At 64.3% G+C, this 57392-nt stretch carries 47 protein-coding genes and 1 other RNA gene (2 of these 48 running past the window's edge); 29 read left to right on the top strand and 19 right to left on the bottom strand.

Features of this window, described 5'->3' with window-relative positions; translation table 11 throughout:
• The 5 genes from ACP7BZ_RS03830 to ACP7BZ_RS03810 all read left to right on the top strand — a co-directional run.
• Positions 1 to 1455, top strand: partial view of a hypothetical protein gene (locus ACP7BZ_RS03830; protein ID WP_426110316.1) — the 3' portion only. 51 nt of this gene lie to the left of the window's left edge; 1455 of the gene's 1506 nt are visible here — the last part of the coding sequence; its start codon lies beyond the left edge, outside the window; it ends in the stop codon at positions 1453 to 1455.
• Positions 1452 to 2975: a hypothetical protein gene (locus tag ACP7BZ_RS03825; protein ID WP_426110315.1), complete on the top strand. Its 1524-nt coding sequence runs from the start codon at positions 1452 to 1454 to the stop codon at positions 2973 to 2975. The genes ACP7BZ_RS03830 and ACP7BZ_RS03825 overlap by 4 nt, the downstream gene beginning before the upstream one ends.
• A gap of 61 nt (positions 2976 to 3036) precedes the next feature.
• A complete protein-coding gene (locus ACP7BZ_RS03820) occupies positions 3037 to 3483 on the top strand; it encodes a hypothetical protein (RefSeq protein ID WP_426110314.1) in 447 nt (148 codons plus the stop codon).
• A 27-nt stretch (positions 3484 to 3510) separates the two neighbouring features.
• Entirely contained in the window at positions 3511 to 7182 is a 3672-nt protein-coding gene (locus ACP7BZ_RS03815; protein WP_426110313.1) for a tubulin-like doman-containing protein, read from the top strand.
• Positions 7183 to 7230: 48 nt separating this feature from the next.
• Positions 7231 to 8073, top strand: a complete 843-nt coding sequence (locus ACP7BZ_RS03810) for a hypothetical protein (protein ID WP_426110312.1) — start codon at positions 7231 to 7233, stop codon at positions 8071 to 8073.
• A gap of 48 nt (positions 8074 to 8121) precedes the next feature.
• Here the strand turns inward: ACP7BZ_RS03810 and ACP7BZ_RS03805 are convergent, their stop codons facing one another.
• Complete coding sequence (locus tag ACP7BZ_RS03805; protein ID WP_426110311.1) at positions 8122 to 10359, bottom strand: molybdopterin-dependent oxidoreductase; 2238 nt, start codon at positions 10357 to 10359, stop codon at positions 8122 to 8124.
• Between the two features lie 184 nt (positions 10360 to 10543).
• On the opposite strand from ACP7BZ_RS03805, the gene ACP7BZ_RS03800 reads away from it, so the two are divergent.
• Positions 10544 to 10897: a hypothetical protein gene (locus ACP7BZ_RS03800; RefSeq protein WP_426110310.1), complete on the top strand. Its 354-nt coding sequence runs from the start codon at positions 10544 to 10546 to the stop codon at positions 10895 to 10897.
• Between the two features lie 23 nt (positions 10898 to 10920).
• On the opposite strand, the gene ACP7BZ_RS03795 is transcribed toward ACP7BZ_RS03800, so the two are convergent.
• The 4 genes from ACP7BZ_RS03795 to ACP7BZ_RS03780 all read right to left on the bottom strand — a co-directional run bounded on the left by ACP7BZ_RS03795 (position 10921) and on the right by ACP7BZ_RS03780 (position 17726).
• Complete coding sequence (locus ACP7BZ_RS03795) at positions 10921 to 13080, bottom strand: diguanylate cyclase (RefSeq protein WP_426110309.1); 2160 nt, start codon at positions 13078 to 13080, stop codon at positions 10921 to 10923.
• 166 nt (positions 13081 to 13246) lie between these two features.
• Positions 13247 to 15085 (bottom strand): ABC transporter ATP-binding protein, encoded by a 1839-nt coding sequence (locus tag ACP7BZ_RS03790; RefSeq protein ID WP_426110308.1) that lies wholly within the window; start codon positions 15083 to 15085, stop codon positions 13247 to 13249.
• Complete coding sequence (locus ACP7BZ_RS03785) at positions 15075 to 16871, bottom strand: ABC transporter ATP-binding protein (protein ID WP_426110307.1); 1797 nt, start codon at positions 16869 to 16871, stop codon at positions 15075 to 15077. The genes ACP7BZ_RS03790 and ACP7BZ_RS03785 overlap by 11 nt, the downstream gene beginning before the upstream one ends.
• Before the next feature lie 198 nt (positions 16872 to 17069).
• Positions 17070 to 17726, bottom strand: a complete 657-nt coding sequence (locus ACP7BZ_RS03780) for a phasin family protein (RefSeq protein WP_426110306.1) — start codon at positions 17724 to 17726, stop codon at positions 17070 to 17072.
• Positions 17727 to 17916: 190 nt separating this feature from the next.
• Here ACP7BZ_RS03780 and ACP7BZ_RS03775 point away from each other — a divergent pair, with 190 nt between their 5' ends.
• The 12 genes from ACP7BZ_RS03775 to ACP7BZ_RS03720 all read left to right on the top strand — a co-directional run bounded on the left by ACP7BZ_RS03775 (position 17917) and on the right by ACP7BZ_RS03720 (position 31445).
• Complete coding sequence (locus ACP7BZ_RS03775; RefSeq protein ID WP_426110305.1) at positions 17917 to 19191, top strand: amidohydrolase family protein; 1275 nt, start codon at positions 17917 to 17919, stop codon at positions 19189 to 19191.
• 6 nt (positions 19192 to 19197) lie between these two features.
• Positions 19198 to 19716, top strand: a complete 519-nt coding sequence (locus ACP7BZ_RS03770) for a GNAT family N-acetyltransferase (protein ID WP_426110304.1) — start codon at positions 19198 to 19200, stop codon at positions 19714 to 19716.
• Between the two features lie 111 nt (positions 19717 to 19827).
• Positions 19828 to 21687, top strand: a complete 1860-nt coding sequence (locus ACP7BZ_RS03765; RefSeq protein ID WP_426110303.1) for a DEAD/DEAH box helicase — start codon at positions 19828 to 19830, stop codon at positions 21685 to 21687.
• Between the two features lie 106 nt (positions 21688 to 21793).
• Positions 21794 to 22159: a glutaredoxin domain-containing protein gene (locus ACP7BZ_RS03760; protein WP_426110302.1), complete on the top strand. Its 366-nt coding sequence runs from the start codon at positions 21794 to 21796 to the stop codon at positions 22157 to 22159.
• Positions 22160 to 22305: 146 nt separating this feature from the next.
• Positions 22306 to 23616 carry an ABC transporter substrate-binding protein gene (locus ACP7BZ_RS03755; protein ID WP_426110301.1) on the top strand — a complete coding sequence of 437 codons (1311 nt, stop codon included), beginning with the start codon at positions 22306 to 22308 and terminating at the stop codon, positions 23614 to 23616.
• A 96-nt stretch (positions 23617 to 23712) separates the two neighbouring features.
• The gene (locus ACP7BZ_RS03750) at positions 23713 to 24573 is read left to right on the top strand and encodes a carbohydrate ABC transporter permease (protein WP_426110300.1); all 861 of its coding nucleotides are present in this window, start codon (positions 23713 to 23715) and stop codon (positions 24571 to 24573) included.
• Positions 24574 to 24581: 8 nt separating this feature from the next.
• Positions 24582 to 25400, top strand: coding sequence for a carbohydrate ABC transporter permease (locus ACP7BZ_RS03745; RefSeq protein WP_426110299.1), 819 nt, complete (start codon positions 24582 to 24584; stop codon positions 25398 to 25400).
• A 36-nt stretch (positions 25401 to 25436) separates the two neighbouring features.
• On the top strand, positions 25437 to 26519 hold the full coding sequence (locus tag ACP7BZ_RS03740) for an ABC transporter ATP-binding protein (protein ID WP_426110298.1): 1083 nt from the start codon (positions 25437 to 25439) through the stop codon (positions 26517 to 26519).
• Positions 26519 to 28003, top strand: coding sequence for a mannitol dehydrogenase family protein (locus ACP7BZ_RS03735; protein ID WP_426110297.1), 1485 nt, complete (start codon positions 26519 to 26521; stop codon positions 28001 to 28003). The genes ACP7BZ_RS03740 and ACP7BZ_RS03735 overlap by 1 nt, the downstream gene beginning before the upstream one ends.
• A gap of 1 nt (position 28004) precedes the next feature.
• The gene (xylB, locus tag ACP7BZ_RS03730; RefSeq protein ID WP_426110296.1) at positions 28005 to 29468 is read left to right on the top strand and encodes a xylulokinase; all 1464 of its coding nucleotides are present in this window, start codon (positions 28005 to 28007) and stop codon (positions 29466 to 29468) included.
• 129 nt (positions 29469 to 29597) lie between these two features.
• The gene (locus tag ACP7BZ_RS03725; RefSeq protein WP_426110295.1) at positions 29598 to 30482 is read left to right on the top strand and encodes a helix-turn-helix domain-containing protein; all 885 of its coding nucleotides are present in this window, start codon (positions 29598 to 29600) and stop codon (positions 30480 to 30482) included.
• Between the two features lie 21 nt (positions 30483 to 30503).
• On the top strand, positions 30504 to 31445 hold the full coding sequence (locus ACP7BZ_RS03720; RefSeq protein ID WP_426110294.1) for a PfkB family carbohydrate kinase: 942 nt from the start codon (positions 30504 to 30506) through the stop codon (positions 31443 to 31445).
• Between the two features lie 98 nt (positions 31446 to 31543).
• Here the strand turns inward: ACP7BZ_RS03720 and ACP7BZ_RS03715 are convergent, their stop codons facing one another.
• From ACP7BZ_RS03715 to ACP7BZ_RS03705, 3 genes are all read right to left on the bottom strand, one after another.
• Complete coding sequence (locus ACP7BZ_RS03715) at positions 31544 to 33112, bottom strand: methyl-accepting chemotaxis protein (RefSeq protein WP_426110293.1); 1569 nt, start codon at positions 33110 to 33112, stop codon at positions 31544 to 31546.
• 111 nt (positions 33113 to 33223) lie between these two features.
• Complete coding sequence (locus tag ACP7BZ_RS03710) at positions 33224 to 35371, bottom strand: glycoside hydrolase family 28 protein (RefSeq protein WP_426110292.1); 2148 nt, start codon at positions 35369 to 35371, stop codon at positions 33224 to 33226.
• Positions 35372 to 35438: 67 nt separating this feature from the next.
• The gene (locus tag ACP7BZ_RS03705; RefSeq protein WP_426110291.1) at positions 35439 to 36695 is read right to left on the bottom strand and encodes a porin; all 1257 of its coding nucleotides are present in this window, start codon (positions 36693 to 36695) and stop codon (positions 35439 to 35441) included.
• A 779-nt stretch (positions 36696 to 37474) separates the two neighbouring features.
• Between ACP7BZ_RS03705 and ACP7BZ_RS03700 the strand changes: the two genes are divergently transcribed.
• Positions 37475 to 39106 (top strand): alpha-D-glucose phosphate-specific phosphoglucomutase, encoded by a 1632-nt coding sequence (locus ACP7BZ_RS03700; RefSeq protein WP_426110290.1) that lies wholly within the window; start codon positions 37475 to 37477, stop codon positions 39104 to 39106.
• 21 nt (positions 39107 to 39127) lie between these two features.
• On the opposite strand, the gene ACP7BZ_RS03695 is transcribed toward ACP7BZ_RS03700, so the two are convergent.
• From ACP7BZ_RS03695 to groES, 4 genes are all read right to left on the bottom strand, one after another.
• Positions 39128 to 40666, bottom strand: coding sequence for an oligopeptide:H+ symporter (locus tag ACP7BZ_RS03695; protein WP_426110530.1), 1539 nt, complete (start codon positions 40664 to 40666; stop codon positions 39128 to 39130).
• A 171-nt stretch (positions 40667 to 40837) separates the two neighbouring features.
• Positions 40838 to 41305 carry a hypothetical protein gene (locus tag ACP7BZ_RS03690; protein WP_426110289.1) on the bottom strand — a complete coding sequence of 156 codons (468 nt, stop codon included), beginning with the start codon at positions 41303 to 41305 and terminating at the stop codon, positions 40838 to 40840.
• A 274-nt stretch (positions 41306 to 41579) separates the two neighbouring features.
• Entirely contained in the window at positions 41580 to 43232 is a 1653-nt protein-coding gene (groL, locus tag ACP7BZ_RS03685) for a chaperonin GroEL (protein WP_426110288.1), read from the bottom strand.
• 45 nt (positions 43233 to 43277) lie between these two features.
• Entirely contained in the window at positions 43278 to 43568 is a 291-nt protein-coding gene (gene groES / locus ACP7BZ_RS03680) for a co-chaperone GroES (RefSeq protein ID WP_426110287.1), read from the bottom strand.
• A 259-nt stretch (positions 43569 to 43827) separates the two neighbouring features.
• Here groES and ACP7BZ_RS03675 point away from each other — a divergent pair, with 259 nt between their 5' ends.
• From ACP7BZ_RS03675 to ACP7BZ_RS03640, 8 genes are all read left to right on the top strand, one after another.
• Positions 43828 to 44073, top strand: a complete 246-nt coding sequence (locus tag ACP7BZ_RS03675; RefSeq protein WP_426110286.1) for a hypothetical protein — start codon at positions 43828 to 43830, stop codon at positions 44071 to 44073.
• Positions 44070 to 44381 (top strand): cell division protein ZapA, encoded by a 312-nt coding sequence (locus ACP7BZ_RS03670; protein ID WP_426110285.1) that lies wholly within the window; start codon positions 44070 to 44072, stop codon positions 44379 to 44381. Before ACP7BZ_RS03675 ends, ACP7BZ_RS03670 begins: the two co-directional genes overlap by 4 nt.
• 45 nt (positions 44382 to 44426) lie before the next feature.
• A non-coding RNA gene (gene ssrS / locus ACP7BZ_RS03665) (6S RNA) lies at positions 44427 to 44606 on the top strand.
• A gap of 328 nt (positions 44607 to 44934) precedes the next feature.
• Positions 44935 to 45429 carry an EVE domain-containing protein gene (locus tag ACP7BZ_RS03660; RefSeq protein ID WP_426110528.1) on the top strand — a complete coding sequence of 165 codons (495 nt, stop codon included), beginning with the start codon at positions 44935 to 44937 and terminating at the stop codon, positions 45427 to 45429.
• 128 nt (positions 45430 to 45557) lie between these two features.
• Complete coding sequence (locus tag ACP7BZ_RS03655) at positions 45558 to 47228, top strand: methyl-accepting chemotaxis protein (protein ID WP_426110284.1); 1671 nt, start codon at positions 45558 to 45560, stop codon at positions 47226 to 47228.
• Between the two features lie 199 nt (positions 47229 to 47427).
• On the top strand, positions 47428 to 49269 hold the full coding sequence (locus tag ACP7BZ_RS03650; RefSeq protein ID WP_426110283.1) for a methyl-accepting chemotaxis protein: 1842 nt from the start codon (positions 47428 to 47430) through the stop codon (positions 49267 to 49269).
• A 236-nt stretch (positions 49270 to 49505) separates the two neighbouring features.
• On the top strand, positions 49506 to 51224 hold the full coding sequence (locus ACP7BZ_RS03645) for a methyl-accepting chemotaxis protein (protein WP_426110282.1): 1719 nt from the start codon (positions 49506 to 49508) through the stop codon (positions 51222 to 51224).
• A 147-nt stretch (positions 51225 to 51371) separates the two neighbouring features.
• Positions 51372 to 52187 carry a sulfite exporter TauE/SafE family protein gene (locus tag ACP7BZ_RS03640; protein ID WP_426110281.1) on the top strand — a complete coding sequence of 272 codons (816 nt, stop codon included), beginning with the start codon at positions 51372 to 51374 and terminating at the stop codon, positions 52185 to 52187.
• Here ACP7BZ_RS03640 and lgt read toward each other — a convergent pair.
• From lgt to ACP7BZ_RS03625, 3 genes are all read right to left on the bottom strand, one after another.
• Positions 52184 to 53041, bottom strand: coding sequence for a prolipoprotein diacylglyceryl transferase (gene lgt / locus ACP7BZ_RS03635; protein ID WP_426110280.1), 858 nt, complete (start codon positions 53039 to 53041; stop codon positions 52184 to 52186). The genes ACP7BZ_RS03640 and lgt overlap by 4 nt on opposite strands.
• Positions 53041 to 53928 (bottom strand): LysR substrate-binding domain-containing protein, encoded by an 888-nt coding sequence (locus tag ACP7BZ_RS03630; protein WP_426110279.1) that lies wholly within the window; start codon positions 53926 to 53928, stop codon positions 53041 to 53043. The genes lgt and ACP7BZ_RS03630 overlap by 1 nt, the downstream gene beginning before the upstream one ends.
• Positions 53929 to 54027: 99 nt before the next feature.
• Positions 54028 to 54255 (bottom strand): TIGR04438 family Trp-rich protein, encoded by a 228-nt coding sequence (locus tag ACP7BZ_RS03625; protein WP_426110278.1) that lies wholly within the window; start codon positions 54253 to 54255, stop codon positions 54028 to 54030.
• On the opposite strand from ACP7BZ_RS03625, the gene ACP7BZ_RS03620 reads away from it, so the two are divergent.
• A complete protein-coding gene (locus ACP7BZ_RS03620) occupies positions 54249 to 54404 on the top strand; it encodes a hypothetical protein (RefSeq protein WP_426110277.1) in 156 nt (51 codons plus the stop codon). The genes ACP7BZ_RS03625 and ACP7BZ_RS03620 overlap by 7 nt on opposite strands.
• Before the next feature lie 38 nt (positions 54405 to 54442).
• Positions 54443 to 54763, top strand: a complete 321-nt coding sequence (locus ACP7BZ_RS03615) for a c-type cytochrome (RefSeq protein ID WP_426110276.1) — start codon at positions 54443 to 54445, stop codon at positions 54761 to 54763.
• 117 nt (positions 54764 to 54880) lie between these two features.
• Here ACP7BZ_RS03615 and ACP7BZ_RS03610 read toward each other — a convergent pair whose 3' ends face one another.
• The 4 genes from ACP7BZ_RS03610 to ACP7BZ_RS03595 all read right to left on the bottom strand — a co-directional run.
• A complete protein-coding gene (locus tag ACP7BZ_RS03610; RefSeq protein WP_426110275.1) occupies positions 54881 to 56023 on the bottom strand; it encodes a branched-chain amino acid ABC transporter substrate-binding protein in 1143 nt (380 codons plus the stop codon).
• A 76-nt stretch (positions 56024 to 56099) separates the two neighbouring features.
• Positions 56100 to 56384, bottom strand: a complete 285-nt coding sequence (locus ACP7BZ_RS03605; RefSeq protein WP_426110274.1) for a hypothetical protein — start codon at positions 56382 to 56384, stop codon at positions 56100 to 56102.
• Positions 56381 to 56806: a DNA polymerase III subunit chi gene (locus ACP7BZ_RS03600; protein ID WP_426110273.1), complete on the bottom strand. Its 426-nt coding sequence runs from the start codon at positions 56804 to 56806 to the stop codon at positions 56381 to 56383. The genes ACP7BZ_RS03605 and ACP7BZ_RS03600 overlap by 4 nt, the downstream gene beginning before the upstream one ends.
• Positions 56807 to 56840: 34 nt before the next feature.
• On the bottom strand, positions 56841 to 57392 hold the 3' portion of the coding sequence (locus ACP7BZ_RS03595) for a glutaredoxin family protein (RefSeq protein ID WP_426110272.1). Its footprint extends 102 nt past the window's final position; only the last 552 of its 654 coding nucleotides appear in the window; its start codon lies off the right edge, out of view; the stop codon is at positions 56841 to 56843.

Raw genomic sequence — 57392 nt, 5'->3', positions numbered from 1 at the left:
AGTGGCCAGTTCGCGCTCGGCGCCAGCGCCGGCCTGTCGGCCATCGACTGGCCGGGGCCGGCCAGTCAGCGCCTGCCCGATGTCGCCCACCTGCTGGGGGCGTCGCTGCCGGCCAGTTGTCGCTGTTGCCCCATCTATCCGGAAGGGTTTGCGTTTTGTCCCGCTTGCGGCGCAGCGCTCGAACGGCTGGCCGGCGCGGTCCACTCGCAGCCTGACTGGTGGGGCCCGTACAACGACGCCTTCCTGCCGCGCCACCTGCCGCACGGCTTGCCAGTGACCTCGCTGGCGCTCGACGACGTCCTCGAGCAGCGGCCGGCCGCGCCGGTGGTCGGCCGTGCCGATGCCAGCATGCCGGCGCCGCCCAACGCGCAATGCGTGTTTGCCGCCGCCCACTACGGCTTTCCGGCGCCACGGCTGCTGGCGCTGGCGGGCAGCCGCAACGTCTTGCAGTACTGGGACCCGCTGGCTCGCCAGTGGCACCTGATGAGCGCCGAAGATGGCAGCGCCGACCTTACCTTTACCGGCGCGGCTTATGGCTGGCTGCCGGTGGCCAATCCGCGCCGCGGCGAAGTGGCGCTGGTGCCCACCAACGGCGGCCTGTGCCGCCTGTGGATCAATCCGCTCGGCGAGAGCTATCGTGCCGACCTCGAATTTGCCGCCCGCCTGGTCAGCGCGCCCGGCGCCGTGCGCCGCCATCTGGCCTGCCTGTTCAGCGAAAATGGCGCCACCCGCCTGTGGAGCGCGCACGCCGATGGCAGCGCGGCGCTGCTGGCCGATTGCCCCGGCGCGCCGGCCGCCGGCTGGGGCCGGCCGCTGGCCTACGACGGCCGCCTGTTGTGGTTGCACGCCGATGGCCAGTTAACCTGGCAGCCGGGCGGCGCCCCCCGCTGGCAGCGCTGGCCGGCACCGTTCACGCCACGGCTGGAACTCGGTGGTCCGACGCAGAGCCGCGATGGCCGCCTGTGGCAGGTTGGCCATACGGGCGAGGGCTATGCGTTCATCGAGCTGGGCCCCATCGACGGCGCCGGTGCGGCGGCCGAGCTGCAGCCGATCAGCGGCGCGCGGCTCGGCTTTGCCAATTTCATGTTCCGCCGCGGCCACGAAGTGACGGGCGAACCGTGGGACCTGGAAACCGTCGAAGATCTGCAGGACGACGATTCGCTGGTGCTGCCCCTGCTGCGCGCCTTTCATACCAAGCGCAGCGTCGCCAGCGGCCTGGTGCTGCGCTTTCACAAGTACACGGGGCGCGCCGAAGATGCGCTCAATAGTGTGAAGGGGCGCACGCTCGGTCGCACCACGCTCGAATGGATCGGCCGCCACAACGTCATCCTCGACCAGATCGTGCGCCTGTCGCGGCCCCTCGAGTGCAGCGTGGTGGTGTACGACGACACCTTGTGGCTGCACCACCCCGACTGGCCGCAGATGCGCGGCTATCGCCTGGATGCCGCGCCATGAAGGCACTGTTGACGGCTTGCCTGGTGTCTGTGCTGGCGCTGGCGGGCGCGCATGCCGCTGCCAACGCCGCTGCCAACGCCGCTGCCAACGCCCCCGCACCGGCCGGCGCCCAGGTCTTCCTGGTGCAAAACTCGGGCTGGATGGAACCGTTTTACAGCGATCCCACCTCGCAATACAAGGCGCTGGTCAAGGCGCTGCTGCTGGCGGCCAGCGCCCCCGGTTCGCCCTTCGTGCTCGCTGCGTTCAACCAGAGCCTGCCGCAGGCGCCGTCACCGAAGGCGCTGCTGTCGGCGCGTGTCGCTGCCGATACCGGCGCGGCGGTCGGCGCCGCCCTGGCCAGCCTGCAGCCGGCGCGCAAGCCTGGTAGCGCGGTGCTGGCCGACACCGACCTGGGCGAAGCGCTCGGCGCGGCCATCGACGGCGCCCTGGCTGGCAAGCCCGGCCTGGTCTGGCTGTTTACCAACAACCGTAACAGCCCGAATAACGACCAGGCCACGGCCCGTCGCAACCGCGAATTTTACGAGCGCATCCACCACGGCGGCGCCATCACCCGGGCCTTTGCCTTCCCCCTGCACATGCCGGTGAAGGGCGCCACTTACCGCGCCAACGGCTTGATGGTGTATGTGTTTGCCATCGGCGAGGACGGCGCCCGCCAGCTCGATGCGCTGCTGGCCAGCGGCCGCATTGCCAGCGTCATCACCGAGCGGCCGGCGCGTCTCAAACCGCTCGACCGCGATACCGTGCGGCTGCTGCCGCGCCGCGTCGACAGCGTCGACGGCGTGGCGTTTTCGCTGGCCGCCGGCGGCGTGCTGCGCGCCGACATCGATGATGCGCTGGCGCCGACGGCGAAAATCGTCTGGAACCTGGAAAACACCATGTACCCCTACACCATCGCCAGCGCGCACCTGGTGGCCAGTTCGCTGCTGGCCGGCCAGCAGCGCCCGATCATGCTGGCGCGTGACCATGTCGACGATCTGCCCCCCGGCCGCACGGTGCCGCTGGCGTCGGTGATGCAGTTACCGGGCAATGACTTGCCGTCGACCTGGTCGCTGGCGGCGCTGAAAGCGGCCGGCTCGGCCTACGTACTGCCGGGGCATATCCAGCTGCAACTGAGCGGGCAACAGCTGGTGCTGTCGCAGGCTTTTCGGCAGCGCATGGCAACGCTGTTCCCGGGCGATCCGCTGCCCGATATTTTTACGCCGCCCGAGCGCATCAATGCGTCGACCGCGCTGCTGCCGCTGGAAGTGCGGGTCCATTACGGCGTGGCGCCGCTGCTCTCGCTCATTGCCGCCGCTGTGCTGGCGGCCGGCGCACTGGCGGCAGCGCTGCTGGCGTACGGGCGCGCGCGTCACACTGTGGTCAGCGTCGATGGTCAGGCGCGCAGCATGCGCACCCGCGCCGGCCTGACCCAACCGATTTTCGACCAGGCCGGCCACAAGGTGGGACAGCTGAAAACCACCCTGTTCGGCCACCAGCTGATCGACCTGGCCGATGGCGCCAGGGTCAGACTGGGCCGCTGACCACGCCCGCCGGTTTTTTTCGCCGCTTCCCATCACCTTGCACCCACCCCGAAAGAGCACCATGCAAAATCAGCAGACGCCAGCCACCGCGCCCGCGGGCGATCCCGGTTTTAAATTGCCCGGTGGCGAGGCGGGCACTGCGCCGGCCAAGACCGCGGCAGCGTCAGCGGCCACGCCTGGCCTCGAAGTCGCCGGGGTGCCAGCTGCCATCGCGGCCGACACCTCGAACCGCGATCTGGCCATTGGCGCCAGCGCCTTCGTGATGTTATTGGTGATCTTCTTTTTCGTCCGGAACGCTTACGTCCACCACCTGGTGGTGCGGCGGGTGGCGCCATCGACAGCCGGCAGCGCCGGCTGGATGATGTTTGTCGGCTTCTGTTTTATCAGCGCCGCCGCCGTGCTGGCGCTGGTCAACGCCGGCAAATTTTTGACCTTTGCCATCACCGGCCCGCTGCTGGCGGTCGGCCTGATCGCGCTGGTGGCCACGCTGTTCGTTGGCCGCCGCTGATGCAACCCATACCACTGAAAGACTGACATGGCAGAATTCTCCCAAGGCGCCAGCGCCGAAGCGCTGGGCGCAGTCAAGGCCGAACTGAAGGCCGAACTCAAGGTCGACCTGCGGCCGACCCTGTTCATCGGCGCCGGCGGCACCGGCATGGAAGTGATGATGCGCATCCGCCGCCGCATCCTGTCGGCGGTGTGGAACCGCCAGCAGCCGACCCGGGTCGAATCGATCGGTGACTTTCCCGTTGCCCGCTTCCTGCACTTCGATCTGGACAACCACGCCATCATCGACGACGGCAAATCGCTGCGCACCGATCCCTGGTACGAACTGGTCAAGCTGCAGGATGTCGAGCGCCTGGTCGAGCCGCTCGATCTGACCCAGTACCACGAGTCCGACGACAGCCTGGCGCGCTTTCCCCTGATCGAATCGTGGATGCCACTGCGGCCGAAAAAACTGCGCTCGCTGGGCATCGATCCGTCGAAGGGCGCCGGCCAGATCCGCGCGCTGGCGCGCCTGTACCTGTTCGACAAATACCCGAAGCTGCGCGGGCGTATCAAGGGCGCCTTGAATTTCTTGAGCAGTAATGCCGGCAACGAGAGAAAAGAAAATTACCAGCGCCTGGGCCTGCAGGTCGACACCTCGAAATTTCGCATCGTCGTCATCGCTTCGTGCGCCGGTGGCACCGGCGCCGGCAGCGCCCTTGACCTGGGCTGGATCGCCAAGGCCATCGCCCGCCAGGAAGTGGCCGACAACCAGGTCGACCTGGTACTGTTCATGCCATCGGGTTTTGCCCGCGCCAACAAGGAGCGCACCGAGGCAAATGCCTACGCCACGCTGATGGAACTGGAGACCAGCATGCGCGACATGAACGCGCGCGTGCAGTGGATGGAACCGGACAGTGTGATCGGCAAGGGTGCGCCGTTCGACGATGTGTATTTTGTCGACACCGCCAACCTGGCCGGCAAGGCCACCGCCGACATCAAGGACGTCTACCAGATGGTGGCCGACACCCTGTTCGAAGATTTCGCTTCCGCCGATTTTGCCAACCGCAAGCGCTCGATCGCCGTCAACCAGCAGCAGCACAAGCTGGGGCCCTACAACCCGCGTGTGCCGGAACAGCGTTTTGGCGACATGCGCCTGTCGTATTCGAAGGTGTATTCGGCGTTCGGCCAGTCGGTGCTCGACACCCACCAAAGCCTGCACGACGACATCCGCGCCTACGAACTGGCGGCGCTGATGGTCAAAGCCTTTTTTGGCCTGGCCAGCGTCGATGGTGGCGCCGCCCGTCGCGCCGGCGACCAGGAACGCGACAGCTTCATGCGCGATTTTCTGGCGCTGGGCGAGCGGCCCTTCGATACCTTCCCCGATTTCAAAAAGGGCACGGTCGACCTCACCCCCTTTCCGGAATACGCGCTGACCGACCAGCTATTGATGGACAAGGATGGCCGCTCGCTGCTCGAACGGATCGAGAGCAAGGTGCAGCTCGAAGTGGACCGCATCATGGGCGCCTACGACCTCAAACTGTGGCGCGAAAAAGTGGCGGAACTGCTGCCGCAGCTCGAACGCGATGCCATCCGCGAAGCCGGCGCCACCGCCGAAACGAGCGAAGACCGCATCAAGCGCCACACCGGCGAGCAGCTCGCTCGCCTGCGCGGCGGCGCCCGCAGCCAGCTGTATGCACTGCTCGACGACCGCAAGCAGGGCGGTCTCGAATTCGTGCTGTCGCTGCTCGACCAGGTCAAGGCGCGCCTGCAGCAGCGCGACCTCGGCGTCGCCGAGCGCAATGGCAGGCGCTACCGCGACATCCGCGACGCCCTGCGCACGCGCCAGGTCGAAGAGTCGCTCAACCACTTGTCGCAGGCCGCCGCCCGCCTGTTTGGCAAGGAGGCGCAGGCGCGCGAAGTGATGAACCATGTCAAACGCGACATCGCCGACTACCTGCGCTTTCACCTGCTGGCGGTGGCGGCCGGTCAAGCGGTCGAGGTGATGCGGGCGATCTCGAGCTGGCTGGGCGAGCCGCAGTCGCTCGATGATCAGGGCCAGCCCTTGTGGAGCGGGATGGCTGGTGAATTTCAGCAGGGCCGGCGCAGCGTGCACGCCATGCTGGGCGCGGTCGACCAGCGCATCGGCCAGCTGCGCGCCGACGCCCGCCATCAACACGCCACCAGCATCGTGCTGGCGGCCGACAGCGAACCGGCGCCGGTGCGGCTGACCGGCGATGTGAGTGCCTGGAGCGAAGAAGTACTGCTCGAATTTGGCGGTTCGGCGCGCCTGTTTCCGCAGCTGGGTGAAGAGCGCCTGCGCGCCAGCCTGCTGCTCAAACTGTTCCGCCGCGCGCAGTTTCAGCTCAGCGTGCAGCAGCATGGTGAGCCGGCCGCCGGCGGCGAGGCAGCGGACCCGCTGCTCGAGCGCCTGACGGCAATGGCACCGGCGGCGCGCACGCAGCTTTTGAATGAATGGATCAACAACGCCATGCCGTGGATAAATGCGCGCTTTTCCGCCGAATTTACCCCGCGCGCCGACCAGTTCAAGTGTTTTATCGGGGTCGGCGACGTCACTGCCTGGCGTCGCCTGGAAGCGGACATCCGCGCCGCCGTGCCGAGCGGCTCCTTCCACGGCGACCAGCTCAATATCGTCAACACCGGCATCCATGGCAAGGCGGTGTGCTACATCGAGCTGTCCGGCTTTCCGATGACGGTGCTGCGCGGCCTGCCCACCTGGCGCAGTTCTTACCAGATCGAAAACCCGAAAATTCCTACCCACCTGCACTTCGATTCGACCCGCTTTCGCCATCCGGTGGCGCCGTCGATGGAGGAACTGGGCCGGCTGGCCGACGATTACGAGTGGTATTTGCAGGCAGTCGCGCTGGGGCTGCTGCGCCGCAAGGCTGACCTGGGCGACCTCGAAGCGGCCTTTCAGCCGCGCGGCCAGTACCTGTTCGAAGTCGAGCCGGGCTCCGGCGAATGGCTGCAGATCGGTAATGAATATGCGATCCGCTCGAATGGTTTGCCGCCGTATTACCGCGAGCAGGTGATCGCGGCGGCGCAGCGCAAACTGGCGGCGATGGGACCGAACCAGCTGGCGCTGCTGACCGCACTGATGCGCCATTATCAGCAGCGCGTCTACGCGCCAAGGCTGGAAGTCGATGAGACCGGAGCGCAGATGCCGTCGCCATCGCTGCCGACCATCACCGCGCGCCGCCTGGTCGAGCAGTGGAGCGCGCGCGCGCTCAGCATCGATGGCGCGGCGGCGGGCCGCTTCGAGGCCGCCGTCGCCAGCCTGCCGGGCGCGAGCGAAGTGGTGCCCGATTCGGCGTTTGATGCCTATCACTGGGAAGTCGAGCACGCCGTCGACAAGCGCGTGCTGCGCGCGGCGCTGCTGGCCGACGAGGCCAGTGCGGCCGACGCTTTGCGCGCAGGCGATGGCGTGGCCGTCGCGCCGCCTTTGCGCTTCAAGCTGTTTATCGCCGCTGCCCAGCAGGGGCCGTTTTTGCTTGAACAGCTGAAGGAACGGATCGGCCGCGGCGAGGTCAAAGCAGATACCCCGGTGTGGAACATGAAACAGTCGGCAAAGCTGGGCAAGTGGGAAGCGGCGGCGCAAGTGACCGAACTGGCAGACTTGTTCGCCGACGCCATCGCCGATCCGGTCGACCCTGAGCGCCCGCAGGGCCAGGGCGCCGATGGCATTCCCGATCCTCGATGACCATTGCCGCTGCCGAACTTCTTCGACGTATGCTTTACCGACGTATACATGAGGCCAGTCGACGTGCGTGACGAAGTCATTTACCGCTGCGTGAACATGGCGTGCGCGCGTGCGCTGCCGCGGCGGGTCAATTATTGTCCCTACTGTGGCATCGACCAGAGTACGGCGCTGCCACGGCCGTCGCTGTCGCCGTCACAGTCGGCCGGCGCTGCACCAGTGGCGCGCCCGCACACTGCCAGCGTTGCTGTTGCAGCTGAGGCGCCAGCGCCGCCCTCGTCTGCGGTGGCGCCGCCCTCGTCTGCGCCAGCGCCGCCGTCTTCTGCGCCATCTCCGCCGCCCCCTATCAAAGCGCTGCCGCCGACACCGTCGGCGCCGCCGCGCCGCCAGCCGGTGCGTCTGCGCTGGTGGCTGCTGGCCCTGGGCGCGCTGGTGCTGCTCTGGTTCAGCCAGCGGCCAAGCCCGGCCAAATTCGACGCGCGTGTGGACAAGGCGGTGGCACTGGCGCAGGCCTGCAAGGCCAACGAGGCCCAGGCCGAATTGATCGCCCTGAAAAAAACCGCGGCCAGCGCGGCCCAGCTCTCACGCCTGCAAACGGCGCTCGACGCCGCCGATCTGGCGTGCCGGCGCCCGGCGCGCCCGTCAGCGAGGAGTACGGCCCGCGCCGCCGGCGCGCAGGCGCAATCGGTGCGCAACCTGATCGGCGACGCCCGCGCCGCCCTCGCGCGGGGCGATTACCGCGGCGCTGCCGACAAGATGGAAGTGTGTATCGCCATGGTCGACGCCAGCACGCGCGACTGCAGCGAATTAAAAGCGCGCGCCGAACGGCTCGATGGCCAGTTGCAGCGCTGCCTGGCCGATGGCGGCGAGTGGGTCGGCGCGCGCTGCCAGTAGTGTGAGAGACCAGCTATAAGAGCGCTCTAAAAGAACGAAACGAGCGCGCTAGAGCGGCGCCGGCGTCACCGTCACCGCGATCCCCGACAGCACCGCATTGCCAGAGAGCGGATCGCGCAGCTGTTCATCGAGCAGTGCATTGAGGTTGGCGCCGGGCCGCTGCGCCGCCAGCGCCAGTTGGGTGCCGGGCAGGTCGTGGCCCCAGCCGTGCGGCACGCTGACCACGCCCGGCATCATGTCGGTACTCACTTCGACCTGCACGTCGATCGTTTTGGTGCCGTTGCCGATGCGCGCCATGGCGCCATCGGTGAGACCGAGGCGCTGGCAATCGCCGGGGTGGATCAGTGCCGTGCAGCGAAACGCGCCCTTGGCCAGCGCCGGCAGATTGTGCATCCAGCTGTTATTCGAGCGCAGCTGGCGGCGACCGATGATGACCATCTCGGGCTGCGCTGCCGCCAGCGCAGCCGTCACCCGCGCCAGGTCCGCCAGCAGCATCGGCGGCGCCAGTTCGATCTTGCCGGACGGCGTGCGCAGGGCAGCGGGCAGGCGCGCCTGCATGGCACCGAGGTCGATGCCGGCGGGCGCCGCTTCGATGGCCGCCAGCGTCAAGCCGCCGGCGCGCGCGCCGAACTGGTCGCCGAACGGGCCGCTGCGCAGGCCCAGGTCGAGCAGGCGTTCGGGCCCGCGGCGCCCGTCGAGCGCCGCCAGCACGCTGGCGGCCTGCTGTCCCAGCGTGCGTTCGAGTTCCCCGCGCAGGCCATCGTCATCGAGAGCCTCGACATCGACATCGGCGCCCAGCCCCTGGGCGATGGCGCCGATGCGCAGCAGCGATTGCCACTCGTGCGGCTGGGCGCTGTTGCGGGCCAGCGCCTGCGCGCTGTAGCGGGCGTGGTTACGGTGCGAGAACTGGGTGAAGGAGACATCGTAATGGGAGTCTTCCAGCGGCGATGGGCCGGGCAGGATGACGTCGGCGTGGCGCGACGTCTCGTTCAAATAAATGTCCATGCTGACCATGAAGTCGAGCTGCTCGAGTGCGGCGGCCAGCCGTGCGCCATTCGGGCTCGACAGCACCGGGTTGGCGGCAATCGCGATCAAGGCGCGGATCTGGCCGCGGCCTGGCGTGTCAATTTCTTCGGCCAGGCAGGTCAGCGGCAACTCGCCACTGATCTCGGGGGCGCCTGCCACCCGCGACGCATAGCGGCCGCTGACCACGCCGCGGCCGCTGCCCGGCTTGCCGCGGGTGTTGGCGGCGAAGGCGGGGGCGCACGGGAACATGGCGCCACCCTCGCTGTCGAGGTGGCCGCTGAGCACATTGATGACGTCGATCAGCCACGACGACAGGGTGCCGAATTCCTGCGTACAGGTGCCGATGCGGCCGTACACCGCCGCTCGCTTGGTGGCCGCCAGCGTGCGCGCCAGTGCGCGCATGACGCTGGCGTCGATGCCGCAGCGCGCCGCCAGCCGCTCTGGTGCGTAGTCGGCAAAGGCAGTGCGCAGCTGCTCGAGGCCGTTGACGTGCGCGGCCAGGCGGTCCAGTTTGACCAGCTGTTCGTCGAACAGGGTGTGGGCGATCCCCAGCAGGAAAAAGACGTCGGCGCCGGGGCGAATGAAATGGTGCGCATCGGCGGCGGCGGCCGTCTCGGTGCGGCGCGGATCGACCACCACGATCTTGCCGCCGCGCTGGCGCAGCGCCCTGGCCTTGCCACGGTAGTCGGGCAGGGTCCACAGGCTGCCGTTCGACACCATCGGATTGGCGCCGATGATCAATAAAAAATCGCTGCGCTCGATGTCGGGCACCGCGATGCCCAGCCAGCTGCCAAACATCAGTCCGGTCGACAGCATTTTCGGGATCTGGTCGACGCTGGAGGCGGAAAACATGTTGCGCGTGCCCAGCATGCGCGCCAGCCGCGGGAAATATAGCATCAAGCCCATCTTGTGCGCCACCGGATTGCCCAGCACGGTGGCCACCGCATTGGCGCCGCCGGCGGCGATGACGGGCGGCAGGCGGCGGGCGATTTCGCCGTAAGCGTCTTCCCAGCTGGCTTCGACGAACACGCCGTCGCGCTTGATCAAGGGGGTGCGCAGGCGGTCGGGATCGTCGTGCAGTTCTTTCAGGCCGACCGCTTTCGGGCACAGATAGCCCTTGGAAAACACGTCGTCATCGTCGCCATATACCTTGATGACTTTCTGCACGCCGCTGCTGGCGTCACGATGCAGGTCGACCTTGAGGCCGCAGCAGGCTTCGCAGAACGGGCAGATGCGGCGCACAGTGGTGGTTTCGGTCATGGCGACTCCGGCAAGGGTGGGGGCAGAATACATCGTTGGGACAACCGGCGGATGGAAAAACCCACCGGTGAAAAAATAAAACGGTCGTTCTATTGTCATTTTTTGTTACCCGACTGTCAACCGAAAGCGGCGCCGCCGGTGTATGCTCGCTTGCAACAAATTACCTGTTTCAAGGAGAGTGACGATGACGATGACGATGAAGACAACGCTGACGGCGCTGAGCGTGGCGCTGGTGCTGACCGCTGGTGTGGCCGGCTGCAGCAAGCGCGACGATGGCATGGGCCCGGCGCAAAAGGCGGGGCAGGCGGTCGACAATGCCGGTGATCAGGTGGCGCGCGAGTTGCAGAGCAAGGTCGACAAGGCCAACGCGGCGGCCAAACAGGTGGCCGATTCGGCCCAGCAGACGCGCGAGCGGATCGCCGCCGCCACCGATGCCGCCGCCGCCGACGCCAGCAAGGGACTCGATGTCGCCACTGAAAAAGTCGGCAAGAAGGTCGAGCAGGCGGGCGAACAGATCCAGCAGTCGACCAAAAAGTAGCGGGCTACTTCGTCGTCGTCACTTCAGGCGCTGAGCAGTTCGGCGTCGCTGGTGACGTTGGCGGCGTCGCCGCCGAGCACCACCGACAGATCGACCACGCCGGCGCGCCAGGCCGCTTCCAGATCGTGCTCGACCTGTTCGATGGTGGTGCTGCCACCGGCGGCGAAGCCGCGCACGCCGTAGGCGCGGTTGCGGCCATGGCTCTTGGCCATGTACAGCGCCATGTCGACCAGGTTGACCGCCCGTTCCCACGGCAGCTGCTGTTCGCCAGGCGACAGCGGGAACGGTGCGTAGCCGATCGACACATTGACGTTGAGGCTGCGGCCATTGCAGGAAATGGCGTGCGCCGAGATGCCCGCCAGCAGGCGGCTGGCGATGTCATCGAGACCGTCGCGCGGCACTGCCGGCAAAAAGGCCAGGAACTCTTCACCGCCCCAGCGCACGATCATGTCGGTTTCGCGCAGGATCACCCGCAAGTTATTTGAAATCATGGTCAGCACGGCGTCGCCGGTGGCGTGGCCGTAGCTGTCATTGACATGCTTGAAATGGTCGACGTCGAGCAGGAACAGGGCGGCCACGGTATCCTCGCCGGTGTTGACGGCGCTGGCGGCGCGCTGCTCGCCGCGCTGCTCGATGAGCGCCTCGGCGCTGGCACGCGCGCGCATGAATTCCTGGAAGTGGCGGCGGTTGTAGAGCGCCGTGAGGGGGTCGCGCGAGCTTTGCTGCTTCAGTTCGTGGTTGCGTACTTCGAGCAGGGCGTTGGCGCTGCGCACCTTGCGATATAAAAAGCCGACGATCAGCACCACCAGCGCGCCCACCACGGCCAGCAGCCACCAGATGCGCTGCTGCAGGCGGCGGTTGCTCAGTTCTGCGCCCTTGATCTGGTTGTCGCGGCGCAGCAGTTCAATCTGCCGCTCCTTCTTGTCGGCTTCGTATTTGCCCTGCAGCTCCAGCAAGGCCTTTTGGCGGCGCCCTTCGAACAGTTCGATCGACAGTGCGCGCTCGCGGTGGTAGGCCTGGACGGCACCGGCGAAGTCACCGGCCCGTTCGAGGGCGCCGCCGTATTCGAGCAGGACCTCCTGCAAGGCGGGCTTGGCGCCGGTGCGTTCGACCACCGCCAGCCCCGCTTCAAAGCTGCGCTTGCCTTCGGCCAGCCGGCCCATGCCCAGGTAAGCCTGGCCGATATTGATGCGGGCGATCGCCTCGGTACCGGTATCCTTGAGCGGCAGCGCCGCTTCGATCGCCAGATGGGCGTACTCCAGGGTCTGGCGGTAATCGCGCTCCTGCAGATAACTGTCGGAGATGTTCACCAGCGAGACGGGAATCATGGTGGTGGCACCAATGCGGCGCTGGATCTCCAGGCCCGCCAGCAGCGCTGCGCGCGCCCGCTTGGGCTGATTGGTATCGATCGACAGCGCGTATTCGGTCTTTTTGAGGGCCGCCACGCGCACCGGTGAATGGGCCTTGGCGGCTGCCTCATAGGCTTCGGCGAGGACTTGAAAACCGCGCTCGTATTCCTTCATCTCCCCATACAGGGTGGCCAGGGCATTGAGCGCCATCACGCTGTGAATCGGCCGGTCGTAGCTGCGCGCCAGCGTCACCGCCGCCTGCATCTTCTTGAGGGCCTCGGGGAAGTTGCCGTCTTCGGAATAGGCCTGGCCGGCGACGATATTGGCCGAGATGCGCAGCGCCATGTCGTCGGTGGTCTCGGCCAGCGCGGCCCCTTCCCAGGCCAGCGCATGCGAAGGCGCCAGCTGGTCCATGGTGTAGAGCACAAAGCCCTTGGCCAATAAACCCTTGGCCAGTGCCACCTTGTCGCCGCTGGCGCGGCCGAAAGCGATCAGCTCTTCGGCCACCTTGAGAGCGGTGGCACGCTCGCCCAGCATGCGGTAGGACAGGCATAGCTGGTCGAGGAACTCGGCCTTGACGGCGATGCTCGCTGCCCGTGCCGGCACCGCGATTTTGCCCAGCATGGCCAGCGCCGTCGATGGCTGATAACGATTGAGTTCGCGGATATCGGCCAGCTGGCGCTGGAGGTCGAAGTCGGCCACCGGGTCGGCTTTGGCGGCGGCGGCGGCGGGCAGCTGTGACTGCGCCTGCACCGGGGCGGCGCACAGCGACAAACACAGCAGCAGCGCCGCCAGCAGGCGGCGTTGCGGCGGGCAAGGCAAGCCAACCGACATGATGTTCCCCAGGGATCTGACACCTGCGCCCGTGTAATGACGCTGCAACAATTATAGGCGCATGAAGTGGGGAAAAGTTAATTTTAAGTTGCTGGATGCAATAATTTAGTGCCCTTAAGCATTATTACAACACCCAACGCGGTGCCGCCCATGCAGCTTTTTTTCGTCACAGCGCCAGTTGCTGGAGCAGGTAGAGGCGCTGGTATAAACCATTTTCAATCTGCATCAGTGCCTCGTGCGTGCCCGACTCGGCAATGCGGCCGTGGTTGAGGACGACGATGCGGTCGGCGTCGCGGATGGTCGACAGGCGGTGGGCGATGGCAACGATGGTGACGCGCCCGCGCAGCTGGTCGAGGGCGCGCTGGACGATCTGCTCGGTTTGACTATCGATGTTCGAGGTCGCCTCATCGAGCAGCAGGATGCGCGGCTGGCCGGCCAGCGCGCGGGCGATGGCGATCAGCTGCTTCTGCCCGGTCGACAGGCGCGAGCCGCCTTCGCCGAGCGCCGTATCGTAGCCGTGCTCGAGGGCGTTGATGAAATCATGGGCATGCGCGGCGCGCGCCGCCGCCTCGATGCGCTCGGGCGCCAGGCCGCGCCCCATATCGATATTCTCGCGCGCCGAGGCGGCCAGCAGGAACGGGTCTTGCGGCACCAGCCCCACTTCGGCGCGGAAGGTGGCGTTATCAATGGCTGCCAGCGGCTGGCCCAGCAGGCTGATGCTGCCCGCTGCTGCGTCGTCAAGGGTGTCGAGCGGGTAATAGCGCAGCAGCAGCGACAGCAGGGTCGACTTGCCGCTGCCGGTATGGCCGACGATACCCAGAAAATCGCCCTGGGCCACTTGCAGATCGAGATCGTGCAGCACGCGGTTGGCGGCCCCTGGCGCATAACCGAAGTTGACGGCGCGCACGGCGATGGCCGGCACCGATGCTGGCACTGCCGGCAGATGGCTGCCGTGCGCCTTGCCGCTGTGGTGCTCGGCGGCGCTGGTTTCGTCGAGCAGCGCGGCCACGCGGGCGCTGGCCACCACGGCCTGCTGCAAGCCGCTAAATTGCATGGTGATCTGGATCAGCGGCTCGACCACCCTGGCGATGTAGCTGATGAAGGCATACAGCACGCCGACTTCGATGGCGTTCATGCTGCGCTGGCCAAAACTGAAAATCACCACGGCCAGCAAGACCACGTTGAGCAGGTCGAGGGCGGGGCGCAGCAAAAAGGCGTTGGCGCGCAGTTCGGCCATGCGCGCCGTGTAATGGGCGCCGTTGGTGGTGGCAAAACGCTGGCCGAAGCGGGCGCCGGCGTTATGCGCCTGCAGCACCGCCATGCCGCCGATCGATTCGGCCATCTGGCCGTTGATGTCGCTGCGCAGCGTGCGCGCGGTGTGCACCGCCGGCGCCGACATGCGCTGGTACAGCCAGATGATCAGCACCACCGCCGGCACCAGCGCCAGCACGATGAGCATCAGGCGCCAGTCGAGCCAGGCCATGGCCGCCATCGTCCCGATCAGCACGATGGTGCTGTCGAGGATGACGAACAGTACCTGGATATACAGCGTCTTGACCGCCTCGGTGTCGTTGGTGACGCGGCTGACCAGCTGGCCGGTGATGGCCTTGTCGAAAAACGCCATCGGCAGGTGCAGCACGTGGCCATACACCCATTCGCGCAGGCGCTGGACGGCGCGCATGGCCAGCCCGGACAGGCGCATCAGCTGGCGGTAGCGCAGCAGCGAAGCGATCACGCCGGTGGCCAGCACGCCCAGCAGCAGGGCGCCCATGACGGTCCAGTCGAGCCGGTGCGGCAGCAGGTACTGGTCGATCAGCGCCTTGCCGAAAATCGGCCCCGCCACTTCGAAGGCGGCCGCGACGATCAGCCACAGGGTGGCCCAGCCCAGTTCAGCGCGGTCGGGCTGGGCGGCGCGCCGCAACAGGCCGATGGCGCGCGCGGCTTGCTGGCGCATGGCAGTGGCGGCGCCGGCGGCGTTTGGTTTTACATCGGTGTCAGGCTGCATCGAGGCTGGCCTCCAGTTGCTGGTATTTCCACTGGCTGGCATACCAGCCGTCGGCCGCCAGCAGGGCGGCATGGCTGCCTTGCTCGCTGATGCGGCCATCGCGCAGCACCACGATCAGGTCGGCGTTGGCCACCGCCGACAGCCGGTGGCTGGCGATGATGGCGCTGAAGTTGGCGTTGCCTGTGCTTGTGCCTGTGCTTGCGTTTGCACTGCTCGCTGCGCGCACGCGGCGCAGCGCTTCGAGGTGTTCGAGGATGCGCGTTTCGGTGCCGGTATCGACCGCCGACAGGGCGTCGTCGAGCAGCAGCAGCTCGCTCGCTCCCAGCAGGGCGCGGGCGATCGCCACCCGCTGGCGCTGGCCGCCCGACAGGGTAATGCCTTTTTCACCGACGCTGGTGTCGTAGCCGGCGGCGAAGCGGCCGATGTCGTCGTCGATGGCGGCCATGTCGGCGGCATGTTCGATCTCGGCGCGGGTGGCGTGCGGGCGGCCCAGCGCGATATTCTCGGCGATGGTGGCGGAAAACAGGAACGATTCCTGCGGCACCCAGCTGATCGCCGCGCGCAGGGTCGCCAGGGTGTAGTCCGCCAGCCGGTGACCGTTCCAGCGCACCGTGCCCGCCTGCGGCGTGATCTGGCGCAGCAGCACCCGCAGCAGGGTCGATTTGCCGGCGCCGGTGGGGCCGACCAGGCCCAGAGTATGGCCGGCCGGCAGCATCAGGCAGACCTGGTCGAGCGCCGGCTGGGCCTGGCCCGGGTAGTGAAAGCTCACTCCATCGAGCACCAGCGGGCCCGGCGTGACGCTGGTCAGGGTGCCGTGGTCATCGACCGATAACGGCGCCTCCAGCAGCGGCTGCAGGCGGGCCCAGGCGGCGCGGCCCCGTTCGATCAGCGCCAGTACCCAGCCGGCGGCGAACATCGGCCAGATCAGCTGGCCCAGGTACATGGTAAAGCTGGTCAGCGCGCCGATACTGAGCTGGCCTTGCCAGATCAGCCAGGCACCCAGCCCCAGCGTCAAAAAACCGGCGCTGCTTAAGGTCAGGCCGACCGCCGGCTCGTAGGCGGCCTCCCATTGCTGGGCGGTGAGGCTGGCATCGGCCGCCTGCTGCGCCAGCTCGCCAAAGCGCGCTGCGCTGCGCTGTTCGAGGCCCAGTGCGCGCAAGGTGCGCACGCCGGCGAGCGACTCTTGCACATGGTCGTTGAGGGCGGCGAAGCGTTCGAGCGAATCGGTCGACGCCGCGTGGATATGGCTGGAGATGTGCCAGAACGCCCATGCCATCAGGGGAAACGGCAGCAGCGCGACCAGGGCCAGGCGCCAGTCGACCCCCAGCGTCATGATCGCCACCACCATGATCAGCGTCAGGCTGCCGTCGAAGCCGGCCAGCATGGCTTCGCCGGCGGCCATTTCGATGGCGTCGATGTCGTTGGTGGCCAGCGCCATCAGGTCGCCGGTGCGCTGCTGCTGATAAAACGCCGGACCCTGGGCCGACAGCCGCGCATAAAAGCGCGTGCGCAGTTCGACACCGAGCTGGTAGGCGGCGGCGAACAGGCGCAGGCGCCAGCCGACCCGCAAGGCGTAGATCACCAGCCCCAGCGCCAGCAACTGCGCCAGTTCGATCAGCAAGTCGTGCTGACCGAGGCGGTGCGCGGCCAGGCCATCGATCATGGCGCCGATCTTGCGGGGCACCCAGACGGTGCAGCTGGCGACGCCGGCCAGCATGGCCGCCGAGGCGACGTACGAACCCCGATGGCGGCTGACAAAGCCGCCAATCAGACGGGATAAACTCATGCGACTTCCTTGCTGTGTAAAAGAGAACGGGAGAGCGGAGCGCGCGCTTGCAACAGCGCTGCTGGCTTGATGTTGTGCGGTCACGCGCACGTGAGACTGGCACCGCCGGTGCCTGTCCCATGCCGCAGCCGTACGCACCAGCCCCGAAGCCCGTTAATTTACACGTTTTATGGCGCCTGCGTCGATCGTGCTGGCGCGTTATTTCTTGCGCTGGCGCCCGCCACTCTTGCCGCTGGTAGCTGGTGGCGCTGGGTCGGCCTCGGCCTCGCCCTGCGTCAGCGGCGCCGCCGTGGGGCGCGCATCGTGGTGGTCGGTGGCGGCAGCGACGGCGTTGAGCGCAGGTGGGGCCAACTCGGGCTCGGGCTCGGGTGCAGGTGCAGCCACGGCCGCGATGTCCGCGGCCACCGCGGCCACCTCGACAAAGTCCACCACATCGGCCAGATGGTTCATGTCAGACACTGCCGGCAGCGCCGCCAGTTTTTGCAGCGCGGCGCTGGCCGTTGGCGTGACCGCATGCGGCATGCTGCCAACCGCGCCCGACATGGCGGCGGCGCTGACGATGCCGAACAGGCGCCGCTGGTAATCGAGCATATTGTCGAAACTGACCCGGGCCTGCTTGGTCAGCGCGAACAGATCGCGCGGGTCACGCGCGACGACGATCTGGCGCAGCAGGTCGGCCGAGGTGTCGAGCGCGCTGCGGGTGGTGGCGAACTGCAGTGCGGCAAACTGCTCGGCGCCATCGAAGGCACGGCTGGCGGCATTGCCAAACAGTTGCATTTGCAGCTGTAACTGCACGTCAAGCTGGCGCACACCAGCGGCGCCCAGAGCGGAAACCTGGTCAGGGAATAGGTTCATCTAAGTTCCTCGTGGTTATTTATGATGCGCTGCAATATGTGGAAGTTTATCGGCCTTCGAAGCGCTTGCAAAGGTTTATTTGGTGTCATCTAGTGGACATAATCTTGCAGTGCAGCAGTCGTTCCTTGTGCGCAACGCGACTTGCCAGGAAGCTTGCTCTACAATCTGGCCATCTGATACCGGAGGCCGCATGGATCTCGTCATTCGCAATGCCAGCCTGGCCGATGGCCGCCAGCATGTCGACGTCGCCATCGATGGCGCGCGCATCGCCGCCGTCGGCGTGCAGCTGGCCGTCACCGCCGCCAGCGAGATCGACGCTGGTGGCGACCTGCTGACGGCGCCGTTTGTCGACGCCCACTTTCACATGGACGCCACCCTGAGCTACGGTGTGCCGCGGGTGAACGCGTCTGGCACCTTGCTCGAGGGCATTGCCTTGTGGGGCGAACTGAAACCGCAGCTGGCGCAGGACGCCCTCATTGAACGGGCGCTGCAATACTGCGACTGGGCGGTCGCACGCGGCTTGCTGGCCATCCGCAGCCATGTCGACATTTGCGACGATCGCCTGCTGGCGGTCGAAGCGCTGCTCGACGTGCGGCGCCGGGTGGCGCCCTACATCGACCTGCAGCTGGTGGCGTTTCCCCAGGACGGCCTGCTGCGCAGCGCCAGCGCTTTTGAAAATCTGCAAAGGGCGATCGCCATGGGGGTCGACGTGGTCGGCGGCATTCCCCACTTCGAGCGCACCATGGCCGAGGGCGCCGCCTCCATCACACTGCTGTGCGAATTTGCCGCAGCACGGGGATTGCGGGTCGACATGCACTGCGATGAAAGCGACGACCCGCTGTCGCGCCACATCGAAACGCTGGCGTATGAAACCGAGCGGCTGGGGTTGCAGGGCAGGGTGGCCGGCTCGCACCTGACCTCGATGCATTCGATGGACAATTACTATGTGAGCAAATTGCTGCCCCTGATCGCCGAGGCGGGGGTGGCGGCAATCGCCAATCCACTCATTAACATCACCCTGCAGGGCCGCCACGACAGCTACCCGAAACGGCGCGGCATGACGCGCGTGCCGGAATTGATGGACGCTGGCGTCGAAGTGGCGTTTGGCCACGATTGCGTGATGGACCCGTGGTACAGCCTGGGGTCGGGCGACATGCTGGAAGTGGCGCACATGGGGCTGCACGTGGCGCAGATGACGGGGCAGGCGGCCATGTTGCGCTGTTTTGACGCCATCACGGCGGCGCCGGCCCGCATTCTCGGGCTCGAAGGCTACGGGGTGGCCGCCGGCTGTTATGCCGACCTGGTGCTGCTCGACGCTGCCAGCCCGGTCGAGGCGATCCGCCTGCGCGCGGCGCGCCGGCTGGTGCTGCGGCGCGGCCGCATCGTCAGTGAGGCGCCGGCCGCCGCCGCCCGCCTGAGCCTGCCGGGGCGGCCGGCCACTGTCGACTTCCGCCTCGGGCGCTAGGCGCGCATGCAGGTCGCTGCCACCGCCCGCCTGCGCCTGCGTACGCTCACGCTCGCTGACGCTGGTTTCTACCTGGCCGTGGTCAACACGCCGCAATTTCTGCGCTGGATAGGTGACCGCCAGATCCGCACCGAAGCGCAGGCGCGCGAAGCGCTGGCGCAGGGCCCGCTGACCATGCAGGCGATGCGCGGCTTTTCGCTGTACCTGGTCGAGCGCAGCAGCGACGGCGCCGCCATCGGCATGTGCGGCCTGATCAAGCGGGCCAGCCTGGCCGACGTCGACCTCGGCTACGCCTATCTGCCCGAATTTGCCGGCCACGGCTATGCCACCGAAGCGGCTTGCGCGGTGCTCGAGCATGCCCGCGCACGCGGTTTGCCGCGCGTGGTGGCCATCACCACGCCCGGCAACGACGGCTCCGATGCCGTCCTGCGGCGCGCCGGCATGCACTTTGAGTGCATGCTGCAGCTTAGCGCCGAAGAGGCGCCGGTGCAGCTGTTTGCCATCGCGCTCGCGCCCCCTCAGTAGGGGCGCGGCGGCATCCTGCGGTGGTGCGCAAGGTGAAATCCCGCCATCTGCCCCCTCAACAGAGTAAACTGTCACTTTTAGCGCAAGCAAACAATTTAAGTGAGCAATTCCATGTCTGATACACCTCTCCCACTGTTTTCCGATCTCAATCTCTCGCCGGCACTGCTCAAAGTGATCAAAGAGATTGGTTACGAAACGCCGTCGCCGATCCAGGCCGCCACCATTCCGCTGCTGCTGGAGAACCGCGACGTGCTGGGACAGGCCCAGACCGGCACCGGTAAAACCGCCGCCTTCGCCCTGCCTATCCTCTCGCGCATCGACATCAAGCAGCAGACGCCGCAGGCGCTGGTGCTGGCGCCGACCCGCGAGCTGGCGATCCAGGTGGCCGAGGCGTTCCAGACGTATGCCGCCCACATCAAGGATTTCCATGTGCTGCCCATTTATGGCGGCCAGAGCTACGGTCCGCAGCTGTCGGCCTTGCGCCGTGGCGTCCACGTCGTCGTCGGCACCCCGGGCCGTGTCATCGATCACCTCGAGAAGGGCTCGCTCGACCTGTCGAAGCTGAAAACCCTGGTGCTCGACGAAGCCGATGAAATGCTGCGCATGGGCTTTATCGACGACGTCGAGCAGATCCTGCAAAAGACCCCGGCCACGCGCCAGACCGCGCTGTTCTCGGCCACCATGCCATCGGCCATCAAGCGCATCGCCAAGACCTATCTGCGCGATCCGTCCGAAGTGACGGTCGCCGCCAAGACCGGTACCGCCGACAATATCCGCCAGCGCTACTGGATGGTCAGCGGCATGCAAAAGCTCGATGCCCTGACCCGCATCCTGGAAGCCGAACCGTTTGACGGCATGATCATCTTCGCCCGCACCAAGCTGGGTACGGAAGAGCTGGCCGGCAAGCTCAATGCGCGCGGTTTTGCCGCCACCGCCATCAATGGCGACATGCAGCAGGCCCAGCGCGAGCGCACCATCCAGCAACTCAAGGATGGCAAGATCGACATCCTGGTCGCCACCGACGTGGCCGCCCGCGGTCTCGATGTCGAGCGCATCAGCCACGTGGTCAATTACGACGTGCCGTCGGACCCGGAAAGCTATACCCACCGCATTGGCCGCACCGGCCGCGCTGGCCGCAGCGGCGAAGCGATTCTGTTCATCACCCCGCGCGAGCAGGGCTTGCTCAAGGCAATCGAACGGGCCACCCGCCAGCCGGTCGCACCCTTGACGCTGCCAACCGTCAAGACCATCAATGATGTGCGCATCGCCAAGTTCAAGGAAGAAATCACCGCCACCCTGGAAAAAGGGGGGCTGGATGTGTTCCGCAGCCTGATCGAGGAATACGAGCGCGAACTGAACGTGCCGGCAGTCGACATTGCCGCTGCGCTGGCCAAGCTGGCCCGTGGCGACGTCCCCCTGCTGCTGGAAAAGCAGGACCGGGCGCCGAAAGCGGCGACCTGGGAAGAGCGTCCGGCCCGTCCGGCGTCGAGCGCACCGTATTCGCCTTCGGCACCATCGGCATCATCGGCACCAGCGCGCGGTGAGCGTGCCGAGCGCAGCGAGCGTCCCGACCGTGGCGATGCACCGGCCTTCAAGAAAGAGCGTGTCCAGCGTCCTGCCGAAGATGGCATGGGCACCTTCCGTATCGAAGTGGGCCACTCGCATGGCGTCAAGCCGGGCAATATCGTCGGCGCCATTGCCAATGAAGCGGGCATCGAATCGAAATACATTGGCCGCATCGAAATCTACGACGATTTCAGCACCCTCGACTTGCCGTCGGATATGCCACCGGACATCATGGAACACCTGAAAAAAGTGTGGGTGGCGGGCCAGCAGCTCAACATCACGCGCGATGGCGAAACGCCGATGGGCAAGAGCGCGGCGGCACCGAAAAAAGCGGGCGAGCGGCGCTTTTCGGAAAAGCCTGGTTTTAAGGGCGCCAAGAAAACCTATAGCAAAAAAGCCGAGTAATTGCAGCGGGGCAGCAACTGCCCTGCAAGCAGTGCATAATCAAGTGGGGAATGGTCGTTCGACCATTCCCCATTTTTTTAAACCGTTTTACCAATCAGGACCATTCATGAGCCGTTCCATCCTCGACAACGACCAGATCCACCCGCTGGCGCGCGCCACCATCGATACCCATGAAGCGGCCATCGTTGCCGACGTCAGGCAAGCCATTGCCGCCCACGACGTCGTCATTGTCGGCATGGCATATAACCCCTATCCGAAGAAGGCGCGCAAGGCGCTCGACGCCATCAACGCCCCCTATCACTACCTCGAATACGGCAGTTACCTGGGCGGCTGGCGTGCGCGCGGGGCCCTCAAAATGTGGACCGGCTGGCCCACCTTTCCGATGGTGTTCGTCAAGGGCACGCTGGTGGGCGGGGCGGCGGAATTGAATACCCTCATTGCCAGCGGTGAATTGGCGCGGCTGCTGAAGTAAGCAGCAGCGTCGCGCAACAGTAGCAAAAAGTACAGAGACTGTGATTTTCAGTATCAGAAAGCCTCGCCGGCTAGTGATACATTTCAGGTGTGGTGCGGATTGACACCACCGACGAAAAATAATTCATAAAATCTGGAGACACCATCATGAAACGTTTGCTCATCAGCGCAGTCTGTGCGGCACTTGCCTGCGCCGGCAGCGCCGCCCTTGCCGCCACCGACCTCGTCATTGCCACCGTTAACAACGGCCACATGATCGAGATGCAAAAGCTGGGCAAATTTTTCGAGCAGGCCAATCCCGACATCAAGCTCAAGTGGGTCACGCTGGAAGAGGGCGTGCTGCGCCAGCGCATGACGACCGATATCGCTACCCAAGGTGGCCAATTCGACCTGATGACGATCGGCATCTACGAGGCGCCGATCTGGGCCAAGCGCGGCTGGCTGCTGCCGCTCAAGCCGGACGCTGACTACGATATCGACGATCTGCTGCCCACCATCCGCGATGGTCTGTCCTACAACGGCGCCCTGTACGCCGCGCCGTTCTACGGCGAGAGCTCGATGATCATGTACCGCAGCGACCTGGTCAAAAAAGCCGGCATGTCGCTCAACGACCGCCCCAGCTGGGACCACCTGCGCGATGTCGCCGCCAAGATCCACGATCCGGCCAATGGCGTGTATGGCATCTGCCTGCGCGGCAAACCGGGCTGGGGCGACAACATGGCCCTGATCACCACCATCGCCAACTCGTACGGTGGCCAGCTGTTCGACATGAACTGGCAGCCCCAGTTCACCAGCAAACCGTGGAAAAATGCGGTGACCATGTACGTCGACCTGCTGAAAAAATACGGTCCGCCAGGCTCGTCGTCGAACAGTTTCAATGAAGTGCTGGCCATGTTCAACGAAGGCAAATGCGGGATCTGGATCGACGCCACCATCGCCGCTTCCTTCATCAGCGACCCCAAGCAGAGCAAGGTGGCCGACAAGGTCGCGTTTGCGCAGGCGCCGATCGCCGTCACCGAGCGGGGCGCCAACTGGCTGTGGGCGTGGTCGCTGGCGATCCCGAAAAGTTCGAAACACGCGGAAGCGGCGCAGAAATTCGTTAACTGGTCGACCTCGAAGGACTACGTCAAGCTGGTCGCCAGGGAGGCGGGCTGGGCGAATGTGCCGACCGGCACCCGCAAGTCGACCTACGCCAATCCGGAATTCATGAAAGTGGCCCGCTTCGCCACCGCTGAAGGGCTGGCCATCTCGACCGGCAACCCGCGCCAGAACACCCTGCTGCCATCGCCTTACGTGGGCGTGCAGTACGCGGCGATTCCGGAATTTCAGACCATCGGCATGGCCGCCGGCCAGCAGATGACCGCAGCGCTGCTGGGCAAGGCCAGCGTCGATCAGGCGCTGGCGCTGTCGCAGCAGGCGGCCGAGCGTGAGATGCGCAAGGCCGGCTACTACAAATAAGCCCCGCTAACTTCAACACGTCGGTCCCGTCAGCCCCATCAGCGGGGCTGGCGGGACCGAACACGTCCCCATCCCTGAACGCTCCGCGAGCGACCCATGAGCCGACTCCTTCCGCGCACCCTGTTGACACCGGCCGTGCTGGCCATTGCCATCGTGTCGATAGTGCCGTTGCTGATCACCGTGTATTACGCCTTCATCCGTTTCAGCCTGCTCAATCCGGCCGAGCAGGGTTTTCATGCGCTGGACAATTTTCACTTCTTTTTCAGCGATGGCGCCTTTCTGCCGGCGCTGCGCAACACCTTCGTGCTGCTCTTTGCGGTGATGTGCATCACGGTGCTGGGCGGCGCCGCGCTGGCGCTGCTCATCGATGACGCCTTTCCCGGTCGCACGGTGGTGCGCGTGCTGCTTATTTCGCCCTTCCTGGTGATGCCGGCGGTCAATGCGCTGATGTGGAAAAACATGCTGCTCAATCCCATCTACGGCTTGTTCGCCCAGGTCAGCGGCCTGTTTGGCGTAACGCCGATCGACTGGCTGTCGTCCTACCCGCTGCTGTCGATCATCATGATGGTGTCATGGCAGTGGCTGCCGTTTGCCTGCCTGATCTTCATGACGGCGTTGCAATCGATGGACCGCGAGCAGCTCGAGGCGGCCAGGATCGACGGCGCCAGCTATCTGCAAACCTTGCGCTATCTGACCGTCCCGCACCTGGCGCGGGCGGTGTCGGTGGTGCTGATGATCGAGATGATCTTTTTGCTGTCGATCTTCGCCGAGATTTTCACCACCACCGGCGGCGCTCCCGGTTTCGACACCACCACCATCACCTTCATGATTTACCAGCAGGCCCTGCAAGCCTACGACATCGGCGCCGCCTCGGCCGGCGCGCTGTTTGCCGTGCTGCTGGCAAATATCGCGGCGTTTTTCCTGATGCGCGTGATCGGCAATAACCTGGCAAAGTAAGGAGTCCCATGTCCCGCTCCACCGTGCTGTACCTGCGTGCCGCCAGCGCCTGGCTGCTGGCACTGCTGCTGTTCTTTCCGATTTTGTGGCTCGGACTGATGGCCTTTAAAACCGAGGCGCAGGCCATTTCGACGCCGCCGCTGCTGCTGTTTTCACCGACCCTGCAAAGCTTTCGCGACGTCATGGCGCGCGATAACTACAGCGGCTACGCCATCAATTCGCTGCTCACCAGCGTGCTGTCGACGGCGGCCGGACTGGCGATTGCCATTCCGGCCGCTTACTCGATGGTGTTCTTCCCCGCCCGCGGCACCATCGGCCTGCTCAAGTTCATCCTCAGCTCGCGCTACATGCCGGGGGTGGGCGCGCTGATGCCCATCTATATCTGCTTCCAGTACGCCGGTCTGCTCGACAGCCGCTTCGGCCTGACCGTGATGTTCATGCTGATGAATTTGCCCATCATGGTCTGGCTGCTCTACACCAGCCTGCGCGAACTGCCGCGCGAAATACTGGAAGCGGCGCGCATGGACGGCGCCAGCGTGCTGCACGAATTGCGCTTCATCGTGCTGCCGCTGACGGCGGGCGGCATCGCCTCGACGGCGCTGGTGTGCATGGTGTGGGCGTGGAACGAGTCGTTCTGGTCGCTCAACCTGGGCGCCGCCAACGCCGGCACGCTGGCCTGGCTGATCGCTTCGTACTCGAGTCCCGAAGGCCTGTTCTGGGCCAAGCTGTCGGCCGCCTCGCTGATGGCGATCGCTCCCATCATGGCGCTGGGCTGGTTTTGCCAGAAGCAGCTGGTGCAGGGCATGACCTTCGGCGCCGTCAAGTAAATCCTGCACACTACAACCCATCAACCGAGATCCATCATGGCTTACCTCGAACTGCGACACATCGAAAAATTCTTCGGTGCCCAGCATGCCATCAAGGGCATTGACCTGGCCATCGAACAGGGCGAATTCGTCGTCTTCGTCGGCCCCTCCGGCTGCGGCAAATCGACCCTGCTGCGCCTGATCGCCGGGCTGGAAACCATCGATCGCGGCAGCCTGCTGCTCGATGGCCGCGACATCACGGCGCTGGCGCCGTCGCAGCGCGACCTGGCGATGGTGTTCCAGTCGTATGCGCTGTACCCGCACATGACGGTGTTCGAAAACATGTCGTTCGCCCTGCGCATCGCCGGCCGCGAGCGCGCCGACATCCGCACCCGCGTCGACCAGGCCGCCGCCATCCTCGACCTGGAAAAATATCTTCAGCGGCGCCCCAAGGAACTGTCGGGCGGCCAGCGCCAGCGGGTGGCGATCGGCCGCGCCATCGTGCGCGCCCCCAAGGTATTCTTGTTTGACGAGCCGCTGTCGAACCTCGACGCCGCGCTGCGCGTGCAGACCCGCATCGAGATCGCCCGCCTGCACCGCGCACTGGGCGCCACCACCATCTACGTCACCCACGACCAGGTCGAGGCGATGACCCTGGCCGACCGCGTGGTGGTGCTGCGCGACGGCCAGATCGAACAGCACGGCGCCCCGCTCGAGCTGTACGACCGTCCGGCCAACCGCTTCGTCGCCCAGTTCACCGGCACCCCCAGCATGAATGTGGTGCCGGTGACGGCGCTGGCGCTGCTGGCCGAAGCTGGTGGCCATGGTGGCCATGGTGGCGATGGCGGCGACGGCTTTGTCGGCATCCGCCCCGAGCATGTTTTTGTTCACGCGCCGCCGGCGGCGACAGCGCTGCCTGGCGTTGCGGCGACGGTCGACCTGGTCGAATCGCTGGGCGTCGAAACGCTGGTCTATGCGCGCCTCGACAACGATGTGCAGATCGTCGCGCGCGGCAGCGACAGGAGCAGCCTGCGTGCCGGCGAGCGCACCTGGCTGAGCTTTGATGCCAGCGCCATCCACCATTTTGATCGCGCCGGCCGCCGTATCACGCCCGCGCCAACCCTGCAGGGAGCCTACTGATGGCGGCCGCAGTCAATTTGAACCAGGCCACGCTGGCGCAGCTGCCGCTGGCCGTCGCCGGTCCCCGCTACCGGCGCGCGCGGGTGGCGCACAGCATCGTCCATATCGGCGTCGGCGGTTTTTTTCGCGCCCACCAGGCGCTCTATCTGGACCGCCTGCTGCACCTGCCCGGCAACGAACCATGGGGTTACTGCGGCATCGGCCTGCTGCCGCAGGACGCCGCCATGGTCGCCGCCATGGCAGCGCAGGATTGCCTCTACACGGTGATCGAACGCAGCGCGCAGGGCGATGTCGCCCGCGTGGTCGGTGCGCTGCTCGACGTCATGCACGCACCGGCCGATCCCGAAGCGGTGCTGGAAAAGCTGGCCGATGGCGGCACCCGCATCGTCTCGCTGACCATCACCGAGGGCGGCTACTACGTCAACCAGGGCAACGGCCAGTTCGACGCCAGCCACCCCGACATCGTGCACGACCTGGCGCACCCGCAGACGCCGCGCTGCTCGTTCGGTTACCTGATCGAAGCGCTGCAGCGGCGCCGCAAACGGGGGCTGGCGCCATTTACCGTGCTCTCGTGCGACAACCTGCAGCACAACGGCGACCTCGCGCGCGCCATGCTGCTGGCGTTTGCGCAGTTGCGCGATGGCGCGCTGGCGGACTGGCTGGCGCAGCATGGCGCCTTCCCCAACAGCATGGTCGACCGCATCACGCCGGCCACCACCGATGCCCACCGCGCGCTGCTGCGCCAGCGCTTTGGCCTCAATGATGCGTGGCCGGTGGTCACCGAGTCGTTTAGCCAGTGGGTCATCGAAGACCATTTTCCGGGCGGGCGGCCGGCCTGGGAACTGGTCGGCGCGCAGATGACGGCCGATGTGGCGCCCTACGAAAAAATGAAACTGCGGCTGCTCAACGGCGGCCACCAGGCGCTGTGCTATCTGGGCATGCTGCTCGGTTACCAGTATGCCCACGAGGCGATGGCCGACGTTGCCATTGCGCGGCTGTTCGTCGACATGATGGACATCGAAGTGACGCCGCTGCTCTCACCGGTGGCCGGCATCGATCTGGCGGCGTACAAGCGCACGCTGGTCGAGCGCTGCGCCAATGCCGCCATCGGCGACCAGCTGGCGCGCATCGGTACCGAAGGCTCGGCGCGCATCCCCAAGTTCGTGCTGCCATCGATCCGCGAGCAGCTCGCGCGCGGCGGTCCGATCGAGCGCCTGTGCTTTACGGTGGCGTGCTGGTGCCGTTATCTGGAGGGCCACTCCGACCAGGGCGCCGAGCTGCCGCTCAGCGACCCCTACGCGCAGCAGCTGCGCGCGGCTGCGCTGCGCGGCGGTGCCGACGCCGGCGCGCTGCTGTCGCTGCAGCACCTGTTCGGCGATCTGGCGGCGCAGCCGCGTTTCGTGGCGCAGGTCAGCGCGGCGCTGGCGCGGCTGTACGGCGATGGCGCCCGCGCAGCCCTGCAGCACGTATTGCAAGCAGGCTAGCGTGTATCTCGGCATCGATCTGGGCAGCTCGGAAGTCAAGGTGCTGCTGCTGGACGAGGCGCAGCAGGTGCTGGCCAGCGCGCAGGCGCCGCTGGCGCTGCAGCGGCCGCAACCCGGCTGGTCGGAGCAGCATCCCGAACACTGGTGGCAAGCCACCTGCGCCTGCATCGGCGCGATTGCCGGCGAACAGCCGCAGGCGCTGGCGGCGCTGCGCGGTATCGGCCTGTCCGGCCAGATGCACGGGGTGGTGCTGCTCGACGGCGCCGGCCAGGTGTTGCGCCCGGCCATGCTGTGGAACGATGGCCGCGCCGATGCCGAATGCGCCGAGCTGGAACGCCGCGTGCCGTCCCTGCGCCAGATCACCGGCAACCAGGCGATGGCCGGCTTTTCGGCGCCCAAGCTGCTGTGGGTGGCACGCCACCAGCCCGACCTGTTCGCGCGCACCGCCATCGTGCTGTTGCCGAAGGATTATCTGCGCTACCGGCTCACCGGAGAGGCCATCGCCGATCTGTCGGACGCCTCCGGCACCCTGTGGCTCGAGGTCGGCGCGCGCGACTGGTCCGATGCCATGCTCGACGCCTGCGGCCTCACGCGCGCGCAGGTGCCGCGGCTGGTCGAAGGCAGCGCGCCTGCCGGCATGCTGCTACCGGCACTGGCGCGCCAGTGGGGTATCAGCGCTGCGGTGGTGGTGGCCGGCGGTGCCGGCGACAATGCCGCCAGCGCGGTCGGCATGGGCGTGGCGCCGGGCGAGGGATTGATCTCGCTGGGTACCTCGGGGGTGCTGTTTGCCGCCAGCGCCACCTATCAGGCGCAGCCGGCGTTGGGATTGCACGCCTTTTGCCACGCGCTGCCCGGCCAGTGGACGCAGATGGGGGTGATGCTGTCGGCCGCCAGTTGCCTGCGCTGGGTCACTGGCTTGACTGGCGCCGCCGATGAGGCAGCGCTGCTCGCCGAGGTCGAGCGCGCCGGCGCTGCCGTGCGCATGGCGGCGCCGCTGTTTTTGCCGTACCTGTCGGGCGAACGCACGCCACACAACGATCCGCGCGCCAGCGGCGTCTGGTTCGGCCTGCGCCACGACAGCAATCGTGCAGCGCTGGCCTACGCCGTGCTCGAAGGGGTCGCATTTGGCTTGCGCGACTGCCTGCTGGCGCTGCAGGCGGCCGGCGGCAGCCTGCACAGCGCAGCGCTGGTGGGCGGCGGCAGTCGCAGCCGGTATTGGGCGCAACTGCTGGCCAGCGCGCTCGATGTGCCATTGACCCTGCACGCGGGGGCGCCACTGGCGGCGGCGCTGGGGGCGGCGCGGCTGGCGATCCTCGCAGCCGAACCGGGCTTGACGCTAGCGCAGGTGTGCGTGGCGCCGCCGCTACTGCAGCGCATTGCGCCCGATCCCCAGTGGCGCGAGCTGCTGCTGGCTCGCCATGCGCGCTTTGGCGCGTTGTATCAACAATTGCAGCAGCTGTTTTAGAAGATTGACATTGTTTGACGCGGCGGCAGTGCTTTGCTATTAGTTGGTGCCGTATGGCGTCGACTCGCAGCGCCTGCCAACAAGAGGAGTGCCCCGATGCCACCGAATGGACCCCGGCCCAGACTGCAAATGGAGCACCACTGCGTGCGCGATCCGCGCCTCGGTTTCGAGCCCGATGGCCGCTATGGTTTTCTGCGCTATCTCGAGCATGGCATCCCCAGCGCGCTGGTACGCTGGCATTACCACGACGAGTACGAACTGCACCTGATCTGCGCTACCAGCGGCAAGGTGTTCGTCGGCGACTATATCGGCACCTTCGGTCCCGGCCACCTGGTGCTGACCGGGCCGAACGTGCCGCACAACTGGGTTTCGCTCGACCCCCCGGCCGACGGCGTCAAGCTGCGCGACATGGTGATCCAGTTCAGCCATGCGCCGCTCGAGCAGATGGCGGCCGCCATCCCTGAAGTGAAGGCCCTGATGCCACTGCTGCAGCGGGCCAGTTATGGCATCGAGTTTTTCGATGTCAGCGAGCGCGCCCGCCAGCGCTTTATGCGCATCCGCGAGGGCAGCGGGCTGACCCGCTTCATCGAATTTCTGACCTTGCTCGGCGAGCTCGCTGCCAGCAGCCACTACCAGCTGCTGTCGACCGTGCCGATGCAGTCGTGCGACGATGACGAGGCGCTGGTGCGCATCAACGCCGTCGTCAACTTCATCGTGCAAAACGTCAGCCGCCCGCTGTCGATGAAAGACCTGGCGCAGCAGCTGGGCATGTCCGAGCGCATGTTCACACGGTTTTTTCGCGGTGCCACCGGCAACAGCTTCACCGATTTCGTCAACCGCCTGCGTATCAACAAGGCGTGCCAGCTGCTGATGGAAACCGAGCGCTATGTCACCAACATCTGCTACGACGCCGGCTTTAATAATGTGGCCAATTTCAACCGCCGTTTTCTGGCGTTTAAGGGCATGACGCCCAAACAATTCCGCCAGCAGGCATCGGGCCGCTTCGGTGCGTAAATCCAGGCACGGGAGGAGAACATGATCGCGACATTTGGCGAAGCACTGGTCGACCTGATCGAACAGGACGATGGCCGCTTTGCCGCCGTCCTCGGCGGCTCGGTGTGCAATGTCACGGTGGCGCTGGCGCGCCAGCAACTGCCGGTGACGTATTTGAACCCGCTGTCGGCGGACAGCTTTGGCGCGCGCTTTGCCGGCCAGCTGCAGGCGGCCGGGGTGCAGCTGGCAACGCCGCAGCGCAGCACCTTGCCAACTGCGCTGGCGCTGGTCACCCTCGATGCTAACAAGCTGCCGTCGTATGCGTTTCACCGCGCCGGCGTGGCCGACCGCGACATCTCGGCCGACGCCGCCTGCGCGGCGCTGCCGTCCGCGCTGACGCTGTTGCACACGGGCGGGCTGGCGCTGGTGCCGGCCGATCTGGCCAGCGCGCTGGCAGTGGCGGCCGCCGCGCAGCGCAGCGGTGCGCTGCTGTCGGTCGACGCCAACATGCGCCCGCTGGCAGTGGCCGATCTGCCCACCTACGCGGCCGGCGTGCGGCGCATGCTGGCGAAGGCGCAGCTGGTCAAGGTCAGCGCAGAAGACTTGCGTTATCTGGGGCTCGATGGCGATCCTGTCGCTGCCGCCCGCCACCTGTTCGACGGCAGCGCCAGCGCGCTGATTGCCCTGACCCTGGGCGAGCACGGCGCCGTCCTGCTCACGCGCACTGCCAGCGTGGCACTGCCGGCGCCGCCCGCAGTGACGGTGGTCGACACGGTGGGGGCGGGCGACTGTTTTCTGGCGGGGCTGGTGGCCAGCCTGCAGCACACCGGCGCGCTGTCGACGGCGGCGCTGGCCGCGCCCGACCAGGCCACGCTGACGCAGGCGCTGCGCTATGCGATCGCCAGCGCCACCATCAATGTGATGCGCGAAGGCTGTGCGCCGCCGACGCGCGGGGAAGTCGGGCAGTTTTTGGCGCGCGGCTGAGGCGGCGCGTTGACAGAGCAGTGGCACTGTCCCATCGCCCCCCCGCCCCAACGCCATTCATGCCGCCATGCTGTTTTTAAAAACCGGCACCCCCTCGCTCAAGCTGCCAATGCCAGCGCCGCCCGGCTCCCCCCTTCTGCCAGCCTGAACTGGCTCACCAGCTGCGCCAGATCGCCCGCCATTTCCTGCAGCGACTGCGCGCCCGCCGCAGCCTGCTCCACCAGCGCGGCATTTTGCTGGGTCACGTTGTCCATGCCGATCACGGCCTGGTTGACCTGATCGATACCCTGGCTCTGTTCGGCGCCAGCGATATTGATTTCGTTGATGATGGTGCTGACCTGGCCAATGCTGGTGACGATGCCTGCCATCGCCGCCCCTGCCTGCTGCACGAGCGCGCTGCCGACTCCCACTTCGGCCACCGAGGCGCCGATCAAGCCCTTGATTTCGCTGGCGGCGGTGGCCGAGCGCTGCGCCAGTGTGCGCACCTCCGACGCCACCACCGCAAAGCCGCGGCCCTGCTCGCCCGCGCGCGCCGCTTCCACCGCCGCATTCAGGGCGAGGATGTTGGTCTGGAAAGCGATGCTGTCAATCACCCCAATGATGTCGCGGATGCTTTTCGAACTGTGCTCGATGGCACCCATGCTCTTGATCACCTTGTCCATCAGCGCGCCGCCGCTGCTGGCGGCCGTGTGTGCGTTTTTCGCCAGCGCGTTGGCGTGTCCGGCGTGCTCGGCATTCTGCCGCACGGTAGAGGTCAGCTCTTCCATCGCTGCCGCTGTCTGTTGCAGGGAGCTGGCCTGGTCTTCGGTACGGGCTGACAGATCGTGGTTGCCCGCAGCGATCTCTTGCGAGGCGGTCGCAATTGCACTCGAATAACTGCGGATGCGTGTCACTGTGCTCGACAGCTCCGTTTGCATCTGCGAGATCGACGACAGCAGACTGCCAGTGGCAACCTTGTCCATCGACACCGGCACTGACAGGTCCTTGCTGGCGATGCGATGGGTCACCGCGGCTGCATCGGCGGGGTCGCCGCCCAGTGCTGCGCCGATGCTATTGACCAGGCGCCAGCCCAGCGTGGCGGTGACGGCAATGGCCAGCGCCAGCACCAGCATGACGCTGCGCGCGGTGTCCCAGTACACCGTATCGATGTCGTCGTTGAAAAAGCCGGTGCCGATCCACCAGTCCCATGCATTGAAGGCGATCACGCCATTCATCTTGGCCGCCAGCGCATTGGTTTTCGGGTGGGTCGTTTTGAAGTAGTCGATGGCGACGGTCTGTTTGGCCAGGCCTTCGCGGTAAGCGTCGGCGTCAGGGCGGCCATCCATGGTCTGCCCCTGGGCGATGCTGCCGAGATTTTTCGGATTCGGGTGCACCAGGTTGAGCCCGGCTGGAGTGCGCACCCAGTAGTAGCTTTTGCCATTGTTGTTCAGTTGCGTGAGCGCCTCCTTGGCAGCGGCTTGCGCCTGCGCCTGCGTCAGCACCCCTTTCTGTTGCTGCTCGTAATAGTGCGCCACCAGGTGCTCACCCATGATCAGCATGTTGCTGATCTGTGCTTCGCGGTCGGCGATCATGGCGCTGTGCAAGGTGCGCAAGTTGAGACCTCCCATGACGATGAGCGCAACGAGCGCCGCACCGACAAGCCCTGCAAGACGTGTGGAAACTTTCATCGAAATCTTTCTGCTATGAAAAACGTACGAATCAAAAATCGCGGCGTGGCGCCGCGATTTTTCCATGCTGCGGCGGCGCCCGGGCGGCTGTTGCGGCGCCGATTGCCCTGCTTAATTCTGGGCAGCCCAGGTTGAGCCGAACAGGTTGGAACTGCCAATGGCCGGAAAGTCGACAAAGGCGCGGCTGCAATCGAGTACCCGGCTGCCATCGACGGCCTGGGTCGGCACACCCGTCAACACGTTGCGGTTGTCGGCCGTGGCCATCAACGGCAGGTTGACGCCCTGGATGGTGAGGTTGGCATCGGACGAGGTCACCGTGATGGCATCGGGGCTGTCGGCGACGACGTTGGTCAGGCTCATCTTGAGTGGATACTGTGGATTGTTAAAGCCGCCCGTATTGGCCTGGAAACCCTGCAGTTTGACCGCCGACTTGCCCATGATCCTGACGTTTTCCACGGTAATGTCATGGAAGTTGGGGAACAGCGGACCGGCGGCGGGCAAGGCCTTGGTGCTGTAGTAAGGCGTGAACAAGAGCGCATTCTGGGCATCCTTGATGCAGATGTTTTTGTAGTGGATATTGCTCACTTCACCGCCCCGTGCATAGTCCGATTTGATGCGCAGTCCTTCTTCCGAGTGCAGGAAGGTGTTGTCGTACACCTCGACATTGGTGACGCCGCCGTTGGTCTCGGAACCGACCGAAATGCCGTGACCCCAGTAAATATGGTTGTGGGCGACCACCATGCCGTATTTGCGGTCGGCACGCACATCGCGTTTGCCGTCGATGGCGAACAGGCCCGAGCCGGCCGGCGAAGGATTGGCATTACCCTTGAAGGCCATGTCGTCATCGCCAGTCGACACGTAGTTGTAGACGAACACGAAGTTCTTGAGGTAACCGTCGAATGACATCTTGGCGGCCGACTTTCCGGTGCTGCCGATGGCGAGGTTGTCGCTGATGGCCTTGGCAGCCGAGCCGGGATCGAAGGCATCGGTGTTCTTGACATTGTCTTCATTGAAGGTGGCGCCCGTGTAGAGGGGATTGCCATTGCCTGCCGGATTGGCAAACGCGGCCAGTGATGGCGTCTGCACTTTCACGCCCCACACCGTCAAGCCATCGATGCCTGAGGGCACGACGTGGAAGTTGGTGCTGTTGTTGAGTGAAACACGGTACAGCGTCAGGTTCTTCGCATAGTTGAACACCATCATGCGGAAGTTCGATTGCGAGCCGACCCCGGTAGTGCCGTTTTGTACCATGTTGGCCAGGTAAGCGAGGTCCCACCAGGTCATGTTGCGCGCCGCCGATTTCGAATCGACCACGGTGCCGCCGTTATCGCAGGCGACGCCATCGGCGGCCTGTTTGCCAGTGGCGTACAGCGCGTACGTGTTCGAGCAGGTCATGTCGACCTTCATCAGTGGATACAGTTTGTTGGTGGTGACGATCTCGGCGTAGCCGCGGCTATCGATGCTGCCGTCGCCCATCACCGCCGAGTTGACCAGGTTGCTGCCGCCGATCAGGGGCAGGCAATTGCTCGAGCTGCCTGCCTTGGTGGCCGACACCGCCGTGTTGCCGCAGTAGCTACCGGCCGGATTGGGCGAATAGGCCATGACGTCGCGCGAGGCGTACAGGGTGACCCCCTTGTCGATCCACAGGGTGACACCCGATGGCAGGCTCAGCGGGCCGGAAATGAAACCGTTGCCCGGACCGCTGCTGTTGACCACCAGGCGCACGGCGAACTTGCTGGCCTTGTAGGCTGGCTTGGCCAGCTCTTCGCCGGAGACCCCGGCGATATTGATGTTCGCTGCCGCCGCGGCCACCTGGGCGGCAGTGGCGCTGGCATCGGCAGCGGCAATTTTGGCGCCCACTTCGGCGTCGACGGCAGCGCCGCAGGCGTCCAGCGCAGCCTGGATGCGGGCCTGGTCGGGGTTGGCGGTGGCGGTGGTGACGGCGACGCCGACGCCGGCCTTCGACGGATCGGCTTCCGGTGGCAGCGAGCCATCCGGACGGCGCACCAGGTTGTTGGTAGCCTCCAGCGTGCTGCAGACCTGACTGTCGCTGGGCAGGGTCGGTTCGGGCGGCAGATCCGGATCGAAGGCGCTGGTGCCGACCTGGAAGACGCTGCCGTTGCTATAGGTAACGTTGGACTGCGGCGAGCCGCTGCCGCTGCCGCCACAGCCCGCCAGCACCAGCGCGATGGCGGTCAGGGGTAGCAGCAGACGAGCGCGGCCAGGTGCGGCCGACAACGTGATGGAAGTGATATTCATGTGATGCGTCTTTCAGATAAGAGTTTGTCAAGCGCGGGTGTGGCGGAGTGGATCGCCGGGCGCAGCGTCAGAAACGGGCGATCAGGCCGATGCCGAACGCACGCGGGCTGTCGCCGGGCGCCAGGAAGGCATCGGACTGGTTCAGGTGGTTGCTGTACAGGGGCGCCTGTCCCAGGTTCACGCTTTGCTGGGCATGGTTGCGGATCTTGGTGAAATAGACGTAGGGGGTGAAAAATTCGTTAAGCTTGTAGGTCGCGCCCAGCGTGACCTGGCTGGCTTCGAAATCGCCGGCGCTGGCGAAGCTCGTATTGTCCAGCTTGCCCAGCTTGCCGTAGGCCAGCATCACGCTGGCGGCACCGAATTCCTGCGTCAGCGACACCATCAGGGCGTTTTGTTTCATGTGGCCCAGCCGGCTGCCCGTATAAAAGTTGCCGGCGGTGGGCACGGCGACATCCTCGAAGCCATAACGTGCCTGCTCGAAGCCGGCACCCACGGTGGTGCGGGTAGGCAACCGGTAGACCGCCAGCAGCTTGTAAAAGGTGGTGTTGACGCGGTTGACATCGGCCGTATGAAAGCCGTAGCCCTGCACCAGCGCGTCGGTGTCGACGCCGGTGTTGCCCTGGTGTTCAGCACCGGCACCGATCGACAGCGCGCCGGCGCTGTACTTGACGGCCACGCTATAGCGGCTGTGATTGGCATTGCCGCTCTGCGCTTCATCGAAGCCGTACGATCCCCCCGCCTGCAGACCATTCCACTGCGGACTGAGATAGTGGACCGAATTCTTGTAGCGCGCCTCGCCGCGGCCAAACACGCTGTCGCTGTTGCCGCTCATTTGGGCCGAGGTATTGTTCAAGACGTCGAGACCGTGCACGGTCAGGCCGACGTTGCCGCCGAGTTCGCCCCCCGAACCCACCAAGCTGCGGTAGACCGAATCATTGTTGCCGACGATCACAGTGCCGAAGCGCTGGCTCTGGATGCCGACGAAGGTATTACGCGACGACAAGGTCGCCGAGCGGCCCTGGCCATTCAAGCCACCCTGCTCGAAACTGTTCATGGCGCCTTCGATCTGCCACACGCCGCTAAGGTCGTCATCGACGCCGATGACGCCGCGGAAACCCAGCCGCGAGTTGCCGTCGGAGACGCGCCCGCGCGCCGCATACGGGGTGGCGCCGCCAGTGGCAGACACTGATTCGAGTTCGCCGTTCAGAAAACCGTAGGCGGTGGCGCTCAGGCGCACATCGGCGGCGGCGGCCGGCAAGGAAAGGGCGAGCACGGTGATCGCGGTGAATAGCGGTTTGAGCGGCAGATGCGAGGGTTGATTCATAATGCTTCCTTGATGACGTTGGCAAGAATTCGACGGAAAAATATTGATTAGTTCCAAATAGCGAGGCGCGCGATAATCAATTTGCCGGATCTGGTATGTTGTAATTTATTACTGAAAGTAAGATTCTCTATGGAAACTTTTTGTCAGTCAAACATTTTGTCGTTACGGTTGTTTTTGTGCAGCATAAGATTGTGTTAAGGCTGGAAGGATGAAAACAATAAGTTTATTTTAATTTGTATTTTTATTATTTATTATTTATTTTATTATAATTAATGATTGATTCAGCCGATCTGTGGAGCGCCAGTGAGCAGGTGTGGCCCGCTGGCATAGGCATTTGGCATCGTTGCGGAAGGCTTGACGTGGCCGGACCAGAACGCCCGGATGGTGGAATTGGTGGCGGATCGACACGCTGAAATGTTAACTTGTGTGATACTGCCAAGTATGATTTTTCAGTCAGGTGTTTATATTTAAAAAATATTTTGTTGAGCTGTGTTACCGACTATGTCACTGCGTATTAAATAATATGCAATGGTAAAATACAGGCAGCGTATGTGACGAATAATAAACCGTCGGCTGTAATGCTATATACCTGACAATTTTATATGGGCGGCAGCGTGGGAATAAGCGGGCCGGCATTCCGGTAGGCGGAAGAGGAATTGTCAGAGGCGGTCGCGGATGGCGGGAGCATGGCCGCGTGACAGTGTGAACGTGCCAGCGCGACGTCCTATGGTAGCGTATCGAACTTATAATATTTCACCCTTTACGATCGCGAGTCTCCCATGTCCATCGACACCGTGGCAACCACGCCTTTTGCCGGCCAGCGCCCTGGCACGTCCGGCCTGCGCAAAAAAGTCAGCGAATTCATGCAGCCGGGCTACCTGGAAAACTTTGTCCAGGCGATTTTTGATACGCTCGGCGCCGTGCACGGCAAGACCCTGGTGGTGGGCGGCGATGGCCGCTATTTCAATCGTCCCGCCATTGGCATCATCGTGCGCATGGCCGCCGCCCATGGTTTCGCGCGGGTGCTGGTGGGCCAGCACGGCATCCTGTCGACGCCCGCGGTCAGCTGCGTGATCCGCCAGCGTGGCGCCTGCGGCGGCCTGATCCTCTCGGCCAGCCACAATCCGGGCGGCCCGGACGGCGATTTCGGCATCAAGTACAACGGCGACAATGGCGGCCCGGCGCCGGAAACATTCACCGACGCCGTCTACCACGCCACTGCCACGCTGGCGCACTACCGCATCAGCGATGACAGCGCGCCGGCGCTTGCCACCCTCGGCAGCTTCGCCTGCGATGGCATGCAGGTCGAGATCATTGATTCGGTGGCCGACTACGCCGCGCTGATGGGGGAGCTGTTCGACTTTGACGCCATCCGCGCGCTGTTCGCCAGCGGCTTTCGGATGCGCTTTGACGGCATGCACGCGGTGTCGGGACCGTACGCCCACGCCATTTTCGAAGGCTTGCTGGGGGCGAGCGCCGGTACCGTCATCCACGGCACGCCGCTGGAAGATTTTGGCGGCGGCCACCCCGACCCGAATCCAGTCTGCGCGGCCGAACTGATGGCCATCATGTTCGCCGCCGATGCGCCCGATGTTGGCGCCGCCTCCGATGGTGATGCTGACCGCAACATGATCGTCGGCCGCGCGCTGGCGGTGACGCCGTCCGACAGCCTGGCCATCCTCGCCGCCAACGCCACCCTGGTACCGGGCTACCGCGCCGGCCTGCGCGGCATTGCCCGCTCGATGCCCACTTCGCAGGCGGCCGACCTGGTCGCCAGCGCGCTCGGCGTTCCCTGTTTCGAGACGCCCACCGGCTGGAAGTATTTCGGCAACCTGCTCGACGCCGGCATGGCCACCCTGTGCGGCGAGGAGAGTTACGGCACCGGCTCGACGCACATTCGCGAAAAGGATGGCGTGTGGGCGGTGCTGTTCTGGCTGAACCTGCTGGCGGTGACGGGCAAGCCAGTCGACACCATCGTGCGCGAACACTGGGCCCGCTTTGGCCGCCACTATTATTCGCGCCACGACTACGAAGCGGTGGCCAGCGCGCCGGCCGCAGCGATGATGGCCGAGCTGCGCGCGGGCGTCGCCGCGCTGGCCGGCGCCCGCCTCGGTGATTTTACGGTGGCGCTGGCCGACGACTTTTCTTATACCGATCCGGTCGACCAGTCGGTGGCCAGCGGCCAGGGTATCCGCATCGTCATGACCGACGGCTCGCGCATCGTGCTGCGCCTGTCCGGTACCGGCACCGAGGGGGCCACCGTGCGCCTGTACCTGGAAAAATACGAAGCCGATGCGGCCCGCCATGACCTCGACGTGCAGCAGGTGCTGGCGCCGCTGGCGGCGATTGCCGAACAGCTGTCGGGCTTGCGGGCGCGTAGCGGGCGCAGCGGCCCGACCGTGGTGACCTGAGGTCGGCCCGCCCGCGTCAGCTTAGCTGCGGTAATTGTCAGTCATCCGGTAGTGGCTGGCATACCAGCCGAACAGCAGCGCGGCGACGAAGGCGAAGGCGGCAAAGAACACCATTTGCGCGGCGATCACCCCCAGCCCGGTGGTCTTGATCCAGCCGATGACGGCGTCGTTCTTGACGCTGGCATTGACGATCAGCACCCATAGACTGCCCACCGTCACTGCCAGGCTCCAGAACGCCATGATGATGCCTTTCATGGCCTTCGGCGCCTGGCTGTAGGCAAACTCCAGGCCGGTCGCCGACACCAGCACTTCACCGAGCGTCATGATGGCATACGGCAGAATCTGCCAGGCCATCGAGGTGGGCCTGCCGCTGTCCATGTGCATCTGGATGGCGCCGATCACCACCCAGGCCAGCGCCGTCAGCGCGATGCCGGCGGTCATGCGGCGCAGCGCGGTCGGCGCGATACCGATGGCGCGCAGCAGCGGGAACAGGGCGATGTTATTGAGCGGGATGAGGATCATCACCAACAGGGGATTTAAGGCTTGCATCTGCGCCGGCTGGAAGGTGAACGCGCTACCGAACAGGTAAAAGGTCGGCTGCGTCATCGCATTGGCCTGGACGATCCAGGTCGAGGCCTTCTGGTCGAACAGCGACCAGAACGGCGTCACCAGGGCGAACACGATGAGGATGCGCAGCACCGCGCGCACGCCGTCGACCGCCTCGCCCGGGTGCTGCGCGCGCGCCCGTTCCAGCTGCAGCGCCACACCGATGCCGCCGAAGGCGAGCAATAGCACCAGCGCCAGGCAGGCGGCAATCACGAAACCCCATTGCCCCGCCATGGCCAGCGCGGCCAGCGCGCCGGGCGCGCCGAGGCTGGCAATGAGCAGGCCGGGGCGGCCGCCATCGCCGCGCGCCAGCAGGGCGCAGCGGCACACGCGCAGGAAGGAATGCGGATCGGCCGGCGCCGGCGCCACGTGCACGTATTGTTTGCGGCCCGACCAGAACACCATGGTGGCGATGAACATCAGGATGCCGGGAATGCCGAAGGCGACGGCGGCGCCGTACTGGCGCAGGAAAATCGGCATCAGCAGCGAGGCGAAGAAGGAGCCGAAATTGATGATCCAGTAAAAGGCGTCGTAGACCAGCTTGGCCTTGTGCTTGTTGCTCTGGTCAAACTGGTCACCGACGAAGGTCGATACCAGCGGCTTGATGCCGCCCGATCCCAGCGCGATCAGGAACAGGCCGACGTAAAAACCGTTGAGATTGTTTTCAAAGGCGGCCAGGCAGGCATGGCCGGCGCAGTAGACCAGGCTGAGCCAGAATACCGTGTTGTACTTGCCGAAATAGCGGTCGGCCAGCCAGCCGCCCAGCAGCGGGAAAAAATACACGCCGATGACGAAAGTGTGAAAGACGTGCTTGGCTTCGCCGGCGCGCTCAGCCTCCGGCAGGAACAGCAGCAGGGTGCTGATCAGGAAAGGCGTGAGAATGTTGCGCATGCCATAAAAGCTGAAGCGCTCACAGCCTTCGTTGGCGATGATGTACGGTATCTGGCGCGGCATCTTGCCACTACCCTCGGCCGTGGCTGGCGCTTGCGCCTCGATCGTTGTTGCCTGCGACATGACATCCCCCCGTATTGACGAGGGGCATACTAAAACGAAGCTAGTGAACTGGCAATGTTTAGTTTACCGATGGCAGCGGCGCTGACGGCGTCAGCGCCGTTGTGGTGGCGATTACTTGACGCGCTCCATCGGCCGTTTGGCCAGGCGCCACTGTTCCAGGGTCATCAGGCGGTCGGTTTCGTCGTCTTCGACGCGGATGGTGCCGACGTCCTGTTCGACCAGGAAATCTTCCCAGCGCAGCACTTGTTCCTGGCCATTTTCGACATAGCTGAGGCGGAAATACGTCTTGCCATCGATCTGTTGTGGCTCGGCGCCATATTCGAGCACGGCGCCGTGGGTTTTGCCAGCCGAGGCTTTTTCGATGTAGGCGGTCCACGCTTTGAGCTCGGGCAGCGCCATCAGTACGGCAATGGCTTGCTCGCGGGTGTGTGCCACTTCGGCCGGCGCTGCCGGTGCCGCCGCCGCAGCCGCAGCAGCGGGCGGCGTGTTGTTCTTGCAGCCGATCAAGCTGGACGACACGGCCAGGGTCAGCGCCAGCACGAGCGCGCTGCGGCTGCGGTGAAATTCATAGTTTTGCATGATGGGGTCCACGATTGTTTCATCGGAGTTTAAACCAAAAGTAGCACACGAGCAAAATTCTGCGCGCCAACTGTTGCGCTTAAGAAACGCTCTGCTATGAAGGACGACCGTTCTGCCGCACCGGTGCGCGCTGGCCAGGGTGTGTCCGGCGTTTTTGCAGGGCGGCGTTGTAACATTGTTGGTTACTAAACCGGATAAACCATTCAGACGAAAAAATGGCCACCCGCAGGCAGCCATTTTTTTAGCGAAGGCGCCGGGGCGCCCGGGCTGGCAATTACATCATGCCGTCCATACCGCCCATGCCGCCCATACCGCCCATACCGCCGCCCATGCCGCCGCCAGCCGACTTGTCGTCAGCCAGTTCGCAGACCATGGCATCGGTGGTGAGCATCAGGCCAGCGATCGAAGCAGCGTTTTGCAGCGCCGAACGGGTCACTTTGGCAGGATCGAGCACGCCCATTTCGACCATGTCGCCGTAGGTGCCGTTGGCGGCGTTGTAGCCGTAGTTGCCGGTGCCGGCCAGCACTGCAGCAACGACCACCGATGGCTCTTCGCCAGCGTTTTGCACGATCATGCGCAGTGGCTCTTCCATGGCGCGCAGGACGATCTTGATGCCGGCTTCCTGGTCAGGGTTGTCGCCCTTGACGTTGATGTTGGCGCGGGCGCGCAGCAGGGCAACGCCGCCGCCTGGCACGATGCCTTCTTCAACGGCAGCGCGGGTGGCGTGCAGTGCATCTTCGACGCGGGCTTTCTTTTCTTTCATTTCGACTTCGGTGGCAGCACCAACCTTGATCACGGCAACACCGCCGGCCAGCTTGGCCACGCGCTCTTGCAGTTTTTCACGGTCGTAGTCCGAGGTCGCTTCTTCGATTTGCACGCGCACTTGCTTGACGCGCGCTTCGATCGCTTCAGCCTGGCCGGCACCGTCGATGATGATGGTGTTTTCCTTGCTCACTTCGATACGTTTGGCCTGGCCCAGTTCAGCCAGCGTGACTTTTTCCAGCGTCAGGCCGACTTCTTCGGCGATCACCTGGCCGCCGGTCAAGACAGCGATGTCTTCCAGCATGGCTTTACGACGGTCGCCAAAGCCTGGTGCCTTGACGGCGCAGGTTTTCAGGATGCCGCGGATGTTGTTGACCACCAGGGTGGCCAGCGCTTCGCCTTCGATGTCTTCGGCGATGATCAGCAGAGGACGGCCAGCTTTGGCGACCTGTTCCAGGATCGGCAGCAGATCGCGGATGTTCGAGATTTTCTTGTCGCACAGCAGAACAAACGGGTTGTCCTGGATGGAGACCTGTTTTTCTGGATTGTTGATGAAGTACGGCGACAGGTAGCCGCGGTCGAACTGCATGCCTTCGACGATGTCGAGTTCGTCATTCAGGGACTTGCCGTCTTCAACGGTGATGACGCCTTCCTTGCCGACTTTTTCCATCGCTTCAGCGATGCGCTCGCCAATCGAAGCGTCCGAGTTGGCCGAAATCGAGCCGACCTGGGCGATTTCCTTGGTGGTGGTGCAGGGCTTGGAGATGATCGCCAGCTGCTCGACGGTGGCAGCAACTGCCTTGTCGATGCCGCGCTTGAGGTCCATCGGGTTCATGCCGGCGGCAACGAACTTCATGCCTTCACGGACGATGGCCTGGGCCAGCACGGTGGCGGTGGTGGTGCCGTCGCCGGCGTTGTCGCTGGTGCGCGAAGCAACTTCCTTGACCATCTGCGCGCCCATGTTCATGAGCTTGTCTTTGAGTTCGATTTCTTTCGCAACCGATACACCATCCTTGGTGATGGTTGGCGCGCCGAACGAGCGCTCGATGACGACGTTACGGCCTTTTGGGCCCAGCGTGACTTTTACGGCGTTGGCCAGAATGTTGACGCCTTCAACCATTTTCGAACGGGCGCTGTCGCCAAATACTACGTCTTTAGATGCCATGTGTGATTCTCCGATAAGGAATAATAGGGGGGCGGACGGTCGGAATTACTTGACCAGCACGGCCATGATGTCTTCTTCGCGCATGACCAGCAGCTCTTCGCCATCGACCTTGACAGCCTGGCCCGAGTATTTGCCGAACAGAACGCGGTCGCCGACCTTCACTTCGAGGGCGCGCACTTTACCGTCGTCCTGGACTTTGCCGTTGCCGATGGCGAGCACTTCGCCTTGATCCGGTTTTTCAGCAGCTGCATCCGGAATGATCAGGCCGGAGGCGGTTTTGGTTTCCTGGTCGAGACGCTTGACGATGACGCGATCGTGCAAAGGGCGAAGGTTCATGTAAGACTCCTTAAAATTCAATGGGTTGACTGGCGTTCCCGGATCATGCCGGCGCCTGACGGGTAGTTCGAATGACCGCTCCGTAGCGGCGCGGCTGGCATTTCCTCAGGTACTGTTAGCACTCTCACCTAACGAGTGCTAATTATAGGGACGATATCCTGCTATTTCAAGGTCCGTCTTTTAGCTAATTTTTTCGCCGGGCCGCTTGACGGCGACTGATTCGATTGACTGCGGTTCATCCCGGGTTCTATAGTGACGAATGATTTCTGAATTCCAAGACCTGTCCCTCAAGATCGACCAGCTTGCCGAACTGACGGCGGCGTTGCGGCGTGAAAACGCCGCCTTACGCCAGACCAACGTCGAGCTGCTTGCCGAAAATGCCAATCACCGCCAGCGGCTGGCCGAAGCGCGCCAGCGCATTGGCGCCCTGCTGGCGCAAATGCCCGCTGCCGCTGCTGCGCCCAGCCATGTCAACGCCGATGCCAGCGCCGAGGTGGCACCATGATCCAGCTCGATGTCAGCATCATGGGCCATCCGTATCGCCTCGCTTGCCGCGAAGGCGAGGAGCGCGCGCTGAAGGAAGCCGTGAATTATCTCGATGGCAAGATGACGGCCCTGCGCGATTCCGGCAAAGTCAAGGGCAACGACCGCATCGCCGTGATGGCGGCGCTGTCGGTGGCCGCCGAATTGTTGTCGACCAAGTCGGGCGAAGGGCCGTTTTCGGGGCTGTCACTGATGGAAGTCAAGCAGAAAATCGATGCCATGAACACGGTGCTCGATAGTGCCCTCACGCCACAGGAAAATCTGTTCTGACGGCCAAATTCAATTGACTTGTCGGGGCATCGGAGTAAACTTCGTCCCACCCTGCGGTGTTCGCGATTGCCATATATTCCTTGAACCATTTATGTGCACCGGTTGCGGGATATGTTCGATGGGAGTGAGCGTCGCTAGTCCGACGAACCCGAAATTGAACTAACTGCGGCCACCTTGAACCGTTTGGTTCGGGATGCCGGCAAGGACGGCACAGGCGGGGTACATACAATCAAACAAAAGTGAAAACCTACTTTTATTTGGGATGCAGTGAGCAGCGAAGGGAACAGCGGCTTACAGGCGCACGGCGGGGCAGGTAAAAATCACTGGCGGAGCCAGATGATTTTTACGGAGGACGTCAAACCGATTCGGATCGGAGGTCGCGTCGGCGAAGCACAATTGCTGCTGTCTCGCGTTGACTGCGGTTTTTATTCGCTTCGTTGTTTATTTTCTGCTTCGTCTTCGCTTTCCGCTTCGTCTCGTTTTCCGCTGCGCTGTTAATTTCTTTTCCCTTCGGTTCTTCTTTTTCCTTCCTTTTTTTACTTCGATTTCCCGTATGGCCTATTGGTTGATCAAATCCGAACCCGATGAAATCAGTTTCGATGATCTGCTGAAGGCGCCCGATTGCACCGTGGCGTGGTTTGGGGTGCGCAATTATCAGGCGCGCAATTTCATGCGCGATCAGATGTGCGTCGGCGATGGCGTGCTGTTTTATCACTCGAGTTGCGCCGTACCGGGCGTTGCCGGCATTGCTGCCGTCGCCAGTGGCGCTTACCCCGACGCCTCCCAGTTTGACCTTGCCAGCCCCTACCATGATGCGAAAGCCACGCCGGCCGCACCGCGCTGGGTATCGGTCGATGTCAAGGCGTTGCACAAGGGTAATTTTGTGTCTTTAAGCGCATTGCGCACCATGGCCTCGCTCGACGACATGGTGCTGTTGCAAAAAGGCAGTCGCCTGTCGATTTCGCCGGTCACTGCTTTGGAATGGCACGCCATCGTTGCCGCCGTGGGGGGCGAGGGTGCCGTTGATGGTGTGCTTACCACAGTTTAATCAATACATCGATTTAACTATTGCTCCAAGAAAACTTCCCGCCTACTATCGAGAATCTGCGGCTTTTTGTGCCGGCGCATGGCGCTTCGGCACTCCGTGATCACTCGTTCATCCTGCCTGGAATCCTCATGTTGTCAAAAAATCTCAAGATAGGCCAGCGCCTTGGCCTTAGCTTTGCCGTCGTGATCGCGCTGTCCTTGCTGATGGGGGGACTGGCCTACCGCCTGGTGGGTGAATTGAATGACGATATACAGTTGATGAACGAAGACCGCTTTCCGAAGACCGAACTGGTCCATCAGATCAAGGATGAACTCAATGAAACGGCGCGCAATATGCGCAATTTGCTGTTGCTGAGCGACCCCGAAATCATCAAGGGCGAATACGCCAACATGGAAGAGAGTTCGCGCGTGGTGTCGGCCGCGCTCGACAAGCTCGACAAGGCGATCACCACGCCGCAGGGGCGCGCGCTCTACAAGGACGTCACCGATCAGCGGGCGCTGTTCGCCAAAGAGCGCACTAGCTTTGTCGAGCTGATGAAAGCGCAGAACAAGGAAGAGGGACTCAAGCTGCTTGTCGAAAGAGTCCGTCCCGTCAACCTGGTCTACTTCGACCGCCTCGACAAATTGCTGGACTACCAGGTCAAGTTGATGCGTACGGCGGGCATCGCCTCTGCCAGCGCGGCCCAGACTGGCAAGATCACCTTGCTGGTGCTGCCGGCGGTGGCGGCGCTGGTCAGCGTGCTGGTGGCCTGGCTGGCCACGCGCAGCATCGTGCGACCCATTGCCGAAGCGGTGGTGGTGGCGCGCCGGGTGGCCGACGGCGACCTGTCGAACACCGTCGTGGTACAGCGTAACGATGAAACCGGGCAGCTGCTGCAAGCGCTGTCCGACATGAACAGCAACCTGCACACCATCGTCGGCGAGGTGCGCACGGGTACCGACACCATCGCCACGGCGTCGTCGCAAATTGCCGCCGGCAACCTCGACCTGTCGGCGCGCACCGAGCAGCAGGCCGCTTCCCTGGAGGAGACCGCCTCATCGATGGAAGAAATGGCCGCCACCGTCAAGCAAAATGCCGACAACGCGCGCCAGGCCAACCAGCTGGCCATCAGCGCCTCGCACACCGCCGTCAAAGGCGGCAACGTGGTGGCGCAGGTGGTCGGCACCATGGGTTCGATCAATGAAGCCTCGCGCAAGATTGTCGACATCATTGCCGTCATCGACGGCATCGCTTTCCAGACCAATATCCTCGCCCTGAATGCCGCGGTGGAAGCGGCACGCGCCGGCGAGCAGGGCCGCGGCTTTGCCGTGGTGGCATCGGAAGTACGCAACCTGGCCCAGCGTTCGGCCACCGCCGCCAAGGAAATCAAGGGCTTGATCGACGCTTCGGTGGCACAGGTCGACATCGGCCAGGGCCTGGTGCAGGAGGCCGGCAGCACCATGAGCGACCTGGTCGCCCGCGTGCAGCGGGTCACCGACATCATGGCCGAGATCAGTTCGGCCAACCATGAACAGGAAGCAGGCATCGCCCAGATCAACCTGGCCATTACCGACATGGACGTGGTGACCCAGCAAAATGCCGCCCTGGTCGAAGAAGCCGCTGCCGCTGCCGCCTCGCTGCAGGAGCAGTCGAGGCATCTGTCGGTCGCCGTCAGCGTGTTTAAACTGGCCGGTGGCCAGCAGGCGCCGCTGCGGCGGATGGCAGCGAGCGCGCCGGCGCCCGTGCACAAGGCGGCGCCGCGCGCCAACCCGGCCACGCCACGCCTGGCCGCCGTCACCGATGACTGGGAAGCGTTTTAAGACTGCGCTGACAGGTGCGGCTTGCTGCCTCCTTGCTGTGCGCTTGCTAACCAAGAGTTTTTTTCTGTGTCCATCTGGCGCAGTGCAACAGTACGCCGATCTGGCTATTGCCCAAGAAAAACATGGGGCTTAGTACCGCGATCTTGCCCGCTTTTCGCTGTTGCGGAAGGAACTGGCCGATGCGCTAACTAGGAGCCCCATGTTTACCAGAAGTCTCTTGATCGGGCAGCGCCTTGCCCTCGGTTTTGCCGTGGTGATCGCCCTGCTGCTGCTGATGGGTACGCTCGCTTGCCTGCGCGTCGATGCCCTGAAGACCGAAGTCCGGCTGGCCAGCGATGTACGCTTTCCGCAGACCGAACTGATTCACACGGTCAAGGATGAGCTCAATGAAACGGCGCGCAATATGCGCAATTTATTGTTGCTGAGCGACCCTGAGGTGCTCAAATCCGAAAATGCCAATATTGAGCAGAGCGCGCGCGATATCGAACAGGCCCTTAACAAGCTCGACAAAACGATCACCTCGCCGCAGGGGCGCGCCCTTTACGACGACATCCAGGCCCAGCGCACGCGGTTTCTCGCGGAACAAAAAGTGTTCCTCGATCTGACCGGGGCGCAGCGCAGGGACGATGCCATCGTCCATCTGAGCGACAAGTTGCGCCCGCTTAGCCTGAAATACTTCGATGCGCTCGACAAGATGGTGGCCTTCCAGGCCGGCCTGATGAATGCAGCAGGCAGCGCCGCCAGCGCGTCGGCGCAGGCAACCCTGATCTTGCTGATCGGCCTGGCGCTGGCGGCGGCACTGGCGGCCGTGCTGGCGGCCTGGCTGGTCACGCGCAGCATCACGGCGCCGATCGGCCAGGCGGTGGCGATGGCGCGGCGCGTGGCCAGTGGCGACCTCAGCGGCGCCGTGGTGGTCGGCCGCCGCGATGAAACGGGGCAGTTGCTGCAAGCCTTGTCGGACATGAATGGCAGCCTGGTAACTATCGTCGGCGAAGTGCGCAGCAGCACCGACACCATCGCCACGGCATCGTCGCAAATTGCCGCCGGCAACCTCGACCTGTCGGCGCGCACCGAGCAGCAGGCCGCTTCCCTGGAAGAGACCGCTTCATCGATGGAAGAAATGGCGGCCACCGTCAAGCAAAATGCCGACAACGCGCGCCAGGCCAATCAGCTGGCCATCACCGCATCGCGGATTGCCGTCAAGGGCGGTGACGTGGTCGCCAACGTGGTCGGAACCATGGGCTCGATCAATGAGGCTTCGCGCAAGATCGTCGACATCATCGCCGTCATCGATAGCATCGCCTTCCAGACCAATATCCTGGCTTTGAATGCCGCGGTAGAAGCGGCGCGCGCCGGCGAACAGGGGCGCGGCTTTGCGGTGGTCGCATCGGAAGTGCGCAGCCTGGCGCAACGCTCGGCCTCGGCGGCCAAGGAAATCAAGGGCTTGATCGATGCTTCAGTGGCCCAGGTCGACATCGGCCAGGAGCTGGTGCAGGAGGCCGGCAGTACCATGACCGACCTGGTGGCGAGCGTGCAGCGGGTCACCGACATCATGGCCGAGATCAGCTCGGCCAACCATGAACAGGAAGCGGGCATTGCCCAGATCAACCTGGCGGTGACGGAGATGGATGGCATGACCGCGCAAAATGCCGCGCTGGTCGAACAAGCCTCGGCGGCGGCGACCTCGCTGCAGCAGCAGGCGACCCAACTCTCTGCCGTGGTCAGCGTGTTCAAGATGCGCGCTGAGACGCCACCGGCGCCGACCACGCCGGCCAGCGCGCCGGTGCGCATGAACCAGCCAGCAGCGGCCATCAAACCGCTGCCCGCCGCTGCCGCCAGCGCCAGCGGTTCCAGCGCCAGCGGTTCCAGCGCCACCCGCGCCACCCGCGCCACCCGCGCCAGCGGTTCCAGCGCCACCAGCGCCACCGGCGCCACGGCCACGAGCAAGCCGCGCCGCTCGGCACGCGTCGTGGCGGCCGCGGCCGCCCCGCCAACCGCGCGCCGTCCCGGCGCTGAGGCCGACAACTGGGAAGAGTTCTAACTTTCCCGCCGCCAGCGCGGCGGCGGGCGTATTGACAACAGCAAGCGCAGATAAACCCATCGGGCTATTGCTCCTGAAAAACATGGGGCCTATGATCAAGCGATGGAGCCGTATCGCTGGCGATGCAACAGCGTCGCCACCCGCCTATTTTTTCACCTGCGCCACCAGCAACATTATCGTTGCCCATACGTGGCCTGAACCCCGCCGCTGTTGTCGCTTTGCAGGAAAAAATGCTCATGAAAAATTTCACCATTGGGCGCCGGCTGGGCCTTGGCTTTGCCGCTGTCATCATCGTCATGCTGGTGATGGCAGGTGTGGCCTATCTGCGGCTGGGCCAGGTCACCCGCGCCATCCACCTGACCAACGCCGACCGTTTTCCCAAGACCTTGCTGGTCAACCAGATCAAGGACGAGGTCAATGAAACTTCGCGCAATATGCGCAATATCCTGTTGCTGTCGGACGTGTCGACGCTCAACAAGCAATACGCCGACATGGAAAAAAGTACGCGCGTGATCACTGCCACGCTCGACAAGCTCGACAAAACCATCAGCGCGCCGGAAGGGCGCGCCATGTTGGCCGATATCAGCAAACAGCGCGCCGCCTTCAGCAAGGAACGCGATGCCCTGGTCGAACTGGCGCAGGGCTGGCGCAAGGACGAGGCGATGAAGCAACTGGCCAGCACGGTGCAGCCGGCCTATCAGTCGTATTTTGGTGCGCTCGACAAATTGGCCAGTTACCAGGCCAAGCTGATGCTGCAGTCGGGTGAGGAAGCCGAGGCGACGGCCGCTGCCACCAGCTTGACGCTGCTGGTGCTGGCCGCCGTCGCCGCCGTCATTGGCGCTGTCGTCGCCGTGCTGGTCCAGCGCAGCATCACCCGGCCCATCGAAGAAGCGGTACGGGTGGCGCGGCGGGTTGCCGATGGCGACCTGACCAGCACCATCGTGGTCAGCCGCGGCGACGAAACGGGCCGGCTGCTGCAAGCGCTGGCCGACATGAACGGCAGCCTGCGGCGGATCGTCGGCGACGTCCGTGGCAGCACCGACACCATCGCCACGGCGTCGGCGCAAATCGCCAGCGGCAACCTCGATCTGTCGGCGCGCACCGAGCAGCAGGCGGCGTCACTTGAAGAGACGGCATCGTCGATGGAAGAGATGGCCGCCACCGTCAAGCAAAACGCCGACAATGCGCGCCAGGCCAATCAGCTGGCCAATGCCGCTTCGGCCATCGCCGTGCGCGGCGGCGATGTGGTGGCGCAGGTGGTGGGCACCATGGGCTCGATCAATAGCGCCTCCCGTAAGATCGTCGACATCATCGCCGTCATCGACGGCATCGCTTTCCAGACCAACATCCTGGCCTTGAATGCCGCGGTGGAGGCGGCGCGCGCCGGTGAACAGGGGCGCGGCTTTGCGGTGGTGGCCTCCGAAGTGCGCAACCTGGCGCAGCGTTCGGCCACTGCTGCCAAGGAAATCAAGGGCTTGATCGATGCCTCGGTGGCGCAGGTCGATATCGGCCAGGGCCTGGTGCAACGGGCCGGCAGCACCATGACTGAACTGGTCTCGAGCGTGCAGCGGGTGACCGATATCATGGCCGAGATCAGCTCGGCCAATCACGAGCAGGAAGCGGGCATCGCCCAGATCAATCTGGCCATCACCGACATGGATGTGACGACCCAGCAGAATGCAGCGCTGGTCGAACAGGCGGCCGCTGCTGCCGCGTCGCTACAGGAGCAGGCAGTGCAGCTCACCGATGCCGTCAGCGTGTTCAAACTGACGGCCGCGTACGCGGCCGCGCCGGTGGCCGAGCTGCAAGCGGCAGTGCCGCAGGTGCGCGTTGAGACTGCCGCCCCGCCAGGCTCGCACACTTCGCACACTTCGCGCACCCCGCAAAAAACGGCGCCAGCGGCGCCGCGCCGGCTGGCGGTGGCGGCCGTTAGCGATGACTGGGAGCAGTTCTAGCAAAGCAGCTGAAACGGTTTTCCCTTGCCAGGTCGCGGCCGGCGTAAAATGCTCGCACCCGGGCCAGGCCCGATTCGACGGCCGATCTTGTAATGAGTATGCGTTCACTAAGCGATGACTAAGCGATGACTAAGCGATGACTAAGCGATGAGCTGGCCCTTGATAGCGGCCCTGTGCGCCATGGGCGTGTTCGGCGGCTTTGCCGCCGGTCTGCTGGGCATCGGCGGCGGCATGATCCTGGTGCCGTTCATGACCATGATTTTCACCTCGCTCGATTTTCCGCCGCCGCTGATCGTCCACATGGCGATCGCCACCTGCCTTGCCACTATTTTGTTTACATCGATTTCTTCGGTGCGCGCGCATCACCTGAAAGGGGCGGTGCGCTGGGACATCGTATGGCTGTTTACGCCGGGCATCCTGGCCGGTTCGTGGATTGGCCCGTGGATCGGCAAGCAGATGAACCCGATGGTGATGGCGCTGTTTTTCGGCGCCTTCGTCGCCGTTGCCGCCACCCAGATGCTCATCGATACCAAGCCGGCCGCCGCCCACGCGCTGCCGGGCAGACCGGGCATGTTCGCCGCCGGTGGCGGCATCGGCATCCTCGCCGGCCTGGTTGGCGCCGGCGGCGGTTTCGTCTCGATTCCCTTCATGACCTGGTACAGCGTACGCATCCACAATGCCGTGGCCACCAGCGCGGCGCTCGGCTTCCCCATTGCGCTGGCGGGCACGCTGGCCAATATCTGGTTCGGCCTGGGCGAAGCGGGCCTGCCGTCGCACTCGCTGGGGTTTATCTATCTGCCGGCGCTGGCCATCATCTCGACCGCCAGCGTACTGATGGCGCCACTGGGGGCGCGCACCGCGCACCGCTGGCCGGTGCGCCGCCTGCGCCGCTCGTTTGCCTATATCCTGTACGCGCTGGCGCTGTACATGTTGTGGAAGGGCGTGGTGCTGTACCGCGCTTAGGCAGGCTTTGACTGGGCCGACTGTCCCGCAAAGTGGGGATGGCGATACGCCCATGCCAGCATCAACAGGCCGCCTATGATCATCGGCAGCGACAGCATTTGCCCCGACGTCACCGGCAGGCCGGCCACCGTGATTTGCCAGTCAGGCACGCGGAAATACTCGGTAAAAAAGCGCGCGCAGCCATACAGGGTGGTGAACAGGGCGCCCACTGCCAGCCGTGGCCGCGCCGAACGCGCATACAGCCAGACGATGACGAACACCAGCAAGCCATCGACGAGCAGCTGGTAAAGCGGCGATGGATGGCGCAGGCCTTCGAGGAACACGGGCGCGGGATGGAGGGGAAAGCGCAGGTCGGGCCAGCGCATCGCCCACGGCAGGCTGGCGTCGGCCACGCGGCCCGGCAGTTCGGCGTTAATGAAATTGCCGAGGCGGCCAGCGGCGTAGCCGAGCGGTACCAGCGGGGCGATAAAGTCGAGCACATCGAGCACATTGCGGCCCGCCTTGCGCGACCACAGTGCCATCGCCACCAGCACGCCGATAAAGCCGCCGTGGAAAGACATGCCGCCGTGCCAGACCTTAAAAATTTCCAGCGGGTCCGCCAGGAACAGCCTGGGCGTATAAAAAAACACTTCACCGAGGCGCCCGCCAATGATCACCCCGAGCATGCCGTAAAACAGCATGTCGTCGAGGTCTTCTTTTTTCCAGCCCTGGCGGGCGATGTGCGGCTGGCGGATGCGCACCCGACCCAACGCCAGGAACAGGCCAAAGGCCAGCACATACATCAAGCCATACCAGTGCACATGCACGGGGCCCAGCGAAAATGCCACGGGGTCGGGCATCGGGTGAGTGAGCATTAGTGTGTCTTCCTTAAAAGTTGCAAAAATCCGTGCAGTACGGGCGAGACGTTATCGCGGCGCCAGGCGCAGCCAGTCTCGACCAGCGGCGTGCGGTCCAGCAGCGGGCGGTAATCGACGCCAGGTCGCATCAAGTTCGACACGGATTGTGGCACAAGTGCCACGCCCATGCCCGCCGATACCAGGCTGACAATGGTTTGCATCTGGATCGCCTGCTGGCCGATCTCGGGCGTCAGGCCGGCAGCGCCAAAGCAGCCGAGGATGGCGTCGTGCAAGCCGGGCGCGATGGCGCGCGGGAAGATGATCAGCGGCAGCGCCGGGGCGTCGCGCAGCGCCAGTGGGCCGGGCGCCAGCAGGCCGGCTGGTGCCGCCAGGATCAGCGGCTCTTCCAGCAGTTTCAGGTAGTCGAGTTCGGCCCTGGCCTTTTCCGGCAGCGGCGGGATCAACAGGCCGACGTCGATACGGCTGTGCAGCAAGTCGTCGACCTGGACGTCGGAGGTGGCTTCCTGCAGCAGCAGTTGCACGTGCGGGTAGGCGCTGCGGTAATGGCGCAGGAAGGGTGGCAGCACACTGTAATCGGCCGACGATACAAAGGCCAGCGCCAGCCGTCCGCTGGCGCCGGCAGCGGCGGCGCGCACCAGCTCGGGCAGTTCGGCGGCCCCGGCCAGCAGGCGGCGTGCCTGCGGCAACAGGGCGGCGCCGGCGGCGGTGAGCGCCACGCTGCGGCGGTTGCGCACAAACAGCGCGGCGTCGAGCAGGGTTTCGAGGCCCGCAATCGCTTGCGACAGCGGCGGCTGCGTCATGTGCAGGTGAATGGCGGCGCGGCCGAAATGCAGTTCGTCGGCCACAGCGACAAAATAGCGCAGCTGGCGCAATTCGATATTCATAGGTGGTTTCGATGGCCCAGCAATGGATTTGCTGGAAGCGGCATGATAGCGCGAAGGGGCGCCGGGCAGGGCGCCAACCGGCATGGGCCGGCGACAGACTTATTTGCGCTTCTTGTCAAACGTCGCCGCGATGCGTGCCTTGCGGCGCGCTTCATCGACGTTATGGGCACGTTTTTTATCGAGACCGAAGAGCTGTTCAACGAATTCAAACCAGATAAACGCCGCCCCCATGGCGCCGACGATCCACCACCAGGACATGTCGGCAAACTTCCACACTTCGAAGTAGCGAAGTGGCACCAGGGCAGCGATCAGGATAATAAATGGCATGGGAACTCCTTTTTCAGCTCCCATCTTACAAAGGTTTTAGTGCCGTGTGGCAAATAATCGCAATGCGCTGCCAAGCTGTGGTCAACCTGCTGCACGGCGTTGGCGTTATCGAATGTAACGCTGACAAAACAATTGAGCAAAATTGCTAAAATAGCGCATCTGGTCGTCACCTTTGGAGAAAATCACCATGAAACATTCGATGTTGTTGCGCACCCTGTTGTGCACCTTGTTATCTGGCTTGGCATCGACCAGTGCCATGGCCAATGCCGACCTGGCGAGAACAAAAAATTGCATGGCGTGCCACGCCGTCGCCAACAAGCTGGTTGGCCCGGCCTTCAAGGATGTCGCCGCCAAGTATGCCGGTCAGAAGGATGCCGAAGACAAGCTCTCCGCCAAGGTGCAAAAAGGCGGCAGCGGCGCGTGGGGCGCAGTGCCCATGCCAGCCAATCCGCAAGTAAGTGAAGCCGAAGCGCACACCCTGGTTAAGTGGGTTCTGTCGCAGAAGTAAGCACTGACGTTGCATAAAAAAACGCGCAGTGTGCGCGTTTTTTTGCGTCCAAATCTTGCTTGGCGGGTGGAGGACAGCGCAGGGCCCGTCCATCCGCGCTGGCAATCAAGCACGCGTTTAGCGCACCACCTCGATCTTGGTTTTTTTGCCGCCCTTGTAGGTGAACAAGGTCAGTGCGCCATCCTTGATGTCGCCAAAGTTGTCGAACTGGATCAGACCGGTGACGCCCTGGTATTTGATCTTTTTCAGTTCTGGCAAGTATTTGGCAGGATCGGCCGATTTGGCATTCTGCATGGCGGTGGCCATGGTCATCACGGCGTCGTAGACATACGGCGCGTAGATCTGGACGTCGGCATTGTATTTTTTCTTGTAGCGGGTGACGAAGTCTGCCATGACTTTTTCTTGCGCGCCTTCCACCCCGCCTGCTTCAGCGCAGACCATGGTGCCTTCGCCAATACCGTCGCCAGCCAGGCGCGAAACCGCTTCCGTGCAAACGCCGTCGCCGCCCATGAATTTGGCGGTGATGCCCAGTGCCTTCATTTGTTTGAGCATGGGGCCGCCCACTGAATCCATGCCGCCAAAGAAGATCAGGTCAGGCTTCTTGGCCTTGATGGAGGTCAGGATGGCGGTGAAGTCAGTCGCCTTGTCGTTGGTGAATTCTTTACCCACCATTTTGACGCCAGGGAATTTTGCCTTGGCACCCTTGATGAATTCGTCAGCCACACCCTGGCCATAGGCGGTGCGGTCGTCGATCACGGCGATGCTCTTGGCGCCGAGTTTGTCGACGGCGTAGCGGCCGAGGGTGCCGCCGAGCTTGTTGTCGTTGGCGACCACGCGGAAGGCACCTTTAAAACCTTGCTTGGTGTAGACAGGGATGGTGGCCGATGGCGAAATTTGCGGGATGCCGGCATCGTTGTAGATGCGCGAAGCAGGCACCGTGGTGCCCGAATTGAGGTGACCAACCACGCCGTTGACCTTGGCGTCGACCAGCTTTTGCGCCACTGCCGTGCCTTGCTTCGGATCACCGCCATCGTCTTCCGCCAGTAGTTGCAGCGTCACTTTTTTGCCGTTGATCATGAAACCCTTGGCATTGAGCTCTTCAATGGCCATCCGGGCGCCGTTCTCGTTGTCCTTGCCCAAGTGGGCGCTGGGGCCCGAGATGGGTGCAACGTGACCGATCTTGACCACCTCTTGCGCGCTGGCGCTACCGGCGAAGGCCAGGGCGATGGCGAGAGGAATCAGCTTGGTGGTGAACTGCATGGACATTCTCCAAAGGTTGATAGACAGAATTTACGTAAGGGCAAAAGGTACAACAAATTGTGCGCTTCGCAAAGTACTAAGTAAGGCTGCGAACGCCCGCTCCTTCAACTTCCTTGATGGCGTTGGCGATGACTTCCTGCAGGGCGGCGCGCACGCCCTCGCGGATGTCGCCGACAGCTTGCTGCATGGCATTGGCGATGGCGGCCTCGATCCGGGTATCGATGGTGTCCATCACGCGGGCGAACAGGCGCCGCTCGAGGGCGTCCCAGTCGACCGCTGCCGGTGCCGCCGCTGCCGGCAGCTCCTGGAATACTTCAGTGAGGACGGGAATGCCAGCATCGAAGGAAGGAAAGCTGCTCATGACTGGCCTGCGACGAAGTGGGTTAATGGGAAAGACTGTTTTTTGTAGGCGACATAGCGTTTTCTCCCTTCGGCGGCATCGGCCTCGTCGAGGGAAATGATTTCAAAGACGCGCTTGAAACGTTCGACGCCGGCCGGCGTGCGGCGGGTCAGGTTGATCAGCATGTCGTGGTGGGGCAGTTCGCCGGCCTCATCGACGGTGACGATGATGGGGGTGTGCGCTGCCAGGGCGTCGGTGGCCAGCACATGCGGCAAAAAATCGATATCGGACACGCTCCACAAGGCCGCATCGAGCTGCGCGGCCTGGGTGGCGTCTTCGGTGAGCAATACCAGCTGGCCACCGGCAGCATAGGCCTTGCGGCTCAAGCGGCAGGCATAGGCGAGCTTGTCGGCGATATTGGTATGAAAATCGATACGGGTCATGCAAACCTTTACGTGAGGGCGCTCTGTGCAACAGTTAGAACTGAAAACCCGGCGGGGCGTTTGCTGGCGGCGGCTTTTGCGGTGTCACCGTGGGGCTTACGACAGCCTCGGCCTTGGCGACGGGCACCGGCGCCGCCGCCAGTGCCGGCCCCGGCCGCCAGCCGGCTGGCAGGCGCGATTGCAAGGGGTAGGCAGCGGCCGTCAAGGCCTCTTGCCAGGCGATCGCTTCAAAGCCGATCTGCTTGTTTGAGCCCACCAGCAGCAGGGGCAGGCGGGCATCGCTGCCCGCTGCCTGCAGGCGCTGCTGGTCTTCATTCGATTGCACGGTTTTTTCGGTGAACGGGATGCCGCGCTGTTGCAACAGCGCCCGGCCCTGCTCGCACGGGCCACAGCCCGAGGTGGTGTAGAGCACGACCGGATGGCGCCGCACTGCTTCGTTGAGGGCGTAGGGCAGGCTGGGCTGGCTGGCGCTCGGCGCCGGGTTGCTGACAGCGGCGCCCTGGTCGCGCGCTGGCGGCTGGTCGGGCGGCGGCTGGTCACTGAAGTGGCTGACACCCTTGGCATCTTTCCAGCTATACATCTGTGC

The organism is Massilia sp. PWRC2 (assembly GCF_049896725.1).
In the GTDB taxonomy this organism is placed as follows: domain Bacteria; phylum Pseudomonadota; class Gammaproteobacteria; order Burkholderiales; family Burkholderiaceae_D; genus JAFCUW01.
Note: the sequence above shows the minus strand (reverse complement) of the source record. Positions and strands in the feature narration are given on the sequence as shown.

Bases quoted from the DNA above. Each gene is read 5' to 3' on its own strand.
- ACP7BZ_RS03775 (WP_426110305.1), top strand. From the start codon at position 17,917: ATGGATCTCGTCATTCGCAATGCCAGCCTGGCCGATGGCCGCCAGCAT.
- ACP7BZ_RS03670 (WP_426110285.1), top strand. From the start codon at position 44,070: ATGATCCAGCTCGATGTCAGCATCATGGGCCATCCGTATCGCCTCGCT.
- ACP7BZ_RS03695 (WP_426110530.1), bottom strand. From the start codon at position 40,666: ATGCCGCGCCAGATACCGTACATCATCGCCAACGAAGGCTGTGAGCGC.
- ACP7BZ_RS03770 (WP_426110304.1), top strand. From the start codon at position 19,198: ATGCAGGTCGCTGCCACCGCCCGCCTGCGCCTGCGTACGCTCACGCTC.
- ACP7BZ_RS03610 (WP_426110275.1), bottom strand. From the start codon at position 56,023: ATGCAGTTCACCACCAAGCTGATTCCTCTCGCCATCGCCCTGGCCTTC.
- ACP7BZ_RS03675 (WP_426110286.1), top strand. From the start codon at position 43,828: ATGATTTCTGAATTCCAAGACCTGTCCCTCAAGATCGACCAGCTTGCC.
- ACP7BZ_RS03645 (WP_426110282.1), top strand. From the start codon at position 49,506: ATGAAAAATTTCACCATTGGGCGCCGGCTGGGCCTTGGCTTTGCCGCT.
- ACP7BZ_RS03785 (WP_426110307.1), bottom strand. From the start codon at position 16,871: ATGAGTTTATCCCGTCTGATTGGCGGCTTTGTCAGCCGCCATCGGGGT.
- ACP7BZ_RS03745 (WP_426110299.1), top strand. From the start codon at position 24,582: ATGTCCCGCTCCACCGTGCTGTACCTGCGTGCCGCCAGCGCCTGGCTG.
- ACP7BZ_RS03825 (WP_426110315.1), top strand. From the start codon at position 1,452: ATGAAGGCACTGTTGACGGCTTGCCTGGTGTCTGTGCTGGCGCTGGCG.
- ACP7BZ_RS03640 (WP_426110281.1), top strand. From the start codon at position 51,372: ATGAGCTGGCCCTTGATAGCGGCCCTGTGCGCCATGGGCGTGTTCGGC.
- ACP7BZ_RS03710 (WP_426110292.1), bottom strand. From the start codon at position 35,371: ATGAATATCACTTCCATCACGTTGTCGGCCGCACCTGGCCGCGCTCGT.
- ACP7BZ_RS03750 (WP_426110300.1), top strand. From the start codon at position 23,713: ATGAGCCGACTCCTTCCGCGCACCCTGTTGACACCGGCCGTGCTGGCC.
- ACP7BZ_RS03800 (WP_426110310.1), top strand. From the start codon at position 10,544: ATGACGATGACGATGAAGACAACGCTGACGGCGCTGAGCGTGGCGCTG.
- ACP7BZ_RS03735 (WP_426110297.1), top strand. From the start codon at position 26,519: ATGGCGGCCGCAGTCAATTTGAACCAGGCCACGCTGGCGCAGCTGCCG.
- ACP7BZ_RS03715 (WP_426110293.1), bottom strand. From the start codon at position 33,112: ATGAAAGTTTCCACACGTCTTGCAGGGCTTGTCGGTGCGGCGCTCGTT.
- ACP7BZ_RS03760 (WP_426110302.1), top strand. From the start codon at position 21,794: ATGAGCCGTTCCATCCTCGACAACGACCAGATCCACCCGCTGGCGCGC.
- ACP7BZ_RS03795 (WP_426110309.1), bottom strand. From the start codon at position 13,080: ATGTCGGTTGGCTTGCCTTGCCCGCCGCAACGCCGCCTGCTGGCGGCG.
- ACP7BZ_RS03810 (WP_426110312.1), top strand. From the start codon at position 7,231: ATGAGGCCAGTCGACGTGCGTGACGAAGTCATTTACCGCTGCGTGAAC.
- ACP7BZ_RS03815 (WP_426110313.1), top strand. From the start codon at position 3,511: ATGGCAGAATTCTCCCAAGGCGCCAGCGCCGAAGCGCTGGGCGCAGTC.
- ACP7BZ_RS03805 (WP_426110311.1), bottom strand. From the start codon at position 10,359: ATGACCGAAACCACCACTGTGCGCCGCATCTGCCCGTTCTGCGAAGCC.
- ACP7BZ_RS03600 (WP_426110273.1), bottom strand. From the start codon at position 56,806: ATGACCCGTATCGATTTTCATACCAATATCGCCGACAAGCTCGCCTAT.
- ACP7BZ_RS03725 (WP_426110295.1), top strand. From the start codon at position 29,598: ATGGAGCACCACTGCGTGCGCGATCCGCGCCTCGGTTTCGAGCCCGAT.
- ACP7BZ_RS03650 (WP_426110283.1), top strand. From the start codon at position 47,428: ATGTTTACCAGAAGTCTCTTGATCGGGCAGCGCCTTGCCCTCGGTTTT.
- ACP7BZ_RS03780 (WP_426110306.1), bottom strand. From the start codon at position 17,726: ATGAACCTATTCCCTGACCAGGTTTCCGCTCTGGGCGCCGCTGGTGTG.
- ACP7BZ_RS03690 (WP_426110289.1), bottom strand. From the start codon at position 41,305: ATGCAAAACTATGAATTTCACCGCAGCCGCAGCGCGCTCGTGCTGGCG.
- ACP7BZ_RS03620 (WP_426110277.1), top strand. From the start codon at position 54,249: ATGGCATGGGAACTCCTTTTTCAGCTCCCATCTTACAAAGGTTTTAGT.
- ACP7BZ_RS03700 (WP_426110290.1), top strand. From the start codon at position 37,475: ATGTCCATCGACACCGTGGCAACCACGCCTTTTGCCGGCCAGCGCCCT.
- groES (WP_426110287.1), bottom strand. From the start codon at position 43,568: ATGAACCTTCGCCCTTTGCACGATCGCGTCATCGTCAAGCGTCTCGAC.
- ACP7BZ_RS03765 (WP_426110303.1), top strand. From the start codon at position 19,828: ATGTCTGATACACCTCTCCCACTGTTTTCCGATCTCAATCTCTCGCCG.
- ACP7BZ_RS03755 (WP_426110301.1), top strand. From the start codon at position 22,306: ATGAAACGTTTGCTCATCAGCGCAGTCTGTGCGGCACTTGCCTGCGCC.
- ACP7BZ_RS03655 (WP_426110284.1), top strand. From the start codon at position 45,558: ATGTTGTCAAAAAATCTCAAGATAGGCCAGCGCCTTGGCCTTAGCTTT.
- groL (WP_426110288.1), bottom strand. From the start codon at position 43,232: ATGGCATCTAAAGACGTAGTATTTGGCGACAGCGCCCGTTCGAAAATG.
- ACP7BZ_RS03615 (WP_426110276.1), top strand. From the start codon at position 54,443: ATGAAACATTCGATGTTGTTGCGCACCCTGTTGTGCACCTTGTTATCT.
- lgt (WP_426110280.1), bottom strand. From the start codon at position 53,041: ATGCTCACTCACCCGATGCCCGACCCCGTGGCATTTTCGCTGGGCCCC.
- ACP7BZ_RS03625 (WP_426110278.1), bottom strand. From the start codon at position 54,255: ATGCCATTTATTATCCTGATCGCTGCCCTGGTGCCACTTCGCTACTTC.
- ACP7BZ_RS03630 (WP_426110279.1), bottom strand. From the start codon at position 53,928: ATGAATATCGAATTGCGCCAGCTGCGCTATTTTGTCGCTGTGGCCGAC.
- ACP7BZ_RS03720 (WP_426110294.1), top strand. From the start codon at position 30,504: ATGATCGCGACATTTGGCGAAGCACTGGTCGACCTGATCGAACAGGAC.
- ACP7BZ_RS03605 (WP_426110274.1), bottom strand. From the start codon at position 56,384: ATGAGCAGCTTTCCTTCCTTCGATGCTGGCATTCCCGTCCTCACTGAA.
- ACP7BZ_RS03740 (WP_426110298.1), top strand. From the start codon at position 25,437: ATGGCTTACCTCGAACTGCGACACATCGAAAAATTCTTCGGTGCCCAG.
- ACP7BZ_RS03705 (WP_426110291.1), bottom strand. From the start codon at position 36,695: ATGAATCAACCCTCGCATCTGCCGCTCAAACCGCTATTCACCGCGATC.
- ACP7BZ_RS03820 (WP_426110314.1), top strand. From the start codon at position 3,037: ATGCAAAATCAGCAGACGCCAGCCACCGCGCCCGCGGGCGATCCCGGT.
- ACP7BZ_RS03790 (WP_426110308.1), bottom strand. From the start codon at position 15,085: ATGCAGCCTGACACCGATGTAAAACCAAACGCCGCCGGCGCCGCCACT.
- ACP7BZ_RS03660 (WP_426110528.1), top strand. From the start codon at position 44,935: ATGGCCTATTGGTTGATCAAATCCGAACCCGATGAAATCAGTTTCGAT.